We start from the raw sequence: 55,772 nt of genomic DNA on the forward strand, positions 1-55,772 counted from the left end.
CGGGCGCGGTCCGAAGGAATCACCCCCAGTCCTGGAGGGACCACTTCACATGGCCAAGATCATCGCGTTCGACGAGGAGGCGCGGCGCGGCCTCGAGCGCGGCATGAACCAGCTCGCGGACGCCGTGAAGGTGACGCTCGGCCCCAAGGGCCGCAACGTCGTCCTCGAGAAGAAGTGGGGCGCCCCCACGATCACCAACGATGGTGTGTCCATCGCCAAGGAGATCGAGCTCGAGGACCCGTACGAGAAGATCGGCGCCGAGCTGGTCAAGGAAGTCGCCAAGAAGACGGACGACGTCGCCGGTGACGGTACGACCACCGCGACCGTCCTCGCCCAGGCCCTGGTCAAGGAGGGCCTGCGCAACGTCGCCGCCGGCGCCAACCCGATGGCTCTGAAGCGCGGTATCGAGAAGGCCGTCGAGGCCGTCTCCGGTGCCCTGCTGGAGCAGGCGAAGGATGTCGAGACCAAGGAGCAGATCGCCTCCACGGCCTCCATCTCCGCCGCCGACACCCAGATCGGCGAGCTCATCGCCGAGGCCATGGACAAGGTCGGCAAGGAAGGCGTCATCACCGTCGAGGAGTCCCAGACCTTCGGTCTGGAGCTGGAGCTCACCGAGGGTATGCGCTTCGACAAGGGCTACATCTCGGCGTACTTCGCCACCGACATGGAGCGTATGGAGGCCGTCCTCGACGACCCGTACATCCTGATCGCGAACTCCAAGATCTCCAACGTCAAGGACCTGCTCCCGCTCCTGGAGAAGGTCATGCAGTCGGGCAAGCCGCTGCTGATCATCGCCGAGGACGTCGAGGGCGAGGCCCTGTCGACCCTGGTCGTCAACAAGATCCGCGGCACCTTCAAGTCCGTCGCCGTCAAGGCCCCGGGCTTCGGCGACCGCCGCAAGGCCATGCTCGGCGACATCGCCATCCTCACCGGCGGCGAGGTCATCTCCGAGGAGGTCGGTCTCAAGCTGGAGAACGCCACCCTCGACCTGCTGGGCAAGGCCCGCAAGGTGGTCATCACCAAGGACGAGACCACCATCGTCGACGGTGCCGGCTCGGCCGACCAGGTCCAGGGCCGGGTGAACCAGATCCGCGCCGAGATCGAGAACAGCGACTCGGACTACGACCGCGAGAAGCTGCAGGAGCGCCTGGCGAAGCTCGCCGGCGGTGTCGCGGTCATCAAGGCCGGTGCCGCCACCGAGGTGGAGCTCAAGGAGCGCAAGCACCGCATCGAGGACGCCGTGCGCAACGCCAAGGCGGCCGTCGAGGAGGGCATCGTCGCCGGTGGTGGCGTGGCCCTGCTCCAGGCCTCCCAGGTGTTCGAGAAGCTGGAGCTCGAGGGTGACGAGGCGACCGGCGCCAACGCCGTGCGCATCGCCCTGGAGGCCCCGCTGAAGCAGATCGCCGTCAACGCCGGCCTCGAGGGCGGTGTCGTGGTGGAGAAGGTGCGCAACCTGACCCCGGGCCACGGCCTGAACGCCGCGACCGGCGAGTACGTCGACCTGGTCAAGGAAGGCATCATCGACCCGGCGAAGGTGACCCGCTCTGCCCTGCAGAACGCCGCCTCCATCGCCGCGCTCTTCCTCACCACCGAGGCCGTCATCGCCGACAAGCCGGAGAAGGCCGCGGCCCCGGCCGGCGGCGGCATGCCGGGCGGTGACATGGACTTCTGATCCTCCCGAGGATCGGATCCGTCCGTCGCGTACCGAGGGCGGCGCTCCCTGTTCGACAGGGGGTGCCGCCCTCGGGCGTTCTCAGGCGGTGCACCACGGGACGCGGCGGACGTGCGGGGCCGGACCCTCGGGGCACAGGCCACGCAGCACCGCCTTTGCGGACCGCGCGCCAGGTGCGCGGCGAGCACACCAGCCGGACGCGCAGCTCCACCGGTTCGCGCCCGCCGCCGTCGTCGCCCGGGTGCTCCACCGCCCACTGCTCCGCCAGGTGGTCGTAGAGGTACGCGGTCGTCCGCCCGCTGCCGGGCAGGGTGCGCAGGACGCTCCGCCCGACGGGCCGGGCACCGTGCGCCGCCACGGCCTCGTCGACGAGGGCGCCGGCCCACGCCAGTCCCTCCTCGTCCGCGTACAGGCCGAGGCGCAGGGTGCGTGTCCTGCTCATGCCGTGCCGGGCCGGAGGTGTGCGGTGGTGGTCATGCCGGTCATGGCGGTCATCGTGGGCCCGGCGCGTCCCGTGGCGCCAGGGATCTCGCGCCGGTGACCGGGATCACACCCGGGTGACCGCGGGTCGACGGAATGCCTTTCGCCGCTTACCGGTTGGCGTGGAGGCGTGCTTCATGCACGCGCACATACCGTCCGGTACCCAGCGAGGAGCCCCCACGTGACCGTCACCGCCTCGGACACGGCGTCCCGAGCCGCCGCCGTCCTGTCCCGGCCCGCCGTGATCAACGGCCTGACCGTGCCCAACCGCATCGCCATGGCGCCGATGACGCGCATGTTCTCGCCCGGCGGGGTCCCCGGTGAGGACGTCGTGTCGTACTACTCCCGCCGTGCCGCCGCCGGTGTCGGCCTCATCGTCACCGAGGGCACGTACGTCGGCCACGAGTCCGCCGGGCAGAGCGACCGGGTGCCGCGGTTCCACGGCGAGGAGCAGCTGGCCGGGTGGGCGAAGGTCGCCGAGGAGGTGCACGCGGCGGGCGGCACGATCGTCCCGCAGCTGTGGCACATCGGCATGGTCCGCGAGCAGGGACAGGCGCCGTACCCGGACGCCCCGGCGGTCGGCCCGTCCGGCGTGCGCACGGACGGCACCGAGGGCACGGGCAAGGCGATGACGCGGGCCGACATCGACGCCGTCGTCGCCGCGTTCGCCCAGGCCGCCGCCGACGCCGAGCGCATCGGCTTCGACGGTGTCGAGCTGCACGGCGCCCACGGCTACCTCATCGACCAGTTCCTGTGGTCCGGCACCAACCGCCGCGCCGACGCCTACGGCGGCGACCCGGTCGCCCGTGCGACGTTCGCGGCGGAGATCGTCGCGGCGGTCCGCGAGCGGGTCTCGCCGGAGTTCCCCGTCATCTTCCGCTACTCGCAGTGGAAGCAGGACGCCTACGACGCCCGCCTCGCCGAGACGCCCCAGGAGCTGGAGGCGATCCTCGCCCCGCTCGCCGCGGCCGGCGTCGACGCCTTCCACGCGTCCACGCGCCGCTACTGGGTCCCGGAGTTCGACGGCTCGGACCTCAACCTGGCCGGCTGGACGAAGAAGCTGACCGGGAAGCCCACCATCACCGTCGGCTCGGTCGGCCTCGACGGCGAGTTCCTCAAGGCCTTCCAGGGGGAGGGCGCCAAGGTGGGCGACCTCGGCAACCTGCTCGACCGCATGGAGCGGGACGAGTTCGACCTGGTCGCCGTGGGCCGCGCGCTGCTCCAGGACCCGCAGTGGGCGGCCAAGGTGCTGAACGGCCGCTTCGACGAACTGGCGCCGTACGACGCGGCTTCGCTGCAGACGCTGAGCTGAGCTTCGGTGAGGTGAGCCTTGGTGAGGTGAGCTTCGGTGAGCTGAGCCTCGGTGAGCTGAGGTGAGCTGAGCGGTGCGGCCGGGCGGTTCCGGGTTCGGTCCCGGGTCCGTCCGGCCCGGGGCCTCCGCTGACCGCCTGGGGCGGCCGTCTCCGAGTGTTCACTTGCTTAAGTCAAACAATCTCCATATGGTTGCCTGAGTCAAGTAGTTTTCCAGGCCCGAGTCACGGAGATCTCCCTTCATGTCCGACGCAGTCGACCGGTCCACCCCCGCCGGGACCGCCCCACCGCCCAACCCCACCCTCGTGGTGGCCGTGCTGGCCTTCGGCGGCATCGTGGTGTCGCTGATGCAGACCCTGGTGATCCCGATCGTGGGACAGCTGCCGCGGCTGCTGGACGCCTCCGCGTCGGACACCGCGTGGGCCGTCACCGCCACCCTGCTCGCCGCCGCCGTCGCCACCCCGGTCATGGGCCGGCTCGGCGACATGTACGGCAAGCGCCGCATGCTGCTGATCAGCATGGCCATGCTGGTGGTCGGCTCCGTCGTCGCCGGACTCAGCGACTCCCTCGTGCCGATGATCGTCGGCCGCGCCCTCCAGGGATTGTCGTCCGGTGTGATCCCGCTCGGCATCAGCATCCTGCGTGACGAACTGCCCGCGGAGCGGCTGGGGTCGGCGACCGCGATGATCAGTGCCTCGCTCGGGGTCGGCGGCGCCCTCGGTCTGCCCGCCGCCGCGCTCATCGCCGACAACTTCGACTGGCACGCGCTGTTCTGGGTGTCGGCCGCGCTGGGCGTCGTCGCGCTGCTCCTCGTACTGGTCCTCGTGCCGGAGTCGAAGGTGCGCACGGGCGGACGGTTCGACCTGGCCGGTGCGGCCGGGATGGCGACCGGTCTGGTCTGTCTGCTGCTGGCCATCTCCAAGGGCGCCGACTGGGGCTGGACGAGCGGCACCACCCTCGGCCTGTTCGCCGCGGCCGTCCTCGTCCTGCTGGCCTGGGGCTTCTTCGAACTGCGCGTCGACCAGCCGCTGGTGGACCTGCGCACCACCGCCCGCCCCCAGGTGCTGATCACCAACCTCGCCTCGGTGGCGATCGGCTTCGGCATGTTCTCCATGTCGCTGGTCATCCCGCAGCTGCTCCAGCTGCCCGAGCCGACCGGCTACGGCCTCGGCCAGTCCCTGCTGGCCGCCGGACTGGTCATGGCCCCGTCCGGGCTGGTGATGATGGCCCTGGCCCCGGTGTCCGCGCTGGTCTCCCGCGCCAAGGGCCCGAAGGTCACGCTGATGATCGGCGCGCTGATCGTGGCCGCCGGCTACGGCCTCAACGTCCTGCTCATGGACCAGGTCTGGCACTTCGTGCTGGCGTCCTGCGTCATCGGCGCCGGCATCGGCTTCACCTACGGCGCGATGCCCGCGCTCATCATGGGCGCCGTGCCCGCCTCCGAGACGGGCGCCGCCAACAGCCTCAACACCCTGATGCGGTCCATCGGCACCTCCGTCGCCAGCGCCGTCGCCGGTGTCGTACTGGCCCAGATGACGACGCGGTTCGGCTCCCACGTGCTGCCGAGCGAGGACGGTTTCCGCACCGTCCTGGCGCTCGGGGCCGGGGCCGCGCTGGTCGGCTTCGCCATCGCCGCGTTCATCCCGCGGCAGCGTCCGGCGGGCCCGGACACCGTGGCCGCCGCCGGCCCGGCCCGCGCCCCCGAGGCCTCCGGGGCGCAGGCGTAGGGTCGTTGACCGACCGGCGGGCGCCGTCCCGGTTCCGTACCGGGCGGCGCACGACGCCCGCACGCGCACGACGCCCGTACCTCCCGGCCCGCAGTGAGGAGACCTCGATGACGACGTCCGAGCCCCGCCCGCCGACGGCGGCCCCGAACGGACCGACAGGACCGGACGGACCGGACGGACCGGACGGGCCCGTGGTGCGCACCGCCTCCGGTGCCGTGCGCGGACGGCACGAGGCCGGGCTGGCGGTCTTCCGCGGCATCCCCTTCGCCGAACCCCCGGTCGGCGAGGCGCGGTTCGCCGCCCCGCGACGGGCCCGCCCCTGGGACGGGGTGCGCGAGGCGTACGCGTTCGGCCCGCCGCCCCCGCAGGACCCCGGCTTCGTCCAGGGGCGCACGGCCCCGGCCGTCCCCGCCGGCGACGACTGGCTCACCGTCAACGTCTGGACGCCCCACCCCGACCCGGCCGCGCACCGCCCCGTGATGGTGTGGCTGTACGGCGGCGCCTACCGGCTCGGCCACTCCGGCAGTCCCGGCTACGACGCCCGCCGCATCGCGCGCGACGGCGACCTCGTCGTCGTCACCCTCAACTACCGCGTCGGGATGGAGGGGTTCGCCCACATCGAGGGCGCGCCCGCCAACCGGGGCCTGCTGGACCAGGTGGCCGCGCTGGAGTGGGTGCGGGAGAACATCACGGCGTTCGGCGGGGACCCCGGGCAGGTCACCGTGTTCGGGGAGTCCGCGGGCGCCGGTTCCGTCGCGGCGCTGCTGGCGATGGACCGCGCGGCCGGGCTGTTCCACCGGGCGATCGCGCAGAGCGTGCCCGGCACGTACTTCTCCGACGCCCTCGCCCGCGACATCGGCACCGCGCTCGCCGCCGAGGCGGGACTGCGGCCGACGGTGGCGGACCTGTCCGCCGTGGACCCGGCCAAGCTGACCGCCGCGGGACAGTCGCTGGGCGCCAGGATGAGCCGGTACACGGACCGCTGGGGGCAGGCCGCGCCCACGGCCACCCCGTACGCGCCGGTCGTCGACGGTGACGTCCTGCCGGCCACGCCCTGGCAGGCGCTCGCGGCGGGGGCGGCCCGGGACGTCGACCTGCTCACCGGGCACAACCGCGACGAGTTCCGCCTGTTCCTCGCCCTGGGCGGCCGCCTCGGACAGATCACCGACGACCAGGCGACGGCGGCCCTGCGGATGTACGCCCCCGGCCCGGACGGCGAGCGCGCCTACCGCGCCGCCTTCCCCGGGGCGTCCGCGGGCGAGCTGTACGAGCGGGTGCAGACGGACTGGCTGTTCGCCATGCCCACGCTCCGGCTGGCCGAGGCGCGGCTCGCGGGCGGCGGCCGGGCCCACGTCTACGAGCTGACCTGGCCGGCCCCGGGCAGCGGCGGCGCCCTGGGCGCCTGCCACGGCCTGGACATCCCCCTGCTCTTCGGCACCTTCGAGGCCGACCTCGGGATCCTGCTGTTCGCCGGGGCCGAACCGACGGAGGAGGCCAGGGCGCTGTCGTCCCGGTTCCGCGCCTCCTGGACGGCGTTCGCCCGGACCGGCGACCCCGGCTGGCCGGCCTACGACGGACGGCGACGCCCCGTCCAGGTGCTGGACGCGGCGCCGACGGTGGCGCCGTACCCGGAGGAGGCCGCGCGCCGCCTGTGGGAGGGGTACGACTTCGCGCCCCTGCCCCTGCTGTGAGGGGCCGGGGCCCCTCCGCGAGCGCTACATGTTGCCCATCGGCTCGATGTCGGCCCGCACCGGTGTGCCCCACACGCGCAGCACCTCGTAGTCGGTGAACTCGTGCACGATCCGGTACGCCGTGGCGGGCCGGGGCCCCCGCAGCTGCGCCGCGACGTACAGCTCGGCCTCGCGCCGGTCCCGGCGCGGGGTGCCGCACAGCTGCCACGCCTGCCCGTTCCACAGCTCCGGCAGCCAGCGCTGCTGCGCCTGCGGCCGGTCCCCGCGCATGCCGTACCGGGAGGGGGCGGGCTCGGCGGGCCGGTGCTGCGGGGCGGGGCCGTTGAACTCCGCGCGGCGGGCGGCGCGGCGCCGGGTCTCGCAGAGCAGGCACAGGTCGGGGGCGCTCTCGTCGACCGGGCCCGTGGGGTGCTCCGGGCAGCGCGTGCTCGGCGCGGCCGTGGTGACGCTCTCCTCCAGCAGGTCCAGGGCCCGCTTCAGGTCGTCCTTCACTTCGTGCAGGCGGGCGTCCGGGGTGTCGGCGGACAGCGCCTCGCCGTGCTCCCCGAGCACGCGCAGGGCGCGGCCCAGTGCGGTGAGCTGCGCGTGGTTCATGGTGGGTTCTCCACGGGTGGGGGCCGGTCCAGTATCCCAGCGTGCACCATGGGCCGTCACCGCGGCGGGGGTGCGGGCGTGCGGTGCCCCGCCGGGAGGGCGGGTCAGCTGGAGCCCGATCCGCATGCGGCGGCTTCCGGGGCCCCGCTCCGCGGTCCCTCCGCCGAGGCCGGCCGGGGCGGGTCAGCCGTGGTCCGCGGCGGCCGCCCGGGTGAGCGCCGTCCGCAGATGGCCGGCGGAGTCGGCCAGGAGGCGGGCGGCCGTGGGGCCGTCCACACCGGCCAGGATGACCAGGATGGCGTGCTTGACCTCGCCGTCCGTGGCGGCCAGGGCGCGTTCGACGACGTCGTCCTCCGCCCCCGTCACCTGGGCGACGATCCGGCGGGAGCGGGCGCGCAGCTTCTCGTTGGAGGCGCGCACGTCGACCATCAGGTTCCCGTAGGTCTTGCCCAGCCGGATCATCGTGATCGTCGACAGCATGTTGAGGACGAGCTTCTGCGCCGTACCGGCCTTGAGGCGGGTGGAACCGGTGAGGAACTCCGGGCCCACGACGACCTCGATGCCGTGCTCGGCCGCCGCCGCCAGCGCGCTGCCCGGGTTGCAGGCCAGGCCCACGGTGAGGGCGCCGCGCGCGCGGGCGTACTCGACGGCGCCGACGGCGTACGGGGTGCGGCCCGAGGCGGAGACGCCGACCACCGCGTCGTCGGCGGTGAGCGCCAGCGCGGCCAGGTCGGACTCGGCCAGCTCCCTGGAGTCCTCGGCGCCCTCCACCGAGGTGACCATGGCGGCGGGGCCGCCCGCGATCAGGCCGACGACCTGCGCCGGGTCGGTGTTGAAGGTCGGCGGGCACTCGGAGGCGTCCAGCACGCCCAGCCGGCCGGCGGTGCCGGCGCCCGCGTAGACCAGTCGGCCGCCCCGGGCCATCCGGTCGGCGACGGCGTCGATCGCCGCGGCGATGCCCGGCAGCTGCTCGGCCACGGCGCCGGCCACCGTGGCGTCCTCGCCGTTCATCAGCCGGGCGATGTCGAGGGTCGGCAGCCGGTCGACGTCCGCCAGCTCGGGCCGGAACGCCTCGGTGGTCAACGTGTCCAGCTGGGAACGCAGTTCACGGTCGTGCGGGGTGGAGGTCATGGCAGTGCGGCCCTCTTCGGTCTCTTTCCGGTGTGTTTGCCGGTGCGGGGCGGTGCGGCATCCCTGGCGGCGGGGCTGTTCCGTTCCGACGGGCGGCTCCGCCGCGAGCCGCCCGCGGATCCCCGCCGAAGCCCGGCCCTACGGCCTGCCGCGCGCCGTGTGCCGGTGTGCCAGCGCCTCGTACGAGGCCGCCAGCGCCGGCGCCGCCGAAGCGTACGTCCGCTGGGCGACCCCCACGAACAGGCAGTCCACCACCAGCAGCTGACTGGTCCGGGACGACATCGCGGCCGGGCGCAGCTCGCTCTCGCGGGCCGTGGACGTGGTCAGGACGTGATCGGCGTACTGCGTGACGGGGCTGTCCGGGCGGCCGGTGACCGCCACCGTGGTCGCCCCGTGCTCGAAGGCCACCCGGAGCGGTTCGATGACGTCCCCGGTCGATCCGGAGTGGGTGATGGCGATCGCCACGTCGCCCGCGCGCAGCTGCACCGCGTTGGTGACGGCGAGGTGCGGGTCGCTGTGGGCGTGCGCCATCAGGCCTATGCGCAGCAGCTTCTGGGTGAGGTCCTGGGCGACCAGTCCCGACGCGCCGACGCCGTAGACGTCGGTGCGGCGGGCGCCGGCCAGGGCGGTCACGGCCGCGGCGAGCTGCACGGTGTCCAGGCCCGCCGCGGTGTCGGCGAGGGTCTGCTGCTCGTCGTAGGCGAGCTTGGCCACGACGTCGGCGATGGGGTCGTCCACCGCGATGTCCGTGGTGATGGCGGGGGCGCGGCCGGACTGCTGCTGGGCGGCGAGGCCGGCCAGGGCCAGGCGCAGATCGCGGTAGCCGGGGTAGCCCAGCAGGCGGGCGGTGCGGACGACGGTGGCCTCGCTGGTGCCGGTGAGCTCGGCGAGTCCGGTGACCGTGAGGGCCGCGCAGCCGGCCGGGTCGTCGGCGACGGCCTCGGCGACCCGCTGCATGGAGCGGGTCATCGACGGTGCCAGGGTACGCACCTTGGCCGCGAGGGCGGCGGGCGCGGGCAGGGCGCTGGGGGAACCGGCCGCGGCACCCGCGCCACCCCGGGAGCCGCCCGCGGCACCCGCGGCGCGCGAGCCGCCCGCGCCGCGTGCGCCTCCCGCACCGCTCCCGAAAATTTCCTTCACTTCATTGGTCACAGTGTGAAAGATATTTTCGGCTCGGCCGTGCGGTCAAGAGTGCGCACAATGGGGGCATGGACCCCCACCCCCGCGGCGAACCCGGCGCCCACCCGGTCACCCCCCTGGAACAGGCGCTGCACGCGGCGCGCGCCCTCGTGCTCGCCGATCTGGTCGCCCGTGAGGTCGCCGAGGCGGACGTGGTGTCCCTGGTCGAGGAGTCCGTCACCCACCGGCGCTGGTGGGTCGAACAGTGGCCGGAGGGCGCCGGGTTCCTCGCCGGCCTGGTCGCCCAGGACGTCCAGGACGCCCTGCTGGAACGCCACGGGCGCTGGCCGCTGTGCCCGGTGTGCGGCTCCGGCGACCCGCACGCGCTGGACGTGGAGCCGGAACTCGGCCCCGATCCGCACTGGGTGTGCCACAAGGCGGGCGTGAAGGTCGCGGCGGTGGGCGGACTGGGCCGGGCCACGGGCGGGGCGGTCTCCTCGTGACCGTCTACATCGACCCGCCGACCTGGCCCGGACACGGCCGGATGTGGTCCCACCTCGTCAGCGACCGCTCCTACGACGAACTGCACGCCTTCGCCGACCGCCTGGGCGTCCCCCGCCGCGCCTTCGAGCGCGACCACTACGACATCCCCGAGCACCGGTACGCCGACGTCGTGCGCGCCGGTGCCGTCGAGGTCAGCAGCCGCGAGGTGGTGCGGCTGCTGCACGGGGCGGGGCTGCGGCGGCGCAAGGGCGCGGGCACGGGGGCGGGCGCGGGCACGGGGGCCGGTCAGCCGCGCAGCGCGTAGGCGATCTGCCCCTCGTCCTCGGAGACCTGGGTGAACCCGGCCCGGGTGACGACGTTCCGCGAGGGCGTGTTCCGCCGCTCCACGACGGCCCGCACGGTGTGCACGCCGTCCTGGGCGAGCGCCCACGCGGACAGGGTGCGCAGGGCCTCGGTGGCGTAACCGCGGCCGCGGGCGTCCACGGAGAGGTCGTAGCCGATCTCCACCTCGCCGTCCACGGGGGCGCCGTGGAAGCCCATCGCGCCCACCGCGCGGTCGTCCTCGCTCCCGACCAGTACGTACATGGCCCACTCCGGCCGGAACACGCCCTCCTCGTACTGCTTGACCAGGATCCCGGCGCCCTCGCGCGTCCCGTCGAACGGGCCCGAGGGGACCCAGTCGAACCCGCCGTCGCCGCCCAGGGCCAGGTCGGCCGCGGCGGCCGGGGTGACGCCCTCCAGGACGAGCCGCTCGGAGCGCAGCACCGGGTTGTTGCTCCAGCGCCAGCGGGTGACGGGCGCACGGCCCGGCAGGTCGCCGCGGCCCGTCGCCCACAGCAGGGTCGGCCAGGGGTCGGGGCCGGGCCGGACCGTGGGGAAGATCCGGGTGAGCACGAAGTCGCACAGCTCGGCCGGGGGCTCGTGGGCGATGCCCAGTCCCTCGGCGATGTCGTGCGTGTGCAGCAGCACTTCGGCCACGCCCATCGCGGCGAAGCCCTCGCGGTTCGCGTGCCGGAAGGGATACGGGTGGAAGGCGCGCACGGCGCGCGGGGTGGTGCGGACGGCGGCGGCGAGCAGGGCGCCGGTCGTGGTGATCACGCGCAGCACGCCCGCGTTGTCGGTGCCCTCCTCGAAGGCGATCTCGAAGGGCGCGTAGCCCTCGGTCGCCCGCCCGGCCAACTGTCCGGCGTACCCGATGAGATCCTCCGCCATGTGCAGCGCCGTCCGCCGGCAGTCCCACTCCAGCCGTCCGGCCCCCACCCCCTCCCAGTCCCGGTCGGTGACCGTCCCCAGCGCCGCCACGCAGTGCGCGACGGCTTCCTCCACCTGTTCCGCTCCCACAGCACGCATGCGGGGCAGGCTAGGCGGGCGGCGGCGCCGGGGTCGACAGCATTTCCAGCTCGCCGCGCAGGTTGTAGCGGGCGGTGGCCTCCCAGTGCTCGCTCCCGTAGGGCGTACGGAACAGCCGTGGCAGGGCGAGGAGTTGCCGCAGCACGTCGGCCCGGCCCGCGCGGAAGGCGTCGCTCGGCACGAAGTGGTACTCCTCGCGGACGGCGGCCGTGTAGGCGGCGTACGCCGACGGCGGCGAGGCGAGGACCGCGAGGTCGGCGTCGCACAGCACCTGGCCGTCGCGGTCGTCGTCGGCCGGGTCGTGCGTGACGGTGAGCCGGACCAGCCGGGCCACCTCGGCGGTCTTCCCCGCCGGCACCCCGGCCTCGGACAGGGCCCGCTCGGCGAGCCGGGCGGAGCGCTCCTCGTTCTCGGAGCGGTCCGGCAGGTAGACGGCGTCGTGGAACCAGGCCGCCAGCCGTACGACGTCCGGGTCGTCCGCGTGCCCCGCCAGCTCGTCGACGTGGTCGAGGACCGCCGTGAGGTGGGCGAGCGTGTGGTAGTGCCGCTGCGGTTCCTGCCAGCGGGCGATCAGGTTGTCCGCGTACGGCACCGGGCCGGGCCCGCCCCCGGGACCCCGGACCCCCTCCAGAGCACGGACGAATCGAGCACGCAGCACATCGGTGTCGGCCATACCGCCATTGTTCCCGGTGCGTGCGCGCTGCGTGGTTCCGGAGGAACCCCGATCACGGGTAGTACGGCTGATCTTCCGCTGGGTAAGGTGGGTCGCTGTAGCTCGCGCATCCGTTCGGTCGGCGCCCCGCGGTTCCTCGGCCGGTCGTGACGTGCGTGACCGCCCCCGTGCGAGGAGACCGGAAGATGAGCAGCCAGGCGCGACCGACGTTCGTCCTCGTCCACGGGGCCTTCGCGAACTCCTTCTCCTTCGCGCCGTTGCAGGCCGAACTCGGCCTGCTCGGGCACCGTTCGGTCGCCGTCGACCTGCCCGGTCACGGCTTCGGGGCGACCTACACCCACGCCTACCAGGCGCCGCAGGACCCCGAAGGGCTCGCCACCGCGCCGGGGTCGATCAAGGGCGTCACGCTCGCCGACAACGCCGCGCACCTGATCGGGATCCTGGAGCGGGCCAAGCGGAACGGGCCCGTGATCCTCCTCGCACACAGCCGCGGCGGCATCACGGCCACGGCCGCGGCCAACGCGCGGCCGGACCTCATCGACCGCATCGTCTACGTCTCCGCCTGGTGCCCGGTTGCCCTCGACGTGAACGACTACTACGCCGAGCCGGAGATGGCCACGGTCGACGCCGCCTCCCTGGGCCTGGCGATGGCCGGGAACCCGGCCGAACTCGGCCTGCTCCGCGTCAACTTCCGCACCGCGGACCCGGCCGCCCTCGCGGCGTTCAGGGCGGCCTTCCTCGCCGACGGCACCGACGAGGAGTTCCTGACCTTCCTCAACACCTTCCAGCCCGACGAGAACCTGGACGTCGGCACCTCCGCCGACCGGGCGCAGGCCGCGACCTGGGGCCGTGTCCCGAAGACCTTCGTCCGCCTGGCCGACGACGCGAGCATGCCGCTCGCCATGCAGGACCGGCTGATCCGCGAGGGGAACGAACTGACCCCGGACAACCCGTACGACGTCCGCACCCTCGGCGGAAGCCACCTGAAGTGGCTGGTCGACCCGGCGCCGGCGGCGCGGGTGCTGGGCGAACTCGCCGAGTCGCACTGACGCGGGCGCCGCCCTGGACACGGACCCACGCGCACGGCCGCACGGTCCGCGCGGGGGCCCGGAGTTATTTGCGTATCCGTAGGTAACACCTCACGGATAGTGGGCCCCTGGGCGCGGTCGTAGGTTCCTGCCACCGGTTCACCGAACGTTCACCTGTTGCGGCGACAAGCGTCGTGATCGCGTGCGGTGGAGACGGTCGTGCCTGTCCGCGGCCCCCACCAGGCTGCCGACCTGTCCTCTCCCCTGGGGCAGCCTGCCGGGGGCAGGCACGTGCTTGTCATGGACAGAACTAACCGCTGGTTCCGCACGCCCGGTCCCAGCTCGCGAAAGGCAGCCCCACCTTGAACGGTTCCAGACGCCTGCGCATATCCCTGCTGGCGGTGACGACGGCCGCGCTCCTCGGCTCAGGAGTGACGGCGGCCGTCGCGGCGCCGGCCGCACAGCCCGCCCCGGCCGACCCGAGGGCCGCCGCCGACGCCCCCGTCGACCGCCTGATCGTCGGCTACGAGAAGAAGGCCGCCGAGGCCAGGTCCGACGCCGAGGCCAGGAAGGACGCCAGGGCCAAGGGCGACCGCGCCGGCGAGAGCCTCGCCTTCGAACGCCGCCTGGGCACCGGCGCCGCACTCGTCGACCTCGGCGACGCGCTGCAGGGCGGCTCCCTCCAGGACGTCATCGACACCTTCGAGGCCGACGCCGACGTCGCGTACGTCGCCCGCGACACCCGCATGTACGCGATGGCCGGCCCCGACGACCCGTACTACCCCAGCCAGTGGGACCTCTTCGAGGCCACCGCCGGCATGAACGTCGAGAACGCCTGGACCGGCGGCGCCTCCGGCCAGGGCGTCCACGTCGCCGTCATCGACACCGGCTACGTCCAGCACTCCGACCTCGACGCCAACGTCGTCGCCGGGTACGACTTCATCTCCGACTCCTGGAGCGCCCGCGACGGCGGCGGCCGGGACAGCAACCCCCGCGACGAGGGCGACTGGACGCTCGAGAACGAGTGCTACTCCGGCTCCCGCGCGAGCAACTCCTCCTGGCACGGCACGCACGTCGCCGGCACCGTCGCCGCCGTCGCCGGCAACGGCAAGGGCGTGGCCGGTGTCGCGTACGACGCCTCCGTCCAGCCCGTCCGCGTCCTCGGCCGCTGCGGCGGCAGCACCGCCGACATCGCCGACGCCATCGTGTGGGCCTCCGGCGGCTACGTCCCCGGCGTGCCCTCCAACCCCACCCCGGCCGACGTCATCAACCTCAGCCTCGGCGGCTCCGGCTCCTGCCAGGCCGTCACCCAGGACGCCATCAACGGCGCCGTGAGCCGCGGCACCACCGTGGTCGTCGCCGCCGGCAACTCCAACACCAACGCCTCCGGCTTCACCCCGGCCAACTGCGGCAACGTCGTCACCGTCGCGGCCGGCGACCGTGAGGGCAACCGCGCGAGCTACTCCAACTACGGCTCGATCATCGACATCACCGCGCCCGGCGGCGAGACGGCCGCCGGCTCCGCCAACGGCATCCTGTCCACGCTGAACAGCGGCACCACCACGCCCGGCTCCGAGACCTACCGGGCCTACCAGGGCACCAGCATGGCCGCCCCGCACATCGCCGGCCTCGCCGCGCTGATGTACGAGAAGGACCCGGCCCTCACCCCGAGCGGCGTCGAGAACGCCCTCAAGAACAACGCCCGTGCCCTGCCCGGCACCTGCGGCGGCGGCTGCGGCTACGGCCTCGCGGACGCCGCGCGCACCCTCGCCGCGCTGGGCGGCGGCACCGACCCCGGCGGACAGGTCTTCACCAACTCCGAGAACTGGAACATCCCGGACGCCGACGGCCGCTACGTCTACTCGACCATCGACGTGACCGGCGTCAGCGGCTACGCCCCGTCCGACCTCCAGGTCTCCGTGGACATCAAGCACACCTACCGCGGTGACCTCAAGGTCCAGCTCTTCGCGCCCAACGGCACCTCCTGGACGCTGAAGAACACCAGCTCCTCCGACAGCGCCGACAACGTCATCGCGACGTACACGGTCAACGCCTCGTCCGTCCAGGCGTCCGGCACCTGGCAGCTGCGGGTGACCGACGTCTACTCGGGCGACACCGGGTACATCGACTCCTGGGGCCTGACCTTCTGACGGGTCCGACGGCTACGACCGGATGAGGTGACGAGGAGGGTCTGCCGGTGCCGGGGGCACCGGCGGACCCTTCGCCGCGCCCGGGTCCGTTCCGCCGGCAGGCCCTACGGTGGACGGCATGACGACTCCTGCGGATGTGCACGACGTACGGGACCCGGAGCTGCCCGGGCGGCTGCTGGCCGTCGAGCGGGACGAGCTGGTGCCCCTGCTGCGGGGCAGGGCGGACGCGGACTTCGCGCTGCCGGTCCCCGCCTGTCCGGGCTGGACGGTGCGGGACGTGCTGGCGCACTGCTCGGCCGCGTTCACCCGGGTACGGGAACGCCGGTTCGAGGAGGGCGTGTTCTCGCCCGAGTCCAACGACCGGGACATCGCCGAGCGGGCCGGGTGGAGCGACCGGCGCGTCGTCGATGAGCTGGAGCTCGGGATGACCGAGGCCGGGCCGCTGATCGCCCGGGCCGGCGGGGCGCTGGACGCCCTCGCGCTGGGCGAGTGGGTGCACGCCGGGGACGTACGGGTCGCACTCGGTGCGCCCGGCGCGTACGCGGGCGCGGGACTGCCGTACGCGCTCACCCTGCTGGCGCAGGTGACCGCCCGGCGCGGTCACCTCCCGCTCCACGCCGACCTGGACGACGCCGACGAGCCGCTGCGGCTGGGCGACTTCTCCGGGGAACGCCCCCCGGCCCGCTACATCGGCGACGGGCCGACGCTGGTCAGGCTGTACGCGGGACGGCCGGTGGACGGGGCGTCGTACGAGCTGGCCGGGGCGGAGGCGGAGGCGCTGAACATCTTCGCCGGGTGAGCCGGGTGAGCCGGGTGAGCCGGGTGAGCCGGGTGAGGCGGTGAGGCGGTGAGGCGGGTGAGCCGGGGGTGAAGGGGCCGGCCGGTCGGGCGTAGGCTTGGATTGGACTAGACCTGTAATGGCCGACCGAGCCCGACGAATGGGGTCCCATGAGCAAGCGTGCACTCCTGGAGGTGATCGCCCTCGACGTCGAGGACGCGGTGGCCGCCCGGGACGGAGGCGCCGACCGCCTCGAGCTGGTCGCCGACATGGCGGCGGACGGGCTCACTCCGCCGACGGCGACCGTCGCCGGGATCCGCGCGGCCGTGGACCTTCCGGTCCGGGTGATGGTGCGGCTGGCCGACGGGTTCGCGGCGGGCGACGTGGGGCGTCTGGTGCGGGCCGCGCGCGCACTGCGGGAGGCCGGGGCGGAGGAGTTCGTGCTCGGCTTCCTGGACGCGCAGGGAAGCGTCGACGCCGGTGCGGTGGAGCGGGTCGTCGACGCGCTGGAGGGCTGCCGGTGGACCTTCCACCGCGCCATCGACCGGGCGGCGGACCGGGACGCCCTGCGCAAGCAGCTGGACGGGCTGCCCGGACTGGACACCTACCTGACGGCGGGCGCCGCCGAGGGCGTCGACGCCGGGCTGCCGACGCTGCTCGCGGAGGCGGCGCGGCGCGGCGAGCCGGGCTACGAGCAGCGGCTCCTCGTGGGCGGGGGGCTGCGGCTGGACCACGTGCCGCACCTGCTGGCCGCGGGCATCGACGGCTTCCACATCGGCGGGGCGGCCCGGCCCCGGGGGTGGGACGGGCCGGTCTCGGCGGACGCCGTCGCCGCCTGGCGGCACGCGCTGGACGACTGAGGCGGACCCCCGGCCCTACGCCAGCTGCTCCGGCAGGGGTGCCGCGTGGGTGACGACCAGTCCCGACACCGCCCGGGTCAGGGTGACGTACAGGCGGCGCAGGCCGGTGCGTTCGTCGGGTTCGGCGTCGACCACGGCCCGGGGCTCGTCCAGGACCACGTAGTCGTACTCCAGGCCCTTCGCCAGGGACGCCGGGACCAGGGTCAGCCGGGTGTCGCGGGTCGTCTCCTCACCGGGGGCGACGAAGGTGATCCCCGCCGCCCCCAGCAGCTCCGCCAGCTCGGGAAGCCGGGCGTCCGCCGCGATCAGGCCCACCGAGCCCTCCCGGCGCAGCAGTTCGCGGCACGCGGACACCACGTCGTCCGTCCCCCGCGCCCGGCGCACCTCGAAGAAGCCCGGGTTCTCACGGATCGACGCCACCGGGGTGAGGCCCGGCGCGATGTGCGGGAGCAGCCGGGAGGCGTAGGCGATCACGTCCGTCGGGACGCGGAAACCGGCCGTCAGCTCCTCGATCACCGCGTCCCGCTTGCCCAGGTGCCCCAGCGCCTCCTCCCAGCTCCGGGTCGACCAGGGGGTGGTGCCCTGCGCCAGGTCGCCGAGGACGGTCGCCGAACCGGTCGTGCAGCGCCGGCCCACCGCCCGGTACTGCATGGGGGAGAGGTCCTGCGCCTCGTCGAGCACCACGTGCCCGAGCGAGGGCGTGCGCTGGATCAGGTCGGCCGCCTCGTCGATCAGCACCGCGTCGGCGGACGACCACTTCGCCGACTTCACCGAGCGGGCCGGCTTCGTCCAGAGGATCGCCTTGCGCTCCTCCTCGTCGAGCAGCCCTTCGGCGTGCTCGGCCAGGAACGCCGGGTCGCCGAGCAGCCGCAGCACCAGCTTCGCCGGGTCGACGGCCGGCCAGACCGCCTTCACCGCCGCCTTCACCGCGCTGTTGCGGGCCACCGCGTCCTGCACCCGGTCGTCCGGAGCCTCCCCGGCCCGCTCCATCTGCACCAGCACGGCGTGCGCGATGCGCTGCGGGAGCGCCTCGCGGGCGGCGCCGTAGCGGATGTCGCGGTCCAGCAACTGGCTCACGAGGTCCTGCAGTTCGTACGCCGGGACGCGCCAGCGGCGGGAGCCGCGCACCACCACGACCGGCTCGGTGGGCGGGGTGATGTGCGAGTAGAGCGCCCTGCGCAGCACCCGCGCCATCCGGGCGTCGCCCTTGACGAGCGCCGCCGGCGCGTCGTCCGTCCCGCGCACCTCCACGTGCGCCACCAGGTCGTCCACGGTGGCCTGGGCGACGGCCAGTTCGCCCAGCGCGGGCAGCACCTGCTCGATGTAGTGCAGGAAGGACCGGTTCGGCCCGACGACCAGCGTGCCGGTGCGGGCCAGCCGCTCGCGGTGGGCGTACAGCAGGTAGGCCACCCGGTGCAGGCCGACGGCGGTCTTCCCGGTCCCCGGACCTCCCTGCACGCACACGCTGCCCGACAGCCCGGACCGTACGATCTCGTCCTGCTCGGGCTGGATGGTGGCGACGATGTCCCGCATCGGGCCGACGCGCGGACGCTCGATCTCCTGCTGGAGCAGCTTGCTGGTGGTGGCCGCCTCGGTGGGGTCGGACAGGTGCTCGTCCTCGTACGCGGTGAGGTCGCCGCCGGTGTAGCCGAAGCGGCGGCGCAGCGCGACGTCCATCGGGTCCTTCTTGGACGCCCGGTAGAACGGCTGCGACACCGGCGCACGCCAGTCGATCACCATCGGGTCGCCGTCCGCGTCGTGCACGTGCCGGCGCCCGATGTAGAACCGTTCGCCGTCCGCGCCCTCGGCCCGGTCGGCGCCGGGGGAGTGCAGGTAGTCGAGGCGGCCGAAGAACAGCGGGGTGTCGCTGAGGTCGGCCAGCGCCTTGATGCGCTCCCCGATCTGGTGCTCCAGCACGGCCGCGTTGACCCAGTTGGCGGTGACGTCGCCGATGTCGAGGGCCTCGACGTCCTCGCGCATGGCGCGCAGGGCGGAACGGGACGCGGCGAGGTGGGAGCGTTCGCGGGCGAGCGGGTCGTCACCGGAACCGCCCGGGGGGCTGCCGTGCGCGGGCTCGTCGACGGGGGTGGACGCGGACAAGGGGGTGCCTCCGGGGGAGCTGCTGCGGCTGCTGGGGTACCGGCCGGTTTCCGTCCGGACGGCGGCGCTCCGTGAGGGAGGCGGGCAAGAGCGGAGAGTCTAGGACGCGGTGCCGGTGCGGTCCAAACGGATTTCCGCGCCGGGCGGGGCGGCCCCGGCGGGCACGCCGACGGGGGGCGCGTCCGGGCTCCGGCCCTCTGCCCCCTAGGGGATGCCGTCCTGCCCGAGAGGTACGGCTCGTACCGGAGGGGGACCGGGAGGGCCCGGCGGACCGGTCCCCTGGACCGATGCCCGGGGCGGGGCCGGAGAGCAACCATGGAGGCATGAGCGCAGCCACCGTCAACCCAGCCCCGCCGCCGGTCCGGCCGGCCGGCGCGACCGCCGTCCAGGGCAGTCACCCGCACCGCCTCGGTGACGCCCTGCGCGCGGTGAAGGTCTTCCTCGGCGCCGCCTTCGAGGTGATCGTCCTCGGCGAGTACGGCGAGGAGATGGGCGTCCGCCGGAAGTAGCGGCCGCCCGAATCAGCACGGGGGCGCAGCGGCGCGCCCGGATGAGCATGGGCGTGGCGCCCGCCCGGATGAGCATGGGCGTGACGACCGCCCGGATGAGTACGGGCGCGTGCCGGGGTGAGTACCCGCGCCGGTGCCCCGCCCGTCCCGGGGCGGCTTCACTGGCCCCATGAGCCCCCACCCCGCAGCCGCCCCCGCGCCGCCCGCCCGGCGGTACCGCACCGGACGGGACCGCCGCGCCTGGGTGGCCCCGGCCGTCGCGACCGTGCTCGGCTCGGTCCTGGCACCGTCGGCGGTGCTGCTCGGCGGCATGTCCGTCATGGCGACCGACGGCTGCGGACCCGACGACTGCTCCCGGGCGCTGACGACCGCCCTGACCCTGATCTACGGCACCCTCTTCTTCGGCGGCCTCCTCGCGACGGGCGCCTGGTTCACGGCCTGGCTGCTGCCGTGGACCCGCCGCTGGTCGGTGCCGCGCGCCTGGCTGGCCGGGCTCTCACTGCTGCCCTGGACGCTCGTCCTGGTGCTGGTGTTCACCCTGCCCGCGGGGTGAACACCGGACGCGGGGTGACGACCGGACGGACACCCGCGGAGTGCCCGCGGAGTGCCCGCGCTCAGCTCCCGGCGAGCAGTTCGTCCGCGTCCATGATCCGGTAGGCGTAGCCCTGCTCCGCCAGGAAGCGCTGGCGGTGCGCCGCGAAGTCCTGGTCGATGGTGTCCCGGGCGACCACGGAGTAGAAGTGCGCCTTGTGCCCGTCCGCCTTGGGCCGCAGCACCCGGCCGAGCCGCTGCGCCTCCTCCTGCCGCGACCCGAACGTCCCCGACACCTGCACGGCGACCGTCGCCTCCGGCAGGTCGATCGAGAAGTTCGCGACCTTGGACACGACCAGGACGCTGATCTCGCCCTCCCGGAACGCGTCGAACAGCTTCTCCCGCTGCGCGTTGGACGTCTCGCCCTTGATCACCGGCGCGCCCAGGTGCTCGCCCAGCTCGTCCAGCTGGTCGATGTACTGCCCGATGACGAGGATCTGCTGGCCCGCGAACCGCCGGACGATCGCCTCCGTCACCTTCTGCTTGGTCGCCGTCGTCGAGCAGAACCGGTACTTCTCCTCCTGCTCCGCCGTCGCGTACGCCAGCCGCTCGGACTCGGTGAGACTGACCCGGACCTCGACGCAGTCGGCCGGGGCGATGTAGCCCTGCGCCTCGATCTCCTTCCACGGGGCGTCGAACCGCTTCGGCCCGATCAGCGAGAACACGTCCGACTCGCGGCCGTCCTCCCGCACCAGGGTCGCCGTGAGACCGAGCCGGCGCCGGGCCTGGAGGTCGGCGGTGAACTTGAAGACGGGCGCGGGCAGCAGGTGCACCTCGTCGTAGACGATCAGGCCCCAGTCCCGGGAGTCGAACAGCTCCAGGTGGGGGTAGACGCCCTTCCGCCGGGTGGTCAGCACCTGGTAGGTGGCGATGGTGACCGGACGGATCTCCTTCTTCGTCCCGCTGTACTCGCCGATCTCGTCCTCGGTCAGCGAGGTCCGCTTCACCAGCTCGTGCTTCCACTGGCGGGCCGAGACGGTGTTGGTGACCAGGATCAGGGTCGTCGACCTGGCCTGCGCCATCGCGCCCGCCCCGACCAGCGTCTTGCCGGCGCCGCAGGGCAGCACGACCACGCCGGAGCCGCCGTGCCAGAAGTTCTCCACGGCCTGCTTCTGGTACGGGCGCAGCGCCCAGCCGTCCTCGCGCAGGTCGATGGGGTGCGCCTCGCCGTCCACGTACCCGGCGAGGTCCTCGGCCGGCCAGCCCAGCTTCAGCAGCGTCTGCTTGATCTGCCCGCGCTCCGAGGGGTGCACGATCACCGTGTCCGGGTCGATGCGGTCGCCGACCAGCGGGGCGATCCGCTTGGAGCGCAGCACCTCCTCCAGGACGGGCCGGTCGGTGGTGGTCAGCACCAGGCCGTGCGCCGGGTGCTTGACCAGGCTGAGCCGCCCGTAGCGGTCCATGGTGTCGGCGATGTCGACGAGCAGCGCGTGCGGCACGGGGTAGCGGCTGTACTGCACCAGCGCGTCCACGACCTGTTCGGCGTCGTGTCCGGCCGCACGCGCGTTCCACAGGCCCAGCGGGGTGACCCGGTAGGTGTGGATGTGCTCGGGGGCCCGCTCCAGCTCGGCGAACGGCGCGATCACCCGACGGCAGTCGTCGGCCTGCTCGTGGTCGACCTCGAGGAGCAGGGTCTTGTCGGACTGGACGATGAGCGGACCATTCACGCGCGGCTGCCTTTCTGCGACGGGCTCGGCACGGGCACAACTCGGCCAAACGTCCAGTTTGCCTGATAGCCCACCGCAGGTGTCCCGAACGGGACCGGCTATCTCAGCGAGGGCAGCGTGAGGTTGTTCACCAGCGGCCCTTCGACGGTCACCCCCTCGGTGACGAGCGGCTCCGCCCCGGCCGGAACCGGCAGGGGCAATGGCAGCGGCAGCGCGGTGGCGGCGGGCGCGAGGGCCAGGGTGAGGGCCAGGGCGAGCGCGACGGCGGTGAGACAGCCGGCGACGGCACGGAACGCGGAACGCATGAGGCACCTTCCGGTCGGCGGGGGACGGGCCGGTCCCGGGGACGGGGACCGGCCCGCGCGGCGGGACGTGTCAGAGGGTCAGGCCACCGCCGAGGTCGATCCCGACGGCGGCGGCCTCGGCGGCGAACACTCCGAGCAACGCGACCGTGGAGGTCAGGACGGCGGCGACACGACGAACGGCACGCATGGGGCTTCCTCTCTGTTGCGCGCGAACGGGCCGCGGTGGTCGGTCCGGGCCCGTTCAGGACACCGGGTGGCTGCCCCGCGCCCGGCCGCCCGATGCGGCACGGCCCGCAAGCTCGCTCATCAGGTGGAACCCCCCGGCGTGGCGCGCATGAAGCCCGCCGTACACCCGAAGGGGTCAGCCCTCGTCGTCCGCCAGCTCCGCGACGCCGGTGATCCTGTGGAGCGGATACGTACGCACCTCGTCCGCTGTGTGGTCGTACGCCGTGACGAAGCCGCCCTCGACGCGGACCGGGGCGATCACACGCTGGCTCGCCGCGCCCTCGGCGTTGACGTAGCCGATCCACAGCGACCCGCCGGTGAGGACGGCGGCCTGGAGGGTGGCGAGGGTGTCGGCGGCCGTGGTGCGGGGCGGCTCCCCGCTGTCCGCCCCGTCCCCGGCGGCCGGTTTGCGCGGGGCGGTGGAGGCGAGGTCACCGGCGCGGATGGCCCGGATCGCCGCCGCGAGCAGCGTGTCGTCGGGGACCGGCGGCCCTTCGGGGACCGGCTCGGGCGCCGTGCGCGGCGGGGTGCGGTGGGCGTCGGCCCGGCTGATCAGGACGTCGCCCTCGGCGGACTCGGCGGCCGGCGCGAACCCCATCGCGCGCAGCCCCTCCAGCAGGCCCGCCGGACCGGCCTGCGCGGCCAGCACCGTCGGCGCCAGCCGGCGCAGGCCCAGGCCGGCGGCGCGCTTGTCGGCGAGGATCTCGTTGAGCACCGCGTCGTCGTCGCAGCGGACGTACGCCGAGGCGGCGCCCACCCGCAGGTGCCCGTGCCGGCGGGCCACGTCGTCGATGAGGTACGCGAGCGGCTGCGGCACCGGCGTACGGGAGTGGGCGGCGAGGAAGGCGTGCAGGTCGGCGGCGGTCCGTCCGGCGTCCAGGGCACGGCGTACCGACCCGGGCGTGAACCGGTAGACGGTCGCGCCACCCTTCGACTCCACGTCCGCGAGGACGCCCAGCGTGTCGGCGAGCGGCCGCTCCAGCGGGCCCGGCGCCACGGCCGTCAGATCGGCCTGGAGGAGCACGTGGTCCAGGGGTTCGGGCAGCAGCGGCGCCAGCAGGCGGGCGGCGGCAGCGGTGGCGGCGGCCTGCTCGGCGGGGGAGAGCGGGGCCGGCGGCGGGGCGGGCCGGTGGTGGACCGGCAGCTTGTCGCCCGGCCCCTCGGGCTCCGCCTCGGGCCGCCGGGGCGCGGGCGCGCCGATCAGCGCCCGCCCGTGCGCGGACAGCGCGCCGCGCCCGGTGACGCCGAGCGTCTCCGCCTCGGACAGCACCCACCGGGCCAGCCGCGTCCGCAGGTCCTCCCCGTCACCGGAGCCCTGCCCGCCGCCGCGCGGCGGCCGCTCCCAGTGCAGACGGGCCAGGACCGACTCGGCGGACGGCGCGGCCCCCTCCGGCAGCCCGGCGAGCAGCGTCAGCACCCGGTGCCGCACCTCCGGCGCCGCCGAGCGGTCCAGCCCCGGCCCCAGCGCCGACAGCGTGCGGTCCTTCGCGTCCCGCCCGCCGACCAGGCCGGGCGTCCGGGTCGCCGTCAGCCAGGCTGCGGCCAGCCGCGCCCACCGCTCCGCGGGAGGCTGCTCGCGCCACTCGTCGTAGGCCGGGGTCGCCGCGTACCGCTCCTCGGCCTCCCCGTCGGAGGCCAGCAGGCCGGCCGCGTAGGCCAGTTCGACCCAGAACGCGGCCACCGGCTCGGTCACGTCGAGGGCGACGGCGGTCCGCTTCAGGTCCCGCACGCTCAGTCCGCCGGCCCGCAGCACCGCCGGGCCGCCCTCGTGCCAGTCCTTCAGCAGCTCCTCGACGGTCACCGACGCCGTGTACGCCTGCCCGGCCGCCGTCGCGTCCACCACCTGCGGACGGTGCGTGGCCGCCGCCTCGACGGGCGGCGGCACCGGCTCCGGCCGGCGGTGCGCCCGCCCGGCCCGCAGCCGCAGCGCCACCTCGCGCGGCAGGACGACCGTCCCGGGCGCGGTCGGCAGCAGCAGCCCCCGGTCCAGGAGCCAGCGCAGCCGGGGCGCGGGATCGGCGGTGACCTGCCCGTACGGCGGGCCCCACACCAGCCGCTCCAGCACCTCCACGGACTCGCTCGGCGCCTCGTCGAGCAGGGCGGACATCCGCGCCGGGTCGTCGAACAGGGCGGTCAGGGCGGTCACCGCGGAGACCGAGTCGTGGGTGGACGGCAGCCCCGCCGTCGCCACGATCTCCTGAATCCGCCCCGGCGACATCCCCGCGGTGGCCTCCCGCACGCTCGGGCCCAGTCCGGTCGGCGAGGGGTGCTGCGGCGACGGCGACAGCAGCTCACGGGCGGTGCGCACGAGCCGCAGCCGGGTGTCGTCGCCCCACACCAGGGCCTGCTCGCGCAGGGTGCCGAGGGTGTGCGGCAGCGCGGCCTCGACCGCCGGGTCGCCGTCGTCGCCCGCCAGCAGCCCGAGCAGTTCCCCGTACGACGCCGGGTCCCCGGCCACCGCCAGCGCCTGCGCCGTCTGCAGCGCGAACCGGTCCAGGCGCTCCAGGGCCCGCACGACCGAGGCCCGGGTGCCGGCGCGGGTGGCGAGCTGGGTGAGGTCGGTGGGCACGGGCGTGACGAGGTCCGGCCGGCTGCGCAGGAGCGCGGCCAGCGACACGTCGTCCCGCCCCCGGAGTGCCTCAGCGAGGGATCGGGGGGCCGCCGCGGGCTTCTCCTCGGTGCTCATCCGCCTCACGGTAGCGGGTGGGTGCGCCGGTGGCGTGGCGCGCGGGGAGTTGGGCCGGCCGGCCGGACTCGCGGTACCGTCGGGCGACGGTGTCCCAACGCATCCGCCCCGGAGGGGACTTCGTGGGTATCGAGAGTGACCAGGTCGTCTACGAGTATCTGAGCCGCGTCGGCGACGTGGCGCAGCAGCGGCAGCTGCCGTCGGCGGCCCGTATGCGGCTGGTCGCGGAGCTGCGCGACGAGATCGACCGGCGCCGGGCGAAGGCCGTGGTCGACTCCCCGGCCGCCGTCCGCCGCATCGTCTCCCGCCTCGGCACGCCGACCGAGGTCGTCGCGGCGGCCGAGGACTCCTCGGGCGCGTCCGCGGACGCCCCCGGGCCACCCGCCGCCGTTCCCGTGCAGCGGGAGCCGGAGCGAGGCGCCGACGCCCGTGAGGACCGCCTGAAGGGCGTGCTGCGGCGGGCCGTCCCCCGGCCCCGCCCGGCGGCCGGGAACCCGGACCCCGCCCCCTCGGCCGCCCCGTCCCCGCCGCACCGGGCCGGCACGGACGAACTCGGCGACAGCGCCACCCAGCCCGACTGGTGGCGGGTGGACGACAGCCCCTTCGGCGCCGGCGACGACGTGCCGGGCTTCGTGGGCGGCGTCGAGATCCCGGAGCTCCTCAGGTCACCGTGGACCCGGGAGGCGGAGGACGCGGAGGCGGAGGCGCGGGACGCGCTCCCGGAACCGGCCGCCGGCGCCGTCGAGGCGGAGCCCGCCGCCCGTCGCCGCCCGCGTCTGCGCCTGCCGTCCGGCCGCTGGAGCAACCCCCTGCTGCTGCTGGCCGCCGTCCTGCTGGTCGCGGGCGCCGCGCTGGGCGAGTGGTTCTCCCTGATCCTCGGATGGCTGATCGCCTACGGATCACGCCGTCTCACCCAGGCGGAGACGAGGTGGGCGGTCGTCGTCCTCCCCGGCCTCTCCGTCACCGCGGGCATCGTCTGGCTCTGGGGCCGCACGGAGGGCCGCTGGGGCACCCCCATCGCCGACGGCCACATGAACGCCGCGGTCTCCGAGACCTGGCCCTGGGTCGTCCGCGCGGCAGCCCTCACCACGGCCCTGTTCCTCGTCTGGCGCTCCCAACGCCGGCCGTGACCGACCCGGCCCGCCCGGCCCGTTCGGTGCGGGGGCGGGGTGGGCACAATGGCGCATATGGCCTTGACGACCCCGCTCCAGCCCACCGTCGGTTTCGACCTCGACATGACGCTCATCGACTCCCGGCCCGGTATCCGCGCCTGCTACCTCGCGCTGGCCGAGCGGACCGGGACGTACATCGACGCCGATCTCGCGGTCACCCGGCTGGGGCCGCCGCTGGTGGACGAGCTGATCAACTGGTTCCCGGCCGAGCGGGTCGCGGAGGTGGCCGACCTGTACCGGGCGATGTACCCGACGTACGCCGTCGCCGCCACGCCCGCCCTGCCCGGCGCCCGTGAGGCGATAGCGGCCGTACGGGAGGCGGGCGGGCGCGCGATCGTCGTCACCGCCAAGTACGAGCCCAACGCCAAGCTGCACCTGGCCCACCTGGGCATCGAACCGGACGCCGTGATCGGCGACCTGTGGGCCGAGCAGAAGGCGCTGGCGCTGCGCGAGCACGAGGCGTCCGTCTACGTCGGCGACCACGTGGGCGACGTGCGCGGCGCGCGGACCGCGGGCGCGCTGTCGGTGGCGGTCGCCACCGGCCCGTGCGACGAGGCGGAGCTGCGCGCGGCCGGCGCGGACGTCGTCCTCGCCGGGCTGACCGAATTCCCCCGCTGGTTTTCGGACTACCGTTCCGACAACTGACCGGCCCGGGCCCGCCGCCGCCCCGCCGCGACGGAACGCAGTACACCCGCCCCGGCCATCAGAAAACCGACGGCCATGAACATGCTCAAGCCGAACATGTACGTGGGAAAGGGCGTCGTACCGAGGAACAACGGGGCCACAGTGACCAGAGTGGCCACGGCGCCGATGAAGAAGACGATGGCGCCGGTACGGACCAGACCGTCACCGGGCGCGGCGGAATTCGCTTGGGTTTTGTCACGCACCGGACCAGGGTAGTTCCCTGCGCGAGGGAACAACCCGATGACGTCTTGTCACCGGCCTGAAGACCATTAGCCTTGGTACCGGCGGGTCGTCAGGCCCGCCCGAGTGCTATCAAGAGCCGTTTTCAGAAGCAGTTTTCCCGACGAGTACGAGGACGAGGACAGACGTGCCCACCGGCAAGGTCAAGTGGTTCAACAGCGAGAAGGGCTTCGGCTTTCTCTCCCGTGACGACGGCGGCGACGTCTTCGTGCATTCCTCGGTCCTCCCCGCCGGAGTCGAGGCCCTGAAGCCGGGCCAGCGCGTGGAGTTCGGCGTGGTCGCCGGACAGCGCGGCGACCAGGCCCTCTCCCTGACCATCCTCGACCCGACCCCGTCGGTCGCCGCCGCCCAGCGCAAGAAGCCCGACGAGCTGGCCTCCATCGTCCAGGACCTGACGACCGTGCTGGAGAACATCACGCCGCAGCTGGAGCGGGGCCGCTACCCCGACCGCGCCGCCGGCAAGAAGATCGCCGGCCTGCTCCGCGCGGTCGCCGACCAGCTCGACGTCTAGCGGGCCCCGCTCTCAGGGGAACCGCAGCGCGTCCGGGCCGAGGGGCGGCACCAGCCCCTCGGCCGCCGCGCGCGTCAGCAGCCCCCGCACCGCCGCGTAGCCGTCCTCGCCCAGATCGGCGGTGAACTCGTTGACGTACAGCCCGATGTGCTGGTCGGCGACGGCCGGGTCCATCTCCTGGGCGTGCTCCATGACGTACGGCCGCGACGCCTCGGGGTCGTCCCAGGCGGCGCGCACGGACGCGCGGATCGCGTCGGCGAGCCGGGTCAGCGCCGCCCCGCCCAGCGACCGCCGGGCGATGATCGCGCCGAGCGGGATCGGCAGCCCCGTGGTGCGCTCCCAGTGCTCACCCATGTCGGCGAGCCGGTGCAGCCCGTAGTTCCGGTACGTGAAGCGCGCCTCGTGGATGACGAGCCCCGCGTCGACCTTCCCGTCCCGCACGGCCGGCATGATCTCGTGGAACGGCATCACCACGATCTCCCCGACCCCGCCCGGCACCACGTCGGCGGCCCACAGCCGGAACAGCAGGTACGCCGTCGACCGCTCGCTCGGCACCGCGACCGTGCGCCCGGTGAGGTCCACCCCCTCCTCCCGGGTCAGCACCAGCGGGCCGCAGCCCCGCCCCAGCGCGCCCCCGCAGGGCAGCAGCGCGTACTCGTCGAGGACGTACGGCAGCACCGCGTACGACACCTTCAGCACATCGAGTTCGCCGCGCTCGGCCATGCCGTTGGTGAGGTCGATGTCGGCGAAGGTCACGTCGAGGGCCGGCGCGCCCGGCACGCGGCCGTGGGCGAGGGCGTCGAAGACGAAGGTGTCGTTGGGGCAGGGGGAGTAGGCGATCCGCAGCTGCCGCTGCTCACTGCTCATGGCGGTCATGCCGGTTCCAACTCTCGAGTACGGGCGCGAGCTTCCCGAACCCCTCGGTGAGGGCGCTCAGGGCGTCGCCGATGCTCCAGGCGGCGCGGTCGCGGGGGCCGACGGGGTTCGACACCGCCCGCACCTCCAGCACGGGCACGCCGTGCGCGGCGGCGGCCTCGGCGACCCCGAAGCCCTCCATGGCCTCGGCGAGGGCACGCGGGTGCCGGGCGCGCAGTTCGGCGGCGCGGGCGGCGGTCCCGGTCACCGTCGACACGGTGAGCACGGTCCCGGTGAGCGCCCCGGCCGCGGTGGCGGCCGCCCTGACCAGGGCGGCGGGCGGACGGTGGGTGACGGTGCCGAAGCCGAGGTCGGTGACCGGCAGGAAACCGTCGGCCGTCTCGGCGCCCAGGTCGGCGGCGGTGATCTCGTCGGCGACGACGAGCGAGCCGAGCGGCGCGTGCGGCGGGAAGCCGCCGGCGATCCCGGCGGAGACGACCAGGCCGTAGGGGCGGCCGTCCAGGTCGGCGGCGGTGAGCGCGGCGGCCGTGGAGGCGGCGGCGAGCGCCGGACCGACACCGGCGGCCAGCAGACCGGGCCCGCCGGCGACCTCGTGCACGGTCACCGAGGGCAGGACGGTCTCCCGCACCGGGCCCGGGAACGCCCTGGCCACCGCGTCCCGCTCGACGGGGACGGCGGTGGCCACGAGCACACGGACGGACGACGTGATCAGGCGTCCTTCTTCAGCCGGAAGGACCACAGACCCGTGGTGTCCTCCTCGCCCTCCTTGATCGACACCAGGGTCGAGTCGCCCTGGGCGCCGTACTGGGCGTTGAAGAACACGCTGCCCGGGATGGTGCGGTAGGTCTTCTTGCTGGCGTCGGTCAGCGGCTGACCGTTCATCAGGATGGTCCAGCCCTTGTCGGCGACGTCCGGGTCGACACCGAAGCGCACGGTCTCGTCGGGGTCGACCGAGATCTCGTCGATGCCCTTGTCCTTCAGGCACGCGTTCAGATCGGCGGTCTTGAGGGCCTCGCCCTCACCACCGCAGGTGGCCTCCGAGCTCACCGAGTCGCTGCCCACGGTGATCGTGGCCATCGGCGTCGGCTTGTCACAGGCGGCCAGGACGAGCAGTCCGGCGGATACGGCGCCGGCGGCGGCGACGGCGCGGCGGCGTCGCACAGCGGATTGCAACGTGGTCATGAGGCGAAGGCTATCGGGCACGCCCGTCCGGTTACCCAGGCGGGGGTACGGCGTGGCCGGAGCGTTACGCCACACGCGCCCGGCCCGCGGTGCCGTGCCGGGCGGAACGGACCAGCCCGCGGACGGTCGTCAGCCAGCCCGTGGCGACGATCGCCGCGCCCACCGCCAGCCCCAGCGTGCCGATCAGCGGCATCGCGATGCCGATCGCGCCGCCCAGCACCCACGCCATCTGCAGCAGCGTCTCCGACCGCGCGAACGCCGACGTCCGCACCAGCTCGGGCACGTCCCGCTGGATCAGCGCGTCCAGCGACAGCTTGGCCAGCGCCTGCGCGAACCCGGCGATCGCGGCGAGACCCGCCACCAGCACCGCGCCGAAGAACGCCGCGGCCGTGACCGCCGCGCCCAGCACGCCCGCCACCACCGTCACGATGATGATCTCCGGGGCGCGCGACCTCAGCCACGCCCCGACCGCCGTACCGAGGGCGTTGCCCGCGCCGGCCGCCACGCCCACTATCCCGAGCGACACCGCGGCGCTCTGACCGGTCATCGGGTGCTCGCGCAGCAGGAAGGCGAGGAAGAAGATCAGGAAGCCGGTCAGACAGCGGATGGCGGCGTTGGCGCCCAGCGCGTGGGTGACGGCCGGGCCGACCGTGCGCAGCCCCGGGCGCTTCTGCGCCTTGCGGTGCGGCCCGTGCAGGTGCTGCTCGTCGGCGGCGAGCAGGGCCACGTCCTCGCCCTTGGCGGAGTCCACCTTCGGCGGCAGCCGGAACGACAGGAACATCCCCGCGACGAAGAGGGCGAACGCCCCGTACAGCGGCCAGCGCGGGCCGATCTGCTGGAGCCCCGCGCCGACCGGCGCCGCGATCCCGGTCGCCAGCAGTCCGCCCAGGGTGACCCGTGAGTTCGCCTTCACCAGGGAGAAGGCGGGCGGCAGCAGCCGCGGCACGACCGCGCTGCGCACCACCCCGTACGCCTTCGAGGAGACCAGCACGCCCAGCGCGGCCGGGTACAGCTCGATCCCGCCGGTGACGACCGCGCCGGACAGGACCAGCGCGAGCAGCGCCCGGGCGAGCATCGCGCCCGCCATCGCGGCGCGGCGGCCGTGCGGGAGGCGGTCCAGGAGCGGGCCGACCACCGGGGCCAGGAGGGTGAACGGCGCCATGGTGATGGCGAGGTAGAGGGCGACGCGCCCGCGGGCCTCGTCCGTGGGGACCGAGAAGAAGACGGTGGAGGCCAGGGCGACCGTGATCATGACGTCACCGGCGCCGTTCACACCGTGCAGCTCGATCAGTTTGCCCAGTCCGGACTCCCCGGCGCCGTGCGCGTGGGTCGCCCGGCGGATCCCTCGCGCGGTTCCGGTCACCGGGAAGTGCAGGGCGCGCCCGAACGCGCGGAGGCGGCCGCCCGCCCCGCCCGTCCCGAGGCGCCGGCCGTTGCCCTTGGCCCCTTTCGGCCCACCGGTCCCGGTGGCGCCCTTGGGTGTCCTCGCGGTAGCCACCACGTCATAGTGCCCCGAGAAGGCGGTACGTAGTGCCGCATCGCCATGGACGCCGCCCGCGTGCCGCTGTACGGCGCAACGCCCGGGGCCGGCCGCGGCCCCCCGGAAACCGGCGCGCGGGACCCCAGAACAACCGTCGGTGTAGGCCCAGCGCACGCGAGAAGGTAGCGTGCGTATCTCAGCCATCCCGCAGAATGGATGGAGGCGCGCCCGAGCACGTTGCGGCGCGGACGTCGACGCGGTCCCCCGGTCCGCTCCGTCCGCCCCCCGCGCTGGGAGTGGCGCACTCGTGAGACGGCGTAGGAGAGAAGCGATACCTGTGAGCGCAGCGACAACGCGAAGCCGCACCCCCGACCGTCTGTGCGCCGAGGCCGTCGACCTCGCCCGCGCCGCAGCCGAGGAGGCCGCCGCGCCCGGGGTCGTCGGCGAACACGAAGGGCTGGTCTCCGAGGGGGACCGCGTCGTCACGCACTTCTTCGGATGCCGCGAGCCGGGCTACCGCGGCTGGCGCTGGGCCGTCACCGTCGCCCGCGCCTCCCGCGCCAAGATCGTCACGATCGACGAGGCGGTCCTGCTGCCCGGCCCCGACGCGGTGCTCGCGCCGGAGTGGGTGCCGTGGAGCGAGCGGCTGCGCCCCGGCGACATGGGCCCCGGCGACCTCCTGCCCACCGACGCCGAGGACCTGCGTCTGGAGCCCGGCTACACCGGCGAGGAGGAGCCGCCGCCGAACTCCGTGGTCTCCGAGGACATGGCCGAGCTGGTGGAGGCCGAGGACGCCGAGGTCACCGCGGGCACCCCGGCCCATCTGACGGTGGCCCCGGCCCGGGGCACCATCGCGGCGGTCGCCGAGGAACTGGGCATGCGCCGCGCCCGGGTGCTGTCCCGCTACGGCCTGCACACCGCCGCCGACCGCTGGGAGGAGTCGTTCGGCGCGAAGACCCCGATGGCGCAGGCCGCCCCCGCCTCGTGCGTCTCGTGCGGCTTCCTCGCCCGTATCGGCGGCTCCCTCGGCCAGGCCTTCGGGGTGTGCGCCAACGAGTTCTCCCCGGCCGACGGCCATGTGGTCTCCCTGGCCTACGGCTGCGGCGGCCACTCCGAGGCCGCGGTCATGCCGAAGCCCCCGCAGCCGGCCCCGCCGGTGATCGACGAGACCCGCGTCGACCCGTTCCCGCTGCGCCCGTCGCCCGACTCCGGGTCGGTGCCGGTGACGGAGGACGCGTCCTCGGCGGAACTGGGCCACTCCTGACGGCCGGTGAGGCGGGACGCGGCGCGCGCCGCCTCCCGCCCGGCCCCGCCGTACGGCACGGGGGCGGGCGGGGTCACCAGGTGAGTTCGAGGGAGTCGCCCGGCTCCAGGGCGTGCCAGCGGTCGGCGCAGGTGTCGAGGCGGGCGACGATGCGGTCGACGACCGGCGGGAGGGCGTCGGCCTTCACGTAGGCCGGGAGGGTCTCCCTGAGGCCGCGGCGCAGTTCCCACACCGGTACGGCGAGGCCCGCGAGTTCTTCCGAGCGGGCCATGTCCGCCCGGGCCCGCGGGGACGACCTCGGGCGCTTCGACCTGCGGTGGCGGGCCGCCTTGGCGCGTTCGGCCGGATCCGCGGGCCAGAAGAGGCCGTTGTCGCCGGCGGCCAGCCGCCCGTAGACGCCGAGGGCGATGCCCGCCTCCGCCTCGACCAGGAAGTGCACCAGGTCGTGCGGCAGGTACGGGTGTCCGCCGGGCCCGTTGCGCGGGGCCAGGGCCGGGCCGGCCGCGCGGTGCACGGCGATGTCGTAACTCGTGCCGGGGCCCTTGGTGAAGACGACGCGCATGCCCGGCACGTTAGGCGCCGCGGGCCGCGTCCCGCACCGGGTTTTTCCGGGCCACGGCCCGCTGTTCAGGGGCCACGGGCGGTCCACCGGCCCCCGGGGTTCAGGCGCTGCGGGCCCAGTCCGGGTCCAGGCGGTCGGCCAGGCCGGCGGCGGTGAAGGCGGCCCGCAGTTCGTCGCGGCCCTCGGTGAAGTGGGCCCAGCTGTCGTGGTGGGCGGGGACGACACGGCGGGCGTCGAGGATCCGGGCGGCCTCGGCGGCCTGGGCGCTGTCCAGGACGAGCGGCTCACCGCCGAACAGCATGGGGAAGCGGGGCGCGCCGGCGAAGAGGACGGCGGTGTCCACCGGGCCGAACCGCCCGGCGATCTCCTTCACCGCGTCGAGCGAGGCGTTGTCGCCGCTGACGTACACCGTGGGCAGGCCCTCGCCGGTCAGGACGAAGCCGACGACCTGGCCGGTGAACGGCTCGACGTTCTCGCGCGGGCCGGGGCCGTGGATCGCGGGGACGCCGGTGACGGTCACGGTGCCGCCGCCCGGGCGGTCCAGTTCGACGGACTCCCAGTCGGCCAGCCCCCTGGCCTTCTCGCCGAGGCGCTGCCCGCCGCCGGGGGTGGTGAGGGTCAGCGGGACGTCGGCGAGCAGGGCGCGGCCGGAGGTGTCGAGGTTGTCGGCGTGCTCGTCGTGCGAGAGCAGGACCACGTCCACGGGGCCGAGGTCGGCGGGGGAGGCGGCGGCGGGGGCGGTCTTGGTCAGGGTCGGACCGGCCGACGGGTGGTCGCCGGGGCCGTCGAAGGTCGGGTCGGTCAGGAAGCGCAGGCCGCCGTACTCGAAGAGGACGGTCGGGCCGCCGAGGGTGCGGACCGGGAAGGGGGTGGAGGCGGAGGGGGTGGTGGTGGAGGGGGTGGAGGAAGGCGCGGGAGAAGACGGCACGAGAGAACACCTCACGGATGGATGTGAATGAACCGTGAGATGACTGTAGGCATTTCTCATGGATAGGCGCAAGCCTTACCATGAGAACCGTGAGGAGCCACCTGGACGTGCGAAGGAGGGCGTGATGGAGGGCGTGATGGAGGCGGTGGCCGAGGAACCCGTCCTGCCGCCCGCCCAGGGCGAGGAGGACCACCTCTCGCTCGCCCTCGTCAACAGCGCGGTCGCGCTGCCCGGCGGCCACACGGTCGATCTCCTGGGGACGCCCGCGCGGGCCAACCACTGGCTCACGGAGCGCGGTCTCGCGCCGGTCGACGCCGGTATGCGGGACATGTGCGCGGCCCAGCTGCGGTCGCTGCGCGAACAGATCCGGTCGCTGTTCGCCTCCCGCGCCGAGGAACTGCCCGCCCTGCCCGCCGCCGTCGCGGCCGTCAACGACGCGATGACCCGCGTCCCCACCGCGCCGCTGTTGCAGTGGGACGCGAAGAGGGGCCCCTACCGGGCCACCCCGCACCCGACCACCGCGATCGTCGACCACGCCCTGGCGGCCCTCGCCGCCGACGCCGCCGATCTGCTCACCTCCCCCGCCGCCGAACGCCTCACCGCCTGCGGCTCCACCCCCTGCAACCGCTACCTGCTCCGCCACGGCCGCCGCCACTGGTGCTCCACCCGGTGCGGCGACCGCGCCCGCGCGGCCCGCGCGTACGCCCGCCGCACCCGGCGCGACACGGACTGACCCGCTCCCCGACACGGCACCTTGCCGCGCCGGGGAGCGGCTGAGCGCTGCTCGGGGCGGTGCCTGCCGCGCCCGGCCCCGATGGGGCTGAGCACGCCCGGCCTGGCGCGTGGCCTCCCCGGCCTGGCGCGTGGCCTCCCTGGCCTGGCGCGTGACCTCCCCGGCCTGGCGCGTGACCTCCCCGGCCCGGCGTGTGGCTTCCCTGGCCTGGCGCGTGACCTCCCCGGCCCGGCGTGTGGCTTCCCTGGCCTGGCGCATGGCCTCCCCGGCCCGGCGTGTGGCTTCCCTGGCGCGGGCGGGGTCGGCGCGGCCCGCGCGTAAGCCCGCCGGATCCGGCCGGGAGGAGTGAGCGCCGGCCGCCGTGCCCGTTCGGCCCGCCCGCGACCCTCCCCGCCCGCGATCCTCCTCGCCCGCGATCCTCCCCGCCCGCCCGGCAGCCCTCCCGCGGACCTGCCCGCCCGCGAGTCCGCCTCCCGTGCGGGAGTGCCCCGGCCGGCCGGGGCGGGCTTCCTGCCCGCCCCGGGCGCCCGTTCCCCGTGCGGGGAGCGCCCCGGGTGGTCCCCGGCCCCCGGGCCGCTCGTGTGAGACGGTGCGCGGGTGCTTCCGGTGGGGCGGTACCTTCGGTCTCACGCCGACGAGGGCCGATGAGGAGAGTCAACGTGAGCAAGTTCGTGCGGCCCGCCGCCGAGGGTGCGGACCCGTTCGCCACGGCACGTCTGCGGCGCGGTGTGCTGGACGCCTGGGCCACCAGCCCCGCCCGCTTCCGTGAGGACGCCAACGCGGAGGAGGACCTCGTCCTCGGCGGGTACCGGGACCGTCTCGTCGTCGAGCTGGCGCAGAACGCCGCCGACGCCGCGGCCCGCGCCGGCGTCCCCGGACGGCTCCGGCTCACCCTGCGCGACGGGGTGCTCGTCGCCGCCAACACCGGCGCCCCGCTGGACGCGACCGGCGTCGAGTCGCTGTCCACCCTGCGCGCCTCCGCCAAGCGGGACGCGCCGGACCGGGCGGTGGGGCGGTTCGGCGTCGGCTTCGCGGCCGTCCTCGCCGTCACCGACGAGCCCGCCGTGGTCGGCCGGCACGGCGGAGTGCGCTGGTCGCTCGCCGAGGCACGCGCACACGCGGGGGACACCGCCCGGCACAGCCCCGGACTCGGGGACGAGATCCGCCGCCGTGACGGCCACGTACCGCTGCTGCGGCTCCCCTTCGCCGCCGAGGGCACCGCACCCGACCCCTACGACACGGCCGTCATCCTCCCGCTGCGCGACAGCGCCGCCGCCGGCCTCGCCGAACGGCTGCTGCACGCCGTCGACGACGCCCTGCTGCTCGCCCTCCCCGGCCTCACCGAGGTCGTCGTGGAGATCGACGACGAGGCGCCCCGCACGCTGACCCGCCGCACCGACGGCCCGTTCACCGTGGTCGACGACTCCGGCAACGGCGTCACCCACTGGCGCACCGCCACGGCCCACGGCCCCCTCACCCCCGACCTGCTCGCCGACCGGCCCGTCGAGGAGCGGCTGCGGCCCCACTGGTCGGTCACCTGGGCCGTCCCCGTCGACGCCGACGGCTCGCCCGCCCGGCCCCGCACCAGCCCCGTGCTGCACGCCCCCACCCCCAGCGACGAACCCCTCGGCGTGCCCGCCCTGCTCATCGCCTCCTTCCCGCTGGACTCCACCCGCCGGCACGCCGCCCCCGGCCCGCTCACCGACTTCCTGGTTCAGCGCGCCGCCGACGCCTACGCCGACCTGCTCGCCCACTGGCGCCCGGTGACCACCGGGATCATCGGCCTCGTCCCGGGCCCGCTCGGCAAGGGCGAACTGGACGGGGCGCTGCGGCAGGCGGTCCTGGAGCGGCTGCCGCGCACGTCCTTCCTGCCGCCCGCCCTCGAACCCCGCGAGCACGACGGCGACTCCGACCTGCCCGAGTCCCTGCGGCCCCGGGACGCCGAGGTCGTCGAGGGCGCGGGCGCGGACACCGTACGGGTGCTGGCGGAGGTGCTGCCGACGCTGCTGCCCGCCGGTCTGGAACGCCGGGCGGAGCTGCGCACCCTGGGCGTCGCCCGGCTCCCGCTCACCGACGCGATCGACCGGCTGGCCGGCCTGGAGAAGTCCCCCGCGTGGTGGCGGCGGCTGTACGACAGCCTCGCCGGGGTCGACCCGGACCGGCTGTCCGGGCTGCCCGTGCCGCTGGCCGGGGGCACCTCCCAGGGCTTCGGCTCCGGGGCGGGCCGCACCACCATCGGGCCCCGTCAGGTGCTGCTGCCCACCCCGGATTCGGCCTCCCTGGACGCCTCGCTCCTCGCCCGGCTCGGTCTGAAGGTCGCCCACCCGGACGCCGCCCACCCCCTGCTCGAGAAGCTCGGCGCGCTCCCCGCGACCCCGCGGGCCGTCCTCACCACCCCGCAGGTGCGGGCCGCCGTCGCCGCGTCCCTCGACGACGAGGGCGCGCTGAACTGGGAGGAGGAGGCCCCGGACGCCGAGGAACTCGCCGACACCGTCCTCGGCCTGGTGCGCGACGCCGGACTGGAACCCGGCGACGAGCCCTGGCTGGGCGCCCTCGCCCTGCCCGACGAGGACGGCGAGCTGTCGCCCGCCTGCGAACTCGTCTTCCCCGGCGGCCCGTTCGCGCGGGTCATGCGGGAGGGCGAACTGGCCGCGGTGGACGCCGAGCTGGCCGAGAAGTGGGGCGAGCAGCCGCTCGCCGCCTGCGGGGTGCTGGTGGACTTCGCGCTGATCCGCGCCACCGACGTGGTCCTCGACCCGGACGAACTGGAGCCCCGGGAGGGCGACTTCGCCGAGCCGGACGACGCCGGGCTGCTGGACGCCGTGGACGTGTGGAGCGAGGACGTCCTCGACCGCTTCCCGGACAGCCCCGTCCCGCCGGTCGCCACCGAGATCGTCGCCGTGCGCGACCTGGACCTCGTGGACGACGACCGCTGGCCCGAGGCCCTCGCCCTGCTGTCGCGCCCCCCGCTGCGCGACGCCCTCGTGGAGCCTGTGCGGATCCTGCTGCACGACGGCACCCACGAGGTCGTACGGCCGTACACCGCCTGGTGGCTGCGCGGGCACCCGGTGCTCGGCGGGCGCCGCCCGGCCGGACTGCGCGCGTCCGGCGGCGACCCGCTGCTGCGCGGCCTGTACGACGAGGCCGACGCGACCGGGTTCGAGGACGAGCAGGTGCTGCGGGCGCTGGGCGTACGCACCTCGGTGGCCGCGCTCCTCGACGAGCCCGGCGGCGCGGCGGAGCTGCTGGACCGCCTCGCCGACCCGGACCGCCCGGTCACGGCCGCGCAGCTGCACGCCCTGTACGGGGCGCTGGCCGAGCTGGACCCCGAGCAGGTGACCCTGCCGGACGAGGTGCGGGCCGTGGTCGACGGCCGGGTGGAGGTGGTGGACGCGGCCGACGCGGTCGTCGTCGACTCGCCCGACCTGCTGCCGTTCACCTCCGGGGTGCCGCTGCTGCCCGTACCGCCGTCCCGTGCCGTCGAGCTGGCCGAGCTATTCCAGGTGCGGCGGCTGAGCGAGTCCGTCACCGGGCAGGTCGACTCCGAGGGCACGGAGCACGACGTACCGGAGCCGGTGCGGGTGCTGCTCGGGCCGCGCACCCCGGTCTCGTACGTGGAGCACGAGGAGCTCGTCGTCGACGGCGTGGAGATCGACTGGCGGCTGACGAACGACGGCGTGCCGCACGCCGCGACGCTGGAGGGCGTGGCGGCGGGGCTCGCCTGGGCGGCGGGCCAGTGGCCGCGGCGCTTCGAGGTCGCGGCGCTGCTGGAGGACCCGTCCCGCACGGAGGAACTGGCCCGGGACCGCTGGTTCGACTGAGAGCGACACCATCCGCACATGTTCTCCACCTCGCGTACAACCATTCGTGCGCGTGGTGGATCTGATCACGCGAGTCAACAGACTCCATGATCACTCGGGACCCCGTGCCGACGACGAGCCGTTGGAAACGACCAGAGCCGGGGTCCCCTTTCTCCACTTGGGGAACGCATGCGCATCCGAGCCACCGTGGCCGCCGTCTCCGGCGCCCTGGCCCTCACCGCCCTCGCCGTTCCGGCCGCGCAGGCCGACGCCATCACGAGCAACAGCACGGGCAACCTGTCCACCACCGTCACGGCCACGGTCGACGGCTACTACCGCTACTCCTTCGCGGGCACCTCGACCACCCCGGCCGTCAACGCCGCCGGTGACTTCGTCGACGTGCAGTAGCCCTCGCCCGCCCTAAGCGGGGACGCGGCGGTCCACCCACCTCCACAGGATGTCCAGGGTGGCCGCCGCCACCACCGCGATCCCCGTCGCGACCCACGGCATGGTCATGCCCACCAGCTTCAACGCGAAGAAGTCCTGCAACCACGGCACCACCAGCACCAGCACGAAGCCCGCACCCATCGCCGCGACCAGCCCGACCCGCCACCAGGTGTACGGGCGGGCGATGATCGCCAGGACCCAGATCGAGATCAGGAACAGCGTCAGCGTCGCCGCGCTCGTCTCCGCCGCCAGCGCGCCCTCGCCGTCGTAGTGCCCCCGGGCGATCAGATACGTGGCGAAGGTCGCCACCGCCGCCAGCACTCCGCCCGGGATCGCGTACCGCATGACCCGCCGCACGAAGTGCGGACGCGGCCGCTCCTTGTTGGGGGCCAGCGCCAGGAAGAACGCGGGGACGCCGATGGTCAGCGTGGACAGCAGGGTCAGGTGCCGCGGCAGGAACGGGTACTCCACCTGCGAGCACACCACCAGCACCGCCAGCAGCACCGAGTACACCGTCTTCACCAGGAACAGCGTGGCGACCCGGGTGATGTTGCCGATCACCCGGCGCCCCTCCGCCACCACCGACGGCAGCGTGGCGAAGCTGTTGTTCAGCAGCACGATCTGCGCGACCGCCCGCGTGGCCTCCGAACCGGAGCCCATCGCCACGCCGATGTCGGCGTCCTTCAGCGCCAGCACGTCGTTCACGCCGTCCCCGGTCATCGCGACCGTGTGGCCGTGCGACTGGAGCGCGCCCACCATGGTCCGCTTCTGCTGCGGGGTGACCCGCCCGAACACCGTGCCCCGGTCCAGCGCCTCGGCCATGGCGTCCCGGTCGGCGGGCAGCCGGCGCGCGTCCACCGTCGTACCGGACAGGCCCAGCTTGGACGCGACCGCCCCGACCGACACCGCGTTGTCGCCGGAGATCACCTTGGCGCGGACGTCCTGCTCGGCGAAGTAGCGCAGGGTGTCGGCCGCGTCGGGCCGCAGCCGCTGCTCCAGCACCACCAGCGCGGCCGGCCGTACGTCCTTGGCGGCGTCGGGGTCGTCGACGTCCACGCCGGGGCGGACCCGGGCCAGCAGCAGCACCCGCAGCCCCTGCTCGTTCATCCGGTCGGTCTCGTCCAGTGCCGGGTCGTCGGGGTCGAGGAGCACGTCGGGCGCCCCCAGCAGCCAGGTGACGCTCCCGGCGCCCGCCGGGCCCTCCTCGAAGGTCGCGCCGCTGTACTTGCGGGCGGAGGAGAAGGGCAGGGTGTCGGTGGGGCGCCAGTCGCCGTCGTGGGGGTAGGCGTCGATGATCGCCTTCAGGGAGGCGTTGGGCCGCGGATCGGCCGCGCCGAGCGCCCCCAGTACCCGGCGCACGTACGTCCCGTCGCCGTCGCCGAGCACCCGCAGCCCGGTGACGTCCATGCCGCCCTCGGTGAGGGTGCCGGTCTTGTCCAGGCAGACCGTGTCGACGCGGGCCAGCCCCTCGATCGCGGGCAGTTCCTGCACCAGGCACTGCTTGCGTCCCAGCCGGATCACCCCGACCGCGAAGGCGATCGAGGTGAGCAGGACCAGCCCCTCGGGGACCATCGGGACGATGCCGCCGACCGTGCGGGCGACGGAGTCCTTCAGCTCGTTGTCCTTGACGACGAGCTGGCTGATGATCAGGCCGATCGCGGTCGGGACCATCATCCACGTCACGTACTTGAGGATCGTGGAGATGCCGGAGCGCAGCTCGGAGTGGACCAGCGTGAACCGGGACGCCTCCTCGGCGAGCTGTGCCGCGTACGCCTCGCGCCCCACCCTGGTCGCCTGGAACGAGCCGCCGCCCGCGACCACGAAACTGCCCGACATGACCTGGTCACCGGGGAGCTTCGGCACCGGATCGGCCTCGCCGGTGAGCAGGGACTCGTCGATCTCCAGGCCGTCCGTCCCCACGCACACCCCGTCGACGACGACCTTGTCGCCCGGCCCGATCTCGATCAGGTCGTCCAGCACGATCTCGGCGGTGCCGACCTCGGCGGACACCCCGTCCCGGCGCACCGTGGGCCGCACCTCGCCGATCAGCGCGAGGGAGTCGAGGGTCTTCTTCGCCCGCCACTCCTGGAAGATGCCGATGCCGGTGTTGGCGAGGATGACGAACCCGAACAGGCTGTCCTGGATGGGCGCGACCACCAGCATGATCACCCAGAGCACACCGATGATCGCGTTGAACCGGGTGAGGACGTTGGCGCGGACGATCTCCGCCAGGGACCGGCTGCTGCGCACCGGCACGTCGTTGACCTGCCCGCGCGTCACCCGGTCGGCCACTTCCGCGGAGGTCAGCCCGGTCACCGGGGAGGTGACCGTGGCCGGCTGTGCGGCATCGACCCGGTCGCCCGCCTGGAGATGCGTCATGCATTCGACGGTACGTGCGGATTCGGGGGTTCACCCACCCGATGGGCGGAAGATCCGACCTGGGGAGGACGGCCGTAGTGCCGTGGTCGTACGGCGGTGGCGGGCACGGCCGTTGGGGGTCGGCCGGGCGAGGGACCGCCTCCGTGGACCGGGCGGTGTCAGTCGGCGGAGGGGGCGGGCGACTGGTCCGGCACCGGATGGGCGCCGGCTTCCGCCGCCCGCGCCCGCTTGATCGCGGCGTCGCGCCTGCGGACGTACCAGATGCCGATGAAGCCGAGCCCGCCGCCGGCCAGGCAGGTCCACAGCCACCAGGTGTGGCCGTGGTCGTCGAACCAGCCGTAGAAGGGCAGCTGGACGAGGAACAGGGCGAACCAGATGACCGTGCCGCCGATGATGGTGCCGACCACCGGGCCCTCCAGGGGCTCCGGCGCCTCGTGCCTGGTGGGTTCCGTAAAAAGCCCTGTCATGCGGACAGCTTACGAGGGACGGCCCGAGTGAGGCGTGTCGCATTGGCCACGCGGGTCTACGCGCGGAGATAGCGAAGCCGACGCTATATGTTCATACTGAAACCGTTTGTCTCTGACCACTTCTGTTCGTAGAAAACACCAAAGCGGCTTCGGGGGAGGTCCGCCGGTGATGAGGTCCCTGCATGTCCACGTCGGCCCCCGCCAAGGCCCCCACCCCTGACCAGCCGGGGTCCGGCGCCGCGTCCGGCGCCCTCGACCGCTACTTCCGGATCTCCGAGCGCGGCAGCACCCTGTCCCGCGAGGTCCGTGGCGGATTCGCCACCTTCTTCGCGATGGCCTACATCATCGTGCTGAACCCGATCATCCTGGGCAGCGCGAAGGACATGTACGGCCACCAGCTCGACAACGGTCAGCTGGTCACCGCGACCGCCCTGACCGCGGCGTTCACCACGCTGCTCATGGGCGTCATCGGCAACGTCCCCATCGCGCTCGCCGCCGGCCTGGGCGTCAACTCGGTCGTCGCGCTCCAGCTCGCGCCGCGCATGTCGTGGCCGGACGCCATGGGCATGGTGGTGCTGGCCGGTTTCGTGGTGATGCTGCTGGTCGCCACCGGCCTGCGCGAGCGCGTGATGAACGCCGTCCCGCACGGCCTGCGCAAGGCCATCGCCATCGGCATCGGCCTGTTCATCATGCTGATCGGCCTGGTCGACTCCGGTTTCGTCTCCCGCATCCCGGACGTCGCCCAGACCACCGTGCCGCTCCAGCTCGGCGGCGACGGCCACCTCAACGGCTGGCCCGTCCTCGTCTTCATCCTCGGCGCGCTGCTCACCCTGGCGCTGATCGTGCGCAAGGTGCCCGGCGCCATCCTCATCTCGATCGTCGCGATGACGGTCCTCGCGGTGATCATCAACGCGGTGGCGGACGTCCCCTCCTGGGGTCTGACCACCCCGAAGTGGCCCGGCAACCCGGTCGCCACGCCCGACTTCGGCCTCGTCGGCGAGGTCAGCCTGTTCGGCGGGTTCGCCAAGGTGGGCGTGCTGACCGGCATCCTGTTCGTCTTCACCGTGCTGCTGTCGTGCTTCTTCGACGCGATGGGCACGATCATGGGCGTCTCGGACGAGGCCAGGCTGACCGACGCGCAGGGGCAGATGCCCGGCATCAACAAGGTGCTGTTCATCGACGGTGTCGCGGTCGCCGCGGGCGGCGCCAGCTCCTCCTCGGCCACCACGGCCTTCGTGGAGTCCACCGCAGGCGTCGGCGAGGGCGCGCGCACCGGCTTCGCCAACGTCGTCACCGGCGGCCTCTTCGCGGTGGCCCTGTTCCTCACGCCCGTCGCCACGATGGTCCCGTCCCAGGCGGCCACCCCGGCGCTGCTCGCGGTGGGCTTCCTCATCCTGGCGGGCTCGGTCAGGGAGATCGACTGGGCGGACCACACGATCGCCGTCCCGGCCTTCGTGACGATGGTGATGATGCCGTTCACCTACTCGATCACCAACGGCATCGGCATGGGCTTCATCACCTTCGTGGTGCTGCGCCTGGCGGCCGGCCGCGGCCGGGAGGTCCCGCCGGCGATGTACGTGGTGGCGGCGGTCTTCGCCTTCTACTACCTGATGCCGGCGCTGGGCCTGACCTGATCCCGCGCCACGGGGTCGCGTGACCCCGCGCCGCGGGCTCACGTGACCCCGTAGAACTTCTCCGTCTCCTCGACGGCGGTCTGGAACCGCTGGTCGAAGTCATCGCGCATGAGCGTCCGGACGACATAGTCCTGGACGCTCATGCCGCGTTTGGCGGCGTGGTGCCGGAGTCGTTCGAGCAGGTCGTGGTCCATCCGCAGGCTGAGCACGTCGGTCCCCATGTCCACGAGCGTTGCCGCACACCTCGGTGCGACGGGTGGCGTTTCCCGTAGGGATCACTCGTATGGGTGATCCGGTGTGACAGTGGCGGGGCTCACGGCGCTGGTGCGCACCCCGGGTGGTCTTTAGCGAGAGTAATGAGTTACGCTAAAGAACATGCCGGACCTCAGCCATGGCGACGACGCAGCCGCCGTGAACGCCCTCCGCTCCGCCGTGATGCGGCTGTCCCGTCGGCTCAAGCACCAGCGGGTCGACGAGTCGCTCAGCCCCACCGAGATGTCGGTGCTCGGCACCCTGGCCCGCTGCGGCCGGGCCACCCCGGGCGAGCTCGCCCGCAAGGAACACGTGCAGCCGCCGTCGATGACCCGCATCGTGGCCCTGCTGGAGGCCAAGGGACTGGTCCGGCTGGAGCCGCACCCGGACGACCGGCGCCAGAAGGTCGTCACGCAGACCGAGCGGGCCGAGGCGATGCTCGAAGAGAGCCGCCGCAAGCGGAACGCGTTCCTCGCCTCGCTGGTCGAGGAACTGGACGAGGACGAGTGGGCGGTACTCCGCGCCGCCGCCCCCGTGCTGGAGAAACTCGCGCACGTCTGAGCACACAGCAGCAGTGACAGGAGGCGAACCCTTTGAGTTCGGGACCCGGAGCAGCTTCCGCCCCCGCACCTGACCCCCACGACACCGCGACCGCCCCCGACACCACCGCCCGCAAGACCTCGATGTTCTCCTCGCTGAGGATCAGGAACTACCGCCTGTTCTTCCTCGGCCAGGTGGTCTCCAACACCGGCACCTGGATGCAGCGCATCGCCCAGGACTGGCTGGTGCTCAGCCTCACCGGCTCCTCCGCCGCCGTCGGCATCACCACGGCCCTGCAGTTCCTGCCGATGCTGCTGTTCGGCCTCTACGGCGGCGTCCTCGTCGACCGCCTGCGCAAGCGCCCCACGCTGGTCGTCACCCAGTCCGCGATGGCCCTCACCGCGCTCGCGCTGGCCGCCCTCACCCTCACCGGCCAGGTCCAGGTCTGGCACGTCTACCTCGCCGCCTTCGCCGTCGGCCTCGCGACCGTCGTCGACAACCCGGCCCGCCAGTCCTTCGTCTCCGAACTCGTCGGCCCCGGCCAGCTGCAGAACGCGGTCAGCCTGAACTCCGCCAATTTCCAGTCCGCCCGCCTGGTCGGCCCCGCCGTCGCGGGCCTGCTGATCACCGGCGTCGGCACGGGGTGGGCGTTCCTCCTCAACGGCCTGTCCTTCGTCGCGCCGCTGACCGGCCTGATGCTGATGCGCGCCCGCGAACTGCACGTCGTGGAGCGCGCCCCGCGCGGCAAGGGCCAGCTGCGGGAGGGCCTGCGCTACGTCGCCGGGCGGCCCGAGCTGATCTGGCCCATCGTCCTGGTCGGCTTCATAGGGACCTTCGCCTTCAACTTCCCCGTCTACCTGTCGGCCTTCGCCGACGACGTCTTCCACGGCGGGGCGGGCGCCTACAGCCTGTTCAACACGCTGGCCGCGGTCGGCTCCGTCTCCGGCGCGCTGCTCGCCGCCCGGCGCGGCACCGCCCGGCTGCGGCTGCTGATCCTGGGCGCGCTGGCCTTCGGCGCGGTGGAGATCGTGGCCGCCGCCTCCCCGGCCCTGTGGATGTTCGCCCTGCTCATGATCCCGCTGGGCCTGTTCGCGATGACGGTCAACGTCACCACCAACACCAGCCTCCAGATGGCGACGGACCCGGCGGTGCGCGGGCGTGTCATGGCCCTCTACATGATGGTCTTCCTCGGCGGTTCCCCGGTCGGCGCCCCGATCGTCGGCTGGATCACCGACACCTACGGCGCCCGGGTCGGCCTCGCGGCCGGCGGCGCGGTCGCCGTCCTCGCCGCGACCGTCATCGGCCTGGTCCTCGCCCGGGTCGGCGGGCTGCGCCTGTCCGTCGGCTGGCACCGAGGCCACCCACGGGTCCGGTTCGTCCCCCGGGACCGGCAGGAGACGCTGGCACCGGTGGCATGACGTCCGCCTGCCGGCGTCAGTCCCGGGGAAACTCGTCGGTCTTGAGGACGAGACCGACGGCCGTCCGGGTCAGATCGATCTCCTCGCCGAAACCGAAGCTGAGGCCGGCGTGGTAGGTGCCGTCCTTCGGCAGGGTGTGCAGGTGCCACTCACCGGTGTACGGATCGACGATCAGGTACACCGGCACCCCGGCGCTCGCGTACGTGTCCTTCTTCGGACCGTAGTCGTTGGCGGCGGTGTCCCTGGAGATCACCTCGGCGATGAACTCGATATCCTGATGACGCCAGTGGCCCCGGCTGTCCTTCACCGAGCCGTCGGCGAACGCCGCGACATCGCAGGCGAAGCCGTTCAGCCGTCCGGGGAAGTCGATCCGCACGTCCGACGCCAGTCGCTTGCGCGGGTACTCGGCACGCAACTGTTCCAGGAGGTCGAAAATGATCTGGAAGTGGGTGTCCCGCTGCGGCGTCATGAAGATGTGCCCCCCGACGATCTCGGTCTTGTAACCCTCGGGGACGGGCATCTTCTCCAGCCACTCGAACATCATGTCGAGCGTGAGTTCGTCGCCGCTCTCGGCCATCTCGATCCTGTCTTCGAGGACGGTCATCGTGGCGCTCCTCCCCGGCCACCGCTCAATGCGTGCAGCCGCGCGGTACAACGATACGCACGGTGGTCGGGACACGCGGAAGCGTACGGATGTTCCAAGGGAGACTGGACCCATGAGACTCTTCGCCGCCGTGCTGCCCCCCGACGACGTGGTCCACGCGCTCGCCGTCGAGGTGGGGCGGCTGAAGAAGCTGCCCGGCGCCGACGGGCTGCGGTGGACCGGGCGGCCCGGGTGGCACCTCACCCTCGCCTTCTACGGCGAGGTCGACGACACCCTCGTACCCGACCTGACGGAGCGGCTGGCGCGGGCCGCGTCCCGTACCGAGCCGTTCGAGCTGGCGCTGTGCGGCGGCGGCCAGTTCGGGCACGGCCGGGCGCTGTGGGCCGGCGCGGACGGCGACCTGCGCACCATGCGGCTGCTGGCCGGGCGGTCCGAGGCGGCGGCCCGCAAGGCGGGCGTGGCGATGGACGAGCACCGCCGCTACAAGGCCCATCTGACGGTGGCCCGCAGCCGGGACGCCGTCGACGTACGGCCCTACCTGGACGTCCTGCGCGCGTTCCGCAGCCGCACCTGGACCGTGGACGAGCTGGTGCTGGTGCGCAGCAACCTGCCGGCCTCCGGTGTCCCGGGCGAGCAGCCCCGCTACGAGGCGGTCGCCCGCCGGGCCCTGGGCGCGGCCGGTTAGGCTCGGGGGCGTGGACCCGAAGACCCGGAACCGGATCATGGCCGGTGCGCTCGTGTTGATGTTCGTCGTCGTGGCGGTGGCGGCGGCGCTGGGCAGGTAGCGCCGCCGCCGGCCGTCACGGCGTCCCCGCCGCTACCGGGCGAAGGCGCCCGGCTACCAGGCGAAGGCCTCCGGGGAGGGCCCCGGGCCCGGGAAGATCTCGTCCAGCGAGGTCAGCAGCTCCTCGCCCAGCTCCAGCTCGACCGCGCGCAGCGCCGAGGCGAGCTGCGCGGCGGTGCGCGGGCCGACGATCGGGCCGGTCACCCCGGGCCGGGTGAGCAGCCAGGCCAGCGCGGCCTCGCCGGGCTCGACGCCGTGCTTGTCGAGCAGGTCCTCGTACGCCTGGATCTGCGCGCGGGACGACGGGTCGGCGAGCGTCTCGGCGGCCCGCCCGGAGGCGCGCCGGCCGCCCTCGACCTCCTTCTTGAGCACGCCGCCCAGCAGACCGCCGTGCAGCGGCGACCACGGGATGACCCCGAGCCCGTAGTCCTGGGCTGCCGGGATGACCTCCATCTCGGCGCGGCGCTCGGCGAGGTTGTAGAGGCACTGCTCGCTGACCAGCCCGATGGTCCCGCCGCGCCGGGCGGCGATCTCGTTGGCCTGGGCGATCTTGTAGCCGGGGAAGTTGGAGGAGCCGGCGTAGAGGACCTTGCCCTGCTGGACGAGGACGTCGATGGCCTGCCAGATCTCCTCGAAGGGCGTGTTCCGGTCGATGTGGTGGAACTGGTAGAGGTCGATGTAGTCGGTCCCCAGCCGCTTCAAGCTGGCGTCGACCGCCCGCCGGATGTTCACCGCGGACAGCTTGTCGTGGTTGGGCCAGGCCTCGCCGTCGGCGCCCATGTTCCCGTACACCTTGGTGGCCAGCACGACCTTGTCGCGCCGTCCCCCTCCCTTGGCGAACCAGCTGCCGATGATGCTCTCGGTGCGGCCCTTGTTCTCGCCCCAGCCGTACACATTGGCGGTGTCGAAGAAGTTGATCCCGGCGTCGAGCGCCGCGTCCATGATGGCGTGACTGTCCGTCTCGTCGGTCTGCGGACCGAAGTTCATCGTCCCGAGGACGAGGCGGCTGACCTTGAGTCCGGTGCGTCCGAGCTGCGTGTACTTCATGGTCGTCCAGCCAACGGCCTGGAGTGCGCTCCAGGCAAGAGCGTCAGCCGCCCGAACCGGCCGGGACGACCCAGGCCGTCCGTCCGGTGTCGGCAGCCAGTGGAAGCCGCGCATCTCGTCGTCGATGACGGCGCGGACCGCCGGCTTCGGGTACCGCGCCAGGGCCGACTTGTCGATCTGTGTTCCGCCTGCTCCCCCGGAGCCCTTGCGCCCCAGAGCCCTTGCGCCCCAGAGCCCTTGCGCCCCGGCGCCCCTACGCCCCGTAAGGCCCGCCCAGGGCCCAGTGCTGCCACATCGCCTCCGCGAAGGCTGCCGCGATCTTGTGTTCGCCGGTTTCGTTGGGGTGGGTGCCGTCGTAGGTGTCGGTCCGGAAGTCGTACGACGGGGGCGGCGGGACGAGCAGCAGGGAGGAGCCCGGTTCGTCCAGGTCGGCGGTGGTCTTCGCCAGGAGTTCGTTGAACCGGGTGACCTGTTCGGCGAAGGGCGGATCCGCGTCCACCCGTATGTTGGGCAGCACCGGCAGGACGGCGATGCGCACCCGCGGGTCGGCCTCCCGCGCCCCGGCGACGAAGGCGCGCACGTTCTCCGCCGTCTGCTCGGCGTTGGTGTAGAAGCCCAGGTCGATCAGGCCCAGCGAGACCAGCAGCACGTCCGCGCGGCAGGAGCGCACGGCGTCGCCGATCAGCGGCACCATGTGCTGCCAGCCCTCGCCCCAGCCGGCCAGGTGGGCGCGGGGGAAGTCGGGGTCGGCGTAGGCGTACGACGTGGGGGCGTCCGTCCCCGGGTCGTGCAGCGTCTCGCGGGGGCCCACCAGCGTGAAGGGGCCGCCGTACGCGGTGCACAGGTGCTGCCACAGCCGGTGGCGCCAGGTGTGTTCACCCGCGCTCCCGATCGTCATCGAGTCACCTACGGGCATGAACCTGAGCACCCGGTCATCATGGCCGATCGGCCCGGCCGCCGCGATGTGAGCCCGGACACCCGCCGTGAACGGCCGTGGACAGTGGCACTCTTGGGTCATGCGCCGACCCTTCGCCCTGATCGCCGCCGCTCTCCTCACGGGCGCGCTCGCCGTGCCCGCCTCCGCCGCCGACGGCGACGACGCGTTCGCGATCAGGGACCCGCGCGTCACCGAGTCCAGCGGGCTCGCCGCCTCCCGCCTCCACCCCGGCGTCTACTGGACCCACAACGACAGCGACGACGGCCCCTACCTCTACGCCGTCGACGGCGCGACCGGTGAGACCGTCGCGCGTCTGACCCTCACCGGCGTCGGCACGCCCCGGGACGTCGAGGCCATCTCCGTCGGGCCCGGCAACAGGATCTTCGTCGGCGACATCGGCGACAACCTCGGCGGCACCTGGCCGTACGTGTGGATCTACGAGCTGCCCGAGCCGAAGGAGCTGAAGGACGCGACCGTGCGGGCCACGCAGTACGTGGTGAAGTACGCCGACGGGCCGCGGGACGCCGAGTCCCTGGTCGTGCACCCGAAGACCGGCCGCGTCTACGTCATCGACAAGAAGGAGGAGGGCGGGCACCTGTACGAAGGGCCCGCGCAGCTCTCGGCGTCCGGGAGCAACGTCTTCCGCCCGATCGCCCCCGTCGAGCTGTGGGCCACCGACGCCGCGTTCTCCCCCGACGGGCGGCGGCTCGCCGTGCGCGGCTACTTCGGCGGCATCGACTACACCTGGAACGGCGGGAAGCTCCGGCGCGAGGGGCGGCTGAGCGTGCCGCTCCAGGGGCAGGGGGAGTCCGTGACCTACTCCGCCGACGGGTCCCGCATCCTGTACGGCAGCGAGGGCGCCGAGAGCGCGGTCGAGGCCCGGGAGGCGCCCGGCGGGGACGCCGGGGGCGGCGGGAAGGGCGCCGGTGCGCAGGGCGGGGGGAACGCCGCCGGTGAGGGCGGGGGCGGCGGTGTCGACACCGGTGTCCTCGTCGCCGTGGGTGTCGCCGTCGCGGCGCTGTTCGGGGCCGGGCGGCTGCGCCGCCGGCGGTGAACCGGGTCTCGCCCGGACCGCCGGTGCGTCATCCCGTGGCCGTCGGCCACCAGCGCCCGTACGGCCTCCCGTCAACATCGCCTGGCAGCTGGGCTTCCCGATCCTGTCGGTCCTCCTCTGAAGCTGCTCATGTGGGAGGGGGCCCTGTGGGCTCGGCTCTGTCCCCCGGACGTCCTGGTGGCGCAACTGGACCGGCTGCTCGGCCTGGTGGGGATGGATACGGTCCACCTCGGGATCGTCCCGTTGACCAGTCCGCTCCGCCTTCCTCCGGCGAACTCCTTCTGCATGCTCGACGGTCGCCTGGTCGTCCTTGAGGACTGGCACGCCGAACTCTGGCTGGACGACGCCGAAACGATCGCTCTCTACCAGCGCGTCTGGGACACCCTCGCCGAGTCGGCCGTCTACGGCCCCGACGCCCAGCAGGTGATCGCGCGGGTCCGTCGGAGCGTCAAGGTCTGAGGACGTACGGCCGGACCACGTCGTCGCCGGTGTCCCAGGTGGGGGACTGCGGACGGCGCGGGACGTGCCAGCACGGTTCCTCGGCCGGGAAGGGCAGGTAGCGGCCCGCCGCACGGCACCGCTTGGACCAGCGGCGCCAGCGGGCGTCGTGCGGGTTCGGCAGCCGCCGGGCGTACGGGTCCGGTGCGCGGACCTCCTGGGCTGGGTCGTCCGCGACGGGGCCGGGGCGTTGCCGGGCGAGCAGGCGGGCGAGCGTGTCACGAACCGTCCGGAACACGGGCCCCCTCCGATGCGCCGGTGAGCCTGAACCGGGCCCACACGTGTTTCGCGTACGGCTCCTGCCGGTGGCCCCAGTCGTCGGCCAACGCCGCCACGAGCGCGAGCCCTCGCCCGCCCTCCTCGTCCGGGCCGGGGGCGTGGAGGCGGGGGAGCCGGTTCCGGTCGGGGTCGGCGACCTCCAGTACCAGTTCCGGTCCGCACAGCGTGAGGGAGACCATCACGTGTGCGAAGGAGACGCGGCAGTGCGTCACGGCGTTGGTGACGAGTTCGTTCGCCGACAGGGTGACCGCGTCGGCGAGTTCGTCGGTGACGCCCCAGTCCGCGAGGGCCTTGCGTACGTACTGGCGGGCGGCCGGCACATGCCTTCTGTGCTTGGGGATGCGGAAGGTTTCGGTTGCGGGCATGCGGGTGCCGTACCTCCTGACGACCTGTCATGTGTGCTCTGTAAGAGCCGTTTTCGAGATTAGGGTCGCAAAAGAGAAGTCCGCAATAAAAAAGGTCGCATGCATGCTGTCGCACATATGTGCAGTATGTACCTTGCTCTACAGTGATGCGTCGAAGGGGGGACGCGATGCCCACTGGTGGACGACCGACCGTACGCAGCCGGCGACTTGGCGCCGCGCTCAGGCGCTACCGCGTGGCAGCCGAGTACGACCAGCCGCGGGCAGCCGAGGTGATCGCGGCGCATCAGACTCGGGTCAGTCGTATCGAGACCGGGCACGTCATCGCTCGCCCCATCGAGATCCGGGCCTTGCTGAAGGCGTACGGCGTGGAAGACGACGAAGTGCGCCAGAAGCTGGAGGCGTTGGCCAAGCAGTCCAAGCGACGAGGCTGGTGGCTGGAGCACGCGGCGCATCTGCGCCCGGACTACCTCGACCACATCGCGCTGGAGGACGACGCGACGTACATCCGGGAGTGGCAGCCTGTACTCGTCCCGGGACTCCTGCAAATCCCGGCCTACACGGAAGCGATCACCAGGGGGAGCCCCACGTACATCGCCCCGGATCGCATCGCCCCACTGCTGAAGGTCCGGCAGGGGCGGCAGGCGAAGATCGAGGAGGGCGGGTCGATGTACTCCGCCATCCTCTGGGAGCCGGTCGTGGCACACCCGTTGGTGAGTACCGAGGTGCACCGGGAACAACTTGCCGCGCTGCTGGAGATCGCCCAGCGGGGGAACGTCACCGTGCAGGTGCTGCCGTTCAGCGCAGGCGTACTCGGGGCGGTGACCTCTGCGTTCTCCACCTTCAGCTTTGACTCCGAGCCGGCCGTGGAGGCGGTGACGCTGGAGAACCTGAGAGGGACCTCGGTCCTCGAGGGTCCGGAGGTCCTCACCGCTTACGCCAATATGTACGACCTACTACGCTCGTCGGCACTGGCGCCGGAGGCGAGCCTTCAGCTCATCCGGGGCGTACTGCGGAGATTGAAGGAAGACACATCGTGACCGAGGTTATAGGCCCCTTCAGGAAGTCGTCCTACTCCCAGGCGGAGAGCAACTGCGTCGAGGTCGCCGAAACGGCGGTTGCCGGCCGGGCCGTCCGTGACAGTAAGCAGCAGGATGGGCCCTTGCTCACCGTCTCCCGTGACAGCTGGCGGGCGTTCGTCCGGCAGTTCGCGTAGGCGGCAGGTACGTGAAAGGGCGCCCGGTGGATCGCCGCCGGGCGCCCTTCGTGCTGGTGCGGGCCGGTCAGAGGTGGTCGATCACGTAGTCGACGCACTGGGTCAGGGCCTCGACGTCCGCCGGGTCGATCGCCGGGAACATCGCGACGCGGAGCTGGTTGCGGCCGAGCTTGCGGTACGGCTCGGTGTCGACGATGCCGTTGGCGCGCAGCACCTTGGCGACGGCGGCGGCGTCCACCTCGTCGGTGAAGTCGATGGTGCCGATGACCTGGGACCGCTTCGCCGGGTCGGTGACGAAGGGGCTCGCGAACTTCACGTCCTCCGCCCAGCCGTACAGGGCGCGCGCGGACTGCGCCGTGCGGCCGGTGGTGAAGTCCAGGCCGCCCTGGCCGTTCATCCACTCCAGCTGCTCGTTCAGCAGGAACAGCGTGGCGAGCGCCGGGGTGTTGTACGTCTGGTTCTTGCGGGAGTTGTCGATCGCCGTCGGGAGCGAGAAGAACTCCGGGACGTGGCGGCCGGACGCGTGGATCCGCTCGGCGCGCTCGATCGCGGCCGGGGAGAACACGCCGATCCACAGGCCGCCGTCGGAGGCGAAGGACTTCTGCGGGGCGAAGTAGTAGACGTCCGTCTCGGCGATGTCGACCGGCAGGCCGCCCGCGCCGGACGTGGCGTCCACCAGGACCAGCGCGCCCTCGTCGGCGCCGGCGACGCGCTTGATCGGCATGGCGACGCCGGTGGAGGTCTCGTTGTGGGTGAACGCGTAGACGTCCACGCCCGCCTCCGCCGCGGCCTCGGGGTGCGTGCCCGGGTCGGCGGAGATGACGGTGGGCTCGGCCAGCCAGGGCGCGAGCTTGGCGGCCTTGGCGAACTTGGAGCTGAACTCGCCGAAGCTGAGGTGCTGCGACTTGTTCTCGATCAGGCCGTGGGTCGCGACGTCCCAGAACGCGGTGGAGCCGCCGTTGCCGAGGACGACCTCGTAGCCGTCGGGGAGCTGGAACAGCTCGCGGATGCCCTCGCGCACCTTGCCGACCAGGTTCTTCACCGGGGCCTGGCGGTGGGACGTGCCCATCAGGGACGTACCGGTCGCGGCCAGCGCGTCCAGCGCTTCCGTCCGCACCTTGGAGGGGCCCGCACCGAAACGACCGTCGGCGGGCTTGATGTCAGCAGGAATCCGGATCTCAGCCACGACGGGAGCCTAGCGGCTGAGTGAAACCCGGGCGAAACGTCGTCCGGCCGCTGAGACGGACGGTGGACGCACCCCGGGGAGGGCCCGCCCACCGCCGGTGCTCACCCGAGGGTGCCCCCGAGGGCGGGGGTGGGGGTGAAGGTGACCGGAAGCGCGGACAGTCCGCGCAGGAACGGCGACGGCCTGCGGGTCAGCGACGCGGCCGGCACCGCGAGGTCGATGTCCGGCAGCCGGTCCAGGACGATCTCGATGCCGGTACGTGCGATGACCTCGGCGATCTCCTGCGCCGGGAACGGGCAGCGGTGCTCCCCGTGTCCGAAGGAGAAGTGGGCGTGGTTGCCGCCGGTCAGCGCCGAGGCGTCGGTACGCACCTGCGGATCGGCGTTGGCGCCCTGAAGGCCGAGCAGCAGCAGGTCGCCGGCGCGGATCCGGCGACCGCCGAGCCGGGTGTCGCGCGAGGCCCAGCGGCCGGCCACGTTCTGGTTGGGCGTGTCCTCCCACAGCACCTCGTTCATCGCCTCGGCGACGCTGTTGCGGCCGCCGAACAGGGACGCGGCGAACCGGCTGTCGGTCAGCATCAGGCGCAGGGAGTTGCCGATCCAGTCGGCGGTGGGCAGGTGCCCGGCGCCCAGCATCACCGTCAGGTCGTGGACGACCTCCTCGTCGGTGTAGCCGGCGGGGTCGGCGAGCATCCGGGACACCACGTCGTCGGCGGGCTCGGCCCGGCGGGCGGCCACCAGCCGCGTCATCGACGTCAGCAGCAGGATCTGACCGCCGCGGTCGTGGTCGCGTCCGTCGGCGATGTCGTTGAGGGCGGTGACCAGGCCCGGCCCCTCCTCGTCGTCGAATCCGAACAGCCAGGCCAGCACCCGTACCGGCAGGCGCATCGCGAACTCGGTGACGATGTCGGCGGTGCCCCGCGGGCAGATGCCGTCGATCAGCTCGTCCGCGAACTTCTCCGTGTGGCTCCGCAGTTCGAAGGGGTTCACCGACTCCAGCGCGTTGACCAGCATCGTGGCGCGCCGGTGGTGCTGTTCACCGACGGTGTGCAGGATCGACGGCTGCTTCCGGCTGATCATCGCCCGCAGCGGCCAGTCCTCGGGGATGTCGTCCCACTGGTTCCACAGGTCGGGGTCGCGGCTGAACCGCACCGGGTCGCCGGTGACCTGGTGCAGTTCGCGGTAGCCGAGCACCAGCCAGGCCGGTACGTCGCCGTCGAGCAGCACCGGGACCACGCTGCCGTGCTCGCGCCGCATCTCCCGGTACGCGCGGGCCGGGTCGCTGTGGAGCAGGGGCCCGTTCAGGGGGACCGGGGCGGACGTGGGGGTGGTGCTCACACCAGCTCCTGACGGGGGGCTCGGGCGGGATCGGCGTACAGGGCCCGGATGTGCTCCACCAGGGTGATCAGGACCCGCTTGCTGGACTCCCGGGAGCGCGCGTCGCAGGTGATCAGCGGCACGTGCGGGTCGAGGTCGAGGGCGTCGCGGACCTGCTCGGTGGTGAAGGCGGGGCCGCCGAAGTCGTTGCAGGCCACGACGAACGGCGTGCCGTGCTTCTCCAGGCGGTCGATGGAGTACCAGGAGTCGTCGATGCGGCGGGTGTCGACGAGGACGACCGCGCCGAGCGCTCCGGAGAACAGCCGGTCCCACAGGAACCAGAACCGTTCCTGGCCGGGCGCGCCGAACAGGTACAGCACGTTGCGCGCGTCGAGGGAGATGCGGCCGAAGTCGAAGGCGACGGTGGTGGCGGTCTTGCCGCGCACCGCGCTGATGTCGTCGATGTCCTCGCCCGCCCGGGTCATCATCTCCTCGGTGTCGAGGGGACGGATCTCGCTGACGGAGCGGACCATGGTCGTCTTGCCGGCGCCGAAGCCGCCCACGATCACGATTTTGAGCCCGTTGTCGGCGGAGGCACGCAGCGGCGGGCGCGTCTCAGAGGTTGCGGAGTCCAACGAGCACCTGCTCCAGGATGTCGGGGTCGTAAACGGCGGACGTGTGGGGGTGGCGGGCGCTGACCCGGCCGGCCGCGAGGAGGTCGGCGAGCAGGATCCGGGTGATGCTCACGGGCAGTCTCAGCTCGGCCGCG

General features: G+C 73.5%; 54 protein-coding genes and 1 pseudogene (1 of these 55 only partly in view). 27 read left to right on the forward strand and 28 right to left on the reverse strand.

Translation table 11 applies throughout. The features are described from left to right. Window positions 1-49: 49 nt before the first annotated feature. The 4 genes from groL to FHX78_RS18915 all read left to right on the forward strand — a co-directional run bounded on the left by groL (window position 50) and on the right by FHX78_RS18915 (window position 6,881). Complete coding sequence (groL, locus tag FHX78_RS18895) at window positions 50-1,672, forward strand: chaperonin GroEL (RefSeq protein WP_142194639.1); 1,623 nt, start codon at window positions 50-52, stop codon at window positions 1,670-1,672. 661 nt (window positions 1,673-2,333) lie between these two features. Further along, window positions 2,334-3,464 (forward strand): NADH:flavin oxidoreductase, encoded by a 1,131-nt coding sequence (locus FHX78_RS18905; protein ID WP_145868599.1) that lies wholly within the window; start codon window positions 2,334-2,336, stop codon window positions 3,462-3,464. A gap of 241 nt (window positions 3,465-3,705) precedes the next feature. Beyond that, on the forward strand, window positions 3,706-5,190 hold the full coding sequence (locus FHX78_RS18910) for an MFS transporter (RefSeq protein ID WP_145868600.1): 1,485 nt from the start codon (window positions 3,706-3,708) through the stop codon (window positions 5,188-5,190). Window positions 5,191-5,297: 107 nt separating this feature from the next. Continuing rightward, window positions 5,298-6,881 (forward strand): carboxylesterase/lipase family protein, encoded by a 1,584-nt coding sequence (locus FHX78_RS18915; protein ID WP_145868601.1) that lies wholly within the window; start codon window positions 5,298-5,300, stop codon window positions 6,879-6,881. 24 nt (window positions 6,882-6,905) lie between these two features. Here FHX78_RS18915 and FHX78_RS18920 read toward each other — a convergent pair whose 3' ends face one another. From FHX78_RS18920 to FHX78_RS18930, 3 genes are all read right to left on the reverse strand, one after another. Further along, window positions 6,906-7,475 (reverse strand): hypothetical protein, encoded by a 570-nt coding sequence (locus FHX78_RS18920; RefSeq protein WP_145868602.1) that lies wholly within the window; start codon window positions 7,473-7,475, stop codon window positions 6,906-6,908. 183 nt (window positions 7,476-7,658) lie between these two features. Continuing rightward, window positions 7,659-8,606 carry an N-acetylmuramic acid 6-phosphate etherase gene (murQ, locus tag FHX78_RS18925; protein WP_145868603.1) on the reverse strand — a complete coding sequence of 316 codons (948 nt, stop codon included), beginning with the start codon at window positions 8,604-8,606 and terminating at the stop codon, window positions 7,659-7,661. Window positions 8,607-8,744: 138 nt separating this feature from the next. After that, entirely contained in the window at window positions 8,745-9,758 is a 1,014-nt protein-coding gene (locus FHX78_RS18930) for a MurR/RpiR family transcriptional regulator (protein ID WP_145868604.1), read from the reverse strand. A gap of 56 nt (window positions 9,759-9,814) precedes the next feature. Between FHX78_RS18930 and FHX78_RS18935 the strand changes: the two genes are divergently transcribed. After that, complete coding sequence (locus tag FHX78_RS18935; RefSeq protein WP_145868605.1) at window positions 9,815-10,228, forward strand: hypothetical protein; 414 nt, start codon at window positions 9,815-9,817, stop codon at window positions 10,226-10,228. Beyond that, window positions 10,225-10,533: a DUF4031 domain-containing protein gene (locus FHX78_RS18940; protein ID WP_145868606.1), complete on the forward strand. Its 309-nt coding sequence runs from the start codon at window positions 10,225-10,227 to the stop codon at window positions 10,531-10,533. Before FHX78_RS18935 ends, FHX78_RS18940 begins: the two co-directional genes overlap by 4 nt. On the opposite strand, the gene FHX78_RS18945 is transcribed toward FHX78_RS18940, so the two are convergent. Together FHX78_RS18945 and FHX78_RS18950 are read right to left on the reverse strand one after the other, a co-directional pair. Continuing rightward, on the reverse strand, window positions 10,515-11,555 hold the full coding sequence (locus tag FHX78_RS18945) for a GNAT family N-acetyltransferase (protein ID WP_145872059.1): 1,041 nt from the start codon (window positions 11,553-11,555) through the stop codon (window positions 10,515-10,517). The genes FHX78_RS18940 and FHX78_RS18945 overlap by 19 nt on opposite strands. Before the next feature lie 34 nt (window positions 11,556-11,589). Continuing rightward, window positions 11,590-12,252 (reverse strand): HD domain-containing protein, encoded by a 663-nt coding sequence (locus FHX78_RS18950; RefSeq protein WP_145868607.1) that lies wholly within the window; start codon window positions 12,250-12,252, stop codon window positions 11,590-11,592. A gap of 185 nt (window positions 12,253-12,437) precedes the next feature. Here FHX78_RS18950 and FHX78_RS18955 point away from each other — a divergent pair, with 185 nt between their 5' ends. The 4 genes from FHX78_RS18955 to FHX78_RS18975 all read left to right on the forward strand — a co-directional run bounded on the left by FHX78_RS18955 (window position 12,438) and on the right by FHX78_RS18975 (window position 17,068). After that, window positions 12,438-13,301, forward strand: a complete 864-nt coding sequence (locus FHX78_RS18955; RefSeq protein ID WP_145868608.1) for an alpha/beta hydrolase — start codon at window positions 12,438-12,440, stop codon at window positions 13,299-13,301. A gap of 341 nt (window positions 13,302-13,642) precedes the next feature. Further along, window positions 13,643-15,430 (forward strand): S8 family peptidase, encoded by a 1,788-nt coding sequence (locus FHX78_RS18960; protein WP_229923884.1) that lies wholly within the window; start codon window positions 13,643-13,645, stop codon window positions 15,428-15,430. A gap of 118 nt (window positions 15,431-15,548) precedes the next feature. Next, window positions 15,549-16,229, forward strand: coding sequence for a maleylpyruvate isomerase family mycothiol-dependent enzyme (locus FHX78_RS18965; protein ID WP_145868609.1), 681 nt, complete (start codon window positions 15,549-15,551; stop codon window positions 16,227-16,229). Between the two features lie 149 nt (window positions 16,230-16,378). Further along, window positions 16,379-17,068 carry a copper homeostasis protein CutC gene (locus FHX78_RS18975; RefSeq protein WP_145868610.1) on the forward strand — a complete coding sequence of 230 codons (690 nt, stop codon included), beginning with the start codon at window positions 16,379-16,381 and terminating at the stop codon, window positions 17,066-17,068. 15 nt (window positions 17,069-17,083) lie between these two features. Here FHX78_RS18975 and FHX78_RS18980 read toward each other — a convergent pair whose 3' ends face one another. Then, entirely contained in the window at window positions 17,084-19,168 is a 2,085-nt protein-coding gene (locus FHX78_RS18980) for a HelD family protein (protein WP_145868611.1), read from the reverse strand. A gap of 323 nt (window positions 19,169-19,491) precedes the next feature. Here FHX78_RS18980 and FHX78_RS18985 point away from each other — a divergent pair, with 323 nt between their 5' ends. Next, the gene (locus FHX78_RS18985; RefSeq protein WP_145868612.1) at window positions 19,492-19,677 is read left to right on the forward strand and encodes a hypothetical protein; all 186 of its coding nucleotides are present in this window, start codon (window positions 19,492-19,494) and stop codon (window positions 19,675-19,677) included. A gap of 169 nt (window positions 19,678-19,846) precedes the next feature. Next, entirely contained in the window at window positions 19,847-20,230 is a 384-nt protein-coding gene (locus FHX78_RS18990) for a hypothetical protein (RefSeq protein ID WP_145868613.1), read from the forward strand. A 61-nt stretch (window positions 20,231-20,291) separates the two neighbouring features. On the opposite strand, the gene FHX78_RS18995 is transcribed toward FHX78_RS18990, so the two are convergent. The 3 genes from FHX78_RS18995 to FHX78_RS19010 all read right to left on the reverse strand — a co-directional run bounded on the left by FHX78_RS18995 (window position 20,292) and on the right by FHX78_RS19010 (window position 25,151). Beyond that, complete coding sequence (locus tag FHX78_RS18995; protein WP_145868614.1) at window positions 20,292-21,935, reverse strand: DNA repair helicase XPB; 1,644 nt, start codon at window positions 21,933-21,935, stop codon at window positions 20,292-20,294. A gap of 98 nt (window positions 21,936-22,033) precedes the next feature. Then, on the reverse strand, window positions 22,034-22,240 hold the full coding sequence (locus FHX78_RS19000) for a hypothetical protein (protein ID WP_145868615.1): 207 nt from the start codon (window positions 22,238-22,240) through the stop codon (window positions 22,034-22,036). Between the two features lie 361 nt (window positions 22,241-22,601). Beyond that, on the reverse strand, window positions 22,602-25,151 hold the full coding sequence (locus FHX78_RS19010; protein ID WP_145868617.1) for a helicase-associated domain-containing protein: 2,550 nt from the start codon (window positions 25,149-25,151) through the stop codon (window positions 22,602-22,604). Between the two features lie 122 nt (window positions 25,152-25,273). On the opposite strand from FHX78_RS19010, the gene FHX78_RS19015 reads away from it, so the two are divergent. Beyond that, the gene (locus tag FHX78_RS19015) at window positions 25,274-26,281 is read left to right on the forward strand and encodes a hypothetical protein (RefSeq protein WP_145868618.1); all 1,008 of its coding nucleotides are present in this window, start codon (window positions 25,274-25,276) and stop codon (window positions 26,279-26,281) included. 57 nt (window positions 26,282-26,338) lie between these two features. Continuing rightward, window positions 26,339-26,968: an HAD family hydrolase gene (locus tag FHX78_RS19020; protein WP_145868619.1), complete on the forward strand. Its 630-nt coding sequence runs from the start codon at window positions 26,339-26,341 to the stop codon at window positions 26,966-26,968. Here FHX78_RS19020 and FHX78_RS19025 read toward each other — a convergent pair. Next, window positions 26,950-27,210 (reverse strand): hypothetical protein, encoded by a 261-nt coding sequence (locus FHX78_RS19025; RefSeq protein ID WP_145868620.1) that lies wholly within the window; start codon window positions 27,208-27,210, stop codon window positions 26,950-26,952. The two genes, FHX78_RS19020 and FHX78_RS19025, sit on opposite strands and share 19 nt — an antisense overlap. Before the next feature lie 164 nt (window positions 27,211-27,374). Between FHX78_RS19025 and FHX78_RS19030 the strand changes: the two genes are divergently transcribed. Continuing rightward, a complete protein-coding gene (locus tag FHX78_RS19030; RefSeq protein ID WP_145868621.1) occupies window positions 27,375-27,758 on the forward strand; it encodes a cold-shock protein in 384 nt (127 codons plus the stop codon). A 12-nt stretch (window positions 27,759-27,770) separates the two neighbouring features. Here FHX78_RS19030 and FHX78_RS19035 read toward each other — a convergent pair whose 3' ends face one another. From FHX78_RS19035 to FHX78_RS19050, 4 genes are all read right to left on the reverse strand, one after another. After that, window positions 27,771-28,625, reverse strand: coding sequence for a 1,4-dihydroxy-6-naphtoate synthase (locus FHX78_RS19035; RefSeq protein ID WP_145872061.1), 855 nt, complete (start codon window positions 28,623-28,625; stop codon window positions 27,771-27,773). Then, window positions 28,615-29,373, reverse strand: a complete 759-nt coding sequence (locus tag FHX78_RS19040) for a futalosine hydrolase (protein ID WP_268257184.1) — start codon at window positions 29,371-29,373, stop codon at window positions 28,615-28,617. Before FHX78_RS19040 ends, FHX78_RS19035 begins: the two co-directional genes overlap by 11 nt. Beyond that, complete coding sequence (locus FHX78_RS19045; RefSeq protein WP_145872062.1) at window positions 29,343-29,795, reverse strand: DUF2771 domain-containing protein; 453 nt, start codon at window positions 29,793-29,795, stop codon at window positions 29,343-29,345. The genes FHX78_RS19040 and FHX78_RS19045 overlap by 31 nt, the downstream gene beginning before the upstream one ends. A gap of 85 nt (window positions 29,796-29,880) precedes the next feature. Continuing rightward, window positions 29,881-31,314, reverse strand: coding sequence for an MFS transporter (locus FHX78_RS19050; protein WP_145868623.1), 1,434 nt, complete (start codon window positions 31,312-31,314; stop codon window positions 29,881-29,883). Window positions 31,315-31,633: 319 nt separating this feature from the next. On the opposite strand from FHX78_RS19050, the gene FHX78_RS19055 reads away from it, so the two are divergent. After that, entirely contained in the window at window positions 31,634-32,560 is a 927-nt protein-coding gene (locus tag FHX78_RS19055) for a DUF3027 domain-containing protein (RefSeq protein WP_145868624.1), read from the forward strand. Window positions 32,561-32,633: 73 nt separating this feature from the next. On the opposite strand, the gene FHX78_RS19060 is transcribed toward FHX78_RS19055, so the two are convergent. Both FHX78_RS19060 and FHX78_RS19065 read right to left on the reverse strand, forming a co-directional pair. Then, window positions 32,634-33,122 (reverse strand): hypothetical protein, encoded by a 489-nt coding sequence (locus tag FHX78_RS19060; protein ID WP_145868625.1) that lies wholly within the window; start codon window positions 33,120-33,122, stop codon window positions 32,634-32,636. Window positions 33,123-33,222: 100 nt separating this feature from the next. Next, window positions 33,223-34,050: an MBL fold metallo-hydrolase gene (locus tag FHX78_RS19065; protein WP_229923883.1), complete on the reverse strand. Its 828-nt coding sequence runs from the start codon at window positions 34,048-34,050 to the stop codon at window positions 33,223-33,225. Window positions 34,051-34,174: 124 nt separating this feature from the next. Between FHX78_RS19065 and FHX78_RS19070 the strand changes: the two genes are divergently transcribed. The 3 genes and pseudogenes from FHX78_RS19070 to FHX78_RS19080 all read left to right on the forward strand — a co-directional run. Beyond that, entirely contained in the window at window positions 34,175-34,783 is a 609-nt protein-coding gene (locus FHX78_RS19070; RefSeq protein ID WP_145868627.1) for an ABATE domain-containing protein, read from the forward strand. A gap of 659 nt (window positions 34,784-35,442) precedes the next feature. Then, window positions 35,443-38,604 (forward strand): sacsin N-terminal ATP-binding-like domain-containing protein, encoded by a 3,162-nt coding sequence (locus FHX78_RS19075; RefSeq protein WP_145868628.1) that lies wholly within the window; start codon window positions 35,443-35,445, stop codon window positions 38,602-38,604. A 252-nt stretch (window positions 38,605-38,856) separates the two neighbouring features. Beyond that, a pseudogene (locus FHX78_RS19080) lies at window positions 38,857-38,991 on the forward strand (calcium-binding protein); the annotation flags it as partial. Window positions 38,992-39,003: 12 nt separating this feature from the next. Here FHX78_RS19080 and FHX78_RS19085 read toward each other — a convergent pair. Both FHX78_RS19085 and FHX78_RS19090 read right to left on the reverse strand, forming a co-directional pair. Further along, a complete protein-coding gene (locus FHX78_RS19085; RefSeq protein ID WP_145868629.1) occupies window positions 39,004-41,409 on the reverse strand; it encodes a cation-translocating P-type ATPase in 2,406 nt (801 codons plus the stop codon). A 158-nt stretch (window positions 41,410-41,567) separates the two neighbouring features. Beyond that, window positions 41,568-41,876 carry a DUF2530 domain-containing protein gene (locus tag FHX78_RS19090; RefSeq protein ID WP_145868630.1) on the reverse strand — a complete coding sequence of 103 codons (309 nt, stop codon included), beginning with the start codon at window positions 41,874-41,876 and terminating at the stop codon, window positions 41,568-41,570. Between the two features lie 182 nt (window positions 41,877-42,058). Between FHX78_RS19090 and FHX78_RS19095 the strand changes: the two genes are divergently transcribed. Beyond that, window positions 42,059-43,510 carry an NCS2 family permease gene (locus tag FHX78_RS19095; RefSeq protein WP_145868631.1) on the forward strand — a complete coding sequence of 484 codons (1,452 nt, stop codon included), beginning with the start codon at window positions 42,059-42,061 and terminating at the stop codon, window positions 43,508-43,510. 38 nt (window positions 43,511-43,548) lie between these two features. On the opposite strand, the gene FHX78_RS19100 is transcribed toward FHX78_RS19095, so the two are convergent. After that, entirely contained in the window at window positions 43,549-43,731 is a 183-nt protein-coding gene (locus FHX78_RS19100; protein ID WP_145868632.1) for a ribbon-helix-helix protein, CopG family, read from the reverse strand. A gap of 154 nt (window positions 43,732-43,885) precedes the next feature. Between FHX78_RS19100 and FHX78_RS19105 the strand changes: the two genes are divergently transcribed. Further along, a complete protein-coding gene (locus FHX78_RS19105) occupies window positions 43,886-44,323 on the forward strand; it encodes a MarR family winged helix-turn-helix transcriptional regulator (RefSeq protein ID WP_145868633.1) in 438 nt (145 codons plus the stop codon). Window positions 44,324-44,355: 32 nt separating this feature from the next. Continuing rightward, window positions 44,356-45,720: an MFS transporter gene (locus FHX78_RS19110; protein ID WP_145868634.1), complete on the forward strand. Its 1,365-nt coding sequence runs from the start codon at window positions 44,356-44,358 to the stop codon at window positions 45,718-45,720. Window positions 45,721-45,736: 16 nt separating this feature from the next. On the opposite strand, the gene FHX78_RS19115 is transcribed toward FHX78_RS19110, so the two are convergent. Then, window positions 45,737-46,324: a Uma2 family endonuclease gene (locus FHX78_RS19115; RefSeq protein WP_145868635.1), complete on the reverse strand. Its 588-nt coding sequence runs from the start codon at window positions 46,322-46,324 to the stop codon at window positions 45,737-45,739. A gap of 112 nt (window positions 46,325-46,436) precedes the next feature. Between FHX78_RS19115 and thpR the strand changes: the two genes are divergently transcribed. Next, on the forward strand, window positions 46,437-47,009 hold the full coding sequence (gene thpR / locus FHX78_RS19120) for an RNA 2',3'-cyclic phosphodiesterase (protein ID WP_145868636.1): 573 nt from the start codon (window positions 46,437-46,439) through the stop codon (window positions 47,007-47,009). A gap of 153 nt (window positions 47,010-47,162) precedes the next feature. Here the strand turns inward: thpR and FHX78_RS19125 are convergent, their stop codons facing one another. Both FHX78_RS19125 and FHX78_RS19130 read right to left on the reverse strand, forming a co-directional pair. Then, the gene (locus FHX78_RS19125) at window positions 47,163-48,155 is read right to left on the reverse strand and encodes an aldo/keto reductase (RefSeq protein WP_145868637.1); all 993 of its coding nucleotides are present in this window, start codon (window positions 48,153-48,155) and stop codon (window positions 47,163-47,165) included. A gap of 253 nt (window positions 48,156-48,408) precedes the next feature. Then, the gene (locus tag FHX78_RS19130) at window positions 48,409-49,083 is read right to left on the reverse strand and encodes a GDSL-type esterase/lipase family protein (protein ID WP_145868638.1); all 675 of its coding nucleotides are present in this window, start codon (window positions 49,081-49,083) and stop codon (window positions 48,409-48,411) included. Between the two features lie 88 nt (window positions 49,084-49,171). Between FHX78_RS19130 and FHX78_RS19135 the strand changes: the two genes are divergently transcribed. Continuing rightward, window positions 49,172-50,146, forward strand: coding sequence for a TolB-like translocation protein (locus FHX78_RS19135; RefSeq protein WP_145868639.1), 975 nt, complete (start codon window positions 49,172-49,174; stop codon window positions 50,144-50,146). Window positions 50,147-50,176: 30 nt separating this feature from the next. Continuing rightward, complete coding sequence (locus tag FHX78_RS19140; RefSeq protein WP_268257187.1) at window positions 50,177-50,605, forward strand: Scr1 family TA system antitoxin-like transcriptional regulator; 429 nt, start codon at window positions 50,177-50,179, stop codon at window positions 50,603-50,605. On the opposite strand, the gene FHX78_RS19145 is transcribed toward FHX78_RS19140, so the two are convergent. Both FHX78_RS19145 and FHX78_RS19150 read right to left on the reverse strand, forming a co-directional pair. Further along, window positions 50,595-50,882 carry a hypothetical protein gene (locus tag FHX78_RS19145; protein ID WP_145868640.1) on the reverse strand — a complete coding sequence of 96 codons (288 nt, stop codon included), beginning with the start codon at window positions 50,880-50,882 and terminating at the stop codon, window positions 50,595-50,597. The genes FHX78_RS19140 and FHX78_RS19145 overlap by 11 nt on opposite strands. Next, window positions 50,863-51,288, reverse strand: coding sequence for an ATP-binding protein (locus FHX78_RS19150; protein WP_145868641.1), 426 nt, complete (start codon window positions 51,286-51,288; stop codon window positions 50,863-50,865). Before FHX78_RS19150 ends, FHX78_RS19145 begins: the two co-directional genes overlap by 20 nt. 167 nt (window positions 51,289-51,455) lie before the next feature. Here FHX78_RS19150 and FHX78_RS19155 point away from each other — a divergent pair, with 167 nt between their 5' ends. Then, window positions 51,456-52,325 carry a helix-turn-helix domain-containing protein gene (locus tag FHX78_RS19155; RefSeq protein WP_145868642.1) on the forward strand — a complete coding sequence of 290 codons (870 nt, stop codon included), beginning with the start codon at window positions 51,456-51,458 and terminating at the stop codon, window positions 52,323-52,325. After that, window positions 52,322-52,501 (forward strand): DUF397 domain-containing protein, encoded by a 180-nt coding sequence (locus FHX78_RS19160; RefSeq protein WP_145868643.1) that lies wholly within the window; start codon window positions 52,322-52,324, stop codon window positions 52,499-52,501. The genes FHX78_RS19155 and FHX78_RS19160 overlap by 4 nt, the downstream gene beginning before the upstream one ends. 67 nt (window positions 52,502-52,568) lie before the next feature. Here FHX78_RS19160 and serC read toward each other — a convergent pair whose 3' ends face one another. From serC to FHX78_RS19180, 4 genes are all read right to left on the reverse strand, one after another. Beyond that, complete coding sequence (gene serC, locus FHX78_RS19165) at window positions 52,569-53,687, reverse strand: phosphoserine transaminase (RefSeq protein WP_145868644.1); 1,119 nt, start codon at window positions 53,685-53,687, stop codon at window positions 52,569-52,571. 101 nt (window positions 53,688-53,788) lie between these two features. After that, complete coding sequence (locus FHX78_RS19170) at window positions 53,789-55,024, reverse strand: cytochrome P450 (RefSeq protein ID WP_145868645.1); 1,236 nt, start codon at window positions 55,022-55,024, stop codon at window positions 53,789-53,791. Then, window positions 55,021-55,638 carry a GTP-binding protein gene (locus FHX78_RS19175; protein ID WP_189908545.1) on the reverse strand — a complete coding sequence of 206 codons (618 nt, stop codon included), beginning with the start codon at window positions 55,636-55,638 and terminating at the stop codon, window positions 55,021-55,023. Before FHX78_RS19175 ends, FHX78_RS19170 begins: the two co-directional genes overlap by 4 nt. Continuing rightward, window positions 55,619-55,772, reverse strand: partial view of a DUF742 domain-containing protein gene (locus tag FHX78_RS19180; RefSeq protein ID WP_145868646.1) — the 3' end only. It continues 194 nt past the right edge of the window; only the last 154 of its 348 coding nucleotides appear in the window; its start codon lies beyond the right edge, outside the window — the gene reads right to left on this strand; the stop codon is at window positions 55,619-55,621. Before FHX78_RS19180 ends, FHX78_RS19175 begins: the two co-directional genes overlap by 20 nt.

The sequence above is a fragment of the Streptomyces capillispiralis genome, from assembly GCF_007829875.1.
Lineage (GTDB): Bacteria > Actinomycetota > Actinomycetes > Streptomycetales > Streptomycetaceae > Streptomyces > Streptomyces capillispiralis.

Bases quoted from the DNA above. Each gene is read 5' to 3' on its own strand.
- groL (WP_142194639.1), top strand. From the start codon at position 50: ATGGCCAAGATCATCGCGTTCGACGAGGAGGCGCGGCGCGGCCTCGAG.
- FHX78_RS18910 (WP_145868600.1), top strand. From the start codon at position 3,706: ATGTCCGACGCAGTCGACCGGTCCACCCCCGCCGGGACCGCCCCACCG.
- FHX78_RS18915 (WP_145868601.1), top strand. From the start codon at position 5,298: ATGACGACGTCCGAGCCCCGCCCGCCGACGGCGGCCCCGAACGGACCG.
- FHX78_RS18920 (WP_145868602.1), bottom strand. From the start codon at position 7,475: ATGAACCACGCGCAGCTCACCGCACTGGGCCGCGCCCTGCGCGTGCTC.
- murQ (WP_145868603.1), bottom strand. From the start codon at position 8,606: ATGACCTCCACCCCGCACGACCGTGAACTGCGTTCCCAGCTGGACACG.
- FHX78_RS18935 (WP_145868605.1), top strand. From the start codon at position 9,815: ATGGACCCCCACCCCCGCGGCGAACCCGGCGCCCACCCGGTCACCCCC.
- FHX78_RS18950 (WP_145868607.1), bottom strand. From the start codon at position 12,252: ATGGCCGACACCGATGTGCTGCGTGCTCGATTCGTCCGTGCTCTGGAG.
- FHX78_RS18955 (WP_145868608.1), top strand. From the start codon at position 12,438: ATGAGCAGCCAGGCGCGACCGACGTTCGTCCTCGTCCACGGGGCCTTC.
- FHX78_RS18965 (WP_145868609.1), top strand. From the start codon at position 15,549: ATGACGACTCCTGCGGATGTGCACGACGTACGGGACCCGGAGCTGCCC.
- FHX78_RS18975 (WP_145868610.1), top strand. From the start codon at position 16,379: ATGAGCAAGCGTGCACTCCTGGAGGTGATCGCCCTCGACGTCGAGGAC.
- FHX78_RS18985 (WP_145868612.1), top strand. From the start codon at position 19,492: ATGAGCGCAGCCACCGTCAACCCAGCCCCGCCGCCGGTCCGGCCGGCC.
- FHX78_RS18990 (WP_145868613.1), top strand. From the start codon at position 19,847: ATGAGCCCCCACCCCGCAGCCGCCCCCGCGCCGCCCGCCCGGCGGTAC.
- FHX78_RS19000 (WP_145868615.1), bottom strand. From the start codon at position 22,240: ATGCGTTCCGCGTTCCGTGCCGTCGCCGGCTGTCTCACCGCCGTCGCG.
- FHX78_RS19010 (WP_145868617.1), bottom strand. From the start codon at position 25,151: ATGAGCACCGAGGAGAAGCCCGCGGCGGCCCCCCGATCCCTCGCTGAG.
- FHX78_RS19020 (WP_145868619.1), top strand. From the start codon at position 26,339: ATGGCCTTGACGACCCCGCTCCAGCCCACCGTCGGTTTCGACCTCGAC.
- FHX78_RS19035 (WP_145872061.1), bottom strand. From the start codon at position 28,625: ATGAGCAGTGAGCAGCGGCAGCTGCGGATCGCCTACTCCCCCTGCCCC.
- FHX78_RS19060 (WP_145868625.1), bottom strand. From the start codon at position 33,122: ATGCGCGTCGTCTTCACCAAGGGCCCCGGCACGAGTTACGACATCGCC.
- FHX78_RS19070 (WP_145868627.1), top strand. From the start codon at position 34,175: ATGGAGGGCGTGATGGAGGCGGTGGCCGAGGAACCCGTCCTGCCGCCC.
- FHX78_RS19085 (WP_145868629.1), bottom strand. From the start codon at position 41,409: ATGACGCATCTCCAGGCGGGCGACCGGGTCGATGCCGCACAGCCGGCC.
- FHX78_RS19090 (WP_145868630.1), bottom strand. From the start codon at position 41,876: ATGACAGGGCTTTTTACGGAACCCACCAGGCACGAGGCGCCGGAGCCC.
- FHX78_RS19095 (WP_145868631.1), top strand. From the start codon at position 42,059: ATGTCCACGTCGGCCCCCGCCAAGGCCCCCACCCCTGACCAGCCGGGG.
- FHX78_RS19100 (WP_145868632.1), bottom strand. From the start codon at position 43,731: ATGGGGACCGACGTGCTCAGCCTGCGGATGGACCACGACCTGCTCGAA.
- FHX78_RS19105 (WP_145868633.1), top strand. From the start codon at position 43,886: ATGCCGGACCTCAGCCATGGCGACGACGCAGCCGCCGTGAACGCCCTC.
- FHX78_RS19115 (WP_145868635.1), bottom strand. From the start codon at position 46,324: ATGACCGTCCTCGAAGACAGGATCGAGATGGCCGAGAGCGGCGACGAA.
- thpR (WP_145868636.1), top strand. From the start codon at position 46,437: ATGAGACTCTTCGCCGCCGTGCTGCCCCCCGACGACGTGGTCCACGCG.
- FHX78_RS19125 (WP_145868637.1), bottom strand. From the start codon at position 48,155: ATGAAGTACACGCAGCTCGGACGCACCGGACTCAAGGTCAGCCGCCTC.
- FHX78_RS19135 (WP_145868639.1), top strand. From the start codon at position 49,172: ATGCGCCGACCCTTCGCCCTGATCGCCGCCGCTCTCCTCACGGGCGCG.
- FHX78_RS19150 (WP_145868641.1), bottom strand. From the start codon at position 51,288: ATGCCCGCAACCGAAACCTTCCGCATCCCCAAGCACAGAAGGCATGTG.
- FHX78_RS19155 (WP_145868642.1), top strand. From the start codon at position 51,456: ATGCCCACTGGTGGACGACCGACCGTACGCAGCCGGCGACTTGGCGCC.